Origin of the sequence: Streptomyces sp. NPDC058051 (assembly GCF_042885475.1) — a bacterium.
Classification (GTDB): domain Bacteria; phylum Actinomycetota; class Actinomycetes; order Streptomycetales; family Streptomycetaceae; genus Streptomyces.
In genome coordinates, this window is record NZ_JBHVRW010000025.1 from 57,672 (window position 1) to 115,342 (window position 57,671).

General features: G+C 70.8%; 47 protein-coding genes and 1 pseudogene (2 of these 48 cut by a window edge). 25 read left to right on the plus strand and 23 right to left on the minus strand.

From position 1 onward, the window contains the following. Both ACFVUT_RS30125 and ACFVUT_RS30130 read right to left on the minus strand, forming a co-directional pair. Positions 1-940, minus strand: partial view of a heparinase gene (locus ACFVUT_RS30125; protein ID WP_389655791.1) — the 5' end (the start) only. The gene continues 1,007 nt to the left of window position 1, outside the view; 940 of the gene's 1,947 nt are visible here — the first part of the coding sequence; its start codon is at positions 938-940; its stop codon lies beyond the left edge, outside the window. A 4-nt stretch (positions 941-944) separates the two neighbouring features. Further along, entirely contained in the window at positions 945-2,231 is a 1,287-nt protein-coding gene (locus ACFVUT_RS30130; protein ID WP_389655896.1) for an alpha-L-fucosidase, read from the minus strand. A gap of 108 nt (positions 2,232-2,339) precedes the next feature. Between ACFVUT_RS30130 and ACFVUT_RS30135 the strand changes: the two genes are divergently transcribed. Then, a complete protein-coding gene (locus ACFVUT_RS30135) occupies positions 2,340-3,125 on the plus strand; it encodes a ribonuclease activity regulator RraA (RefSeq protein ID WP_389655793.1) in 786 nt (261 codons plus the stop codon). Between the two features lie 93 nt (positions 3,126-3,218). Here ACFVUT_RS30135 and ACFVUT_RS30140 read toward each other — a convergent pair whose 3' ends face one another. Both ACFVUT_RS30140 and ACFVUT_RS30145 read right to left on the minus strand, forming a co-directional pair. Beyond that, the gene (locus ACFVUT_RS30140; protein ID WP_389655795.1) at positions 3,219-4,490 is read right to left on the minus strand and encodes an FAD-dependent oxidoreductase; all 1,272 of its coding nucleotides are present in this window, start codon (positions 4,488-4,490) and stop codon (positions 3,219-3,221) included. A gap of 136 nt (positions 4,491-4,626) precedes the next feature. Further along, positions 4,627-5,025: a DUF6221 family protein gene (locus ACFVUT_RS30145; protein ID WP_389655797.1), complete on the minus strand. Its 399-nt coding sequence runs from the start codon at positions 5,023-5,025 to the stop codon at positions 4,627-4,629. A 386-nt stretch (positions 5,026-5,411) separates the two neighbouring features. Here ACFVUT_RS30145 and ACFVUT_RS30150 point away from each other — a divergent pair, with 386 nt between their 5' ends. The 3 genes from ACFVUT_RS30150 (at position 5,412) to ACFVUT_RS30160 (ending at position 9,370) form a co-directional block, all read left to right on the plus strand. Continuing rightward, positions 5,412-6,167, plus strand: a complete 756-nt coding sequence (locus tag ACFVUT_RS30150; RefSeq protein ID WP_389655799.1) for a dienelactone hydrolase family protein — start codon at positions 5,412-5,414, stop codon at positions 6,165-6,167. A 190-nt stretch (positions 6,168-6,357) separates the two neighbouring features. Next, the gene (locus ACFVUT_RS30155; protein ID WP_389655801.1) at positions 6,358-8,235 is read left to right on the plus strand and encodes a transketolase; all 1,878 of its coding nucleotides are present in this window, start codon (positions 6,358-6,360) and stop codon (positions 8,233-8,235) included. A 169-nt stretch (positions 8,236-8,404) separates the two neighbouring features. Then, complete coding sequence (locus tag ACFVUT_RS30160) at positions 8,405-9,370, plus strand: aldo/keto reductase (RefSeq protein ID WP_389655803.1); 966 nt, start codon at positions 8,405-8,407, stop codon at positions 9,368-9,370. 168 nt (positions 9,371-9,538) lie between these two features. Here the strand turns inward: ACFVUT_RS30160 and ACFVUT_RS30165 are convergent, their stop codons facing one another. From ACFVUT_RS30165 to ACFVUT_RS30175, 3 genes and pseudogenes are all read right to left on the minus strand, one after another. After that, on the minus strand, positions 9,539-10,912 hold the full coding sequence (locus ACFVUT_RS30165) for an FAD-dependent oxidoreductase (RefSeq protein ID WP_389655805.1): 1,374 nt from the start codon (positions 10,910-10,912) through the stop codon (positions 9,539-9,541). Between the two features lie 66 nt (positions 10,913-10,978). Further along, positions 10,979-11,236 (minus strand): annotated as a pseudogene (locus ACFVUT_RS30170) (GntR family transcriptional regulator); the annotation flags it as partial. A gap of 262 nt (positions 11,237-11,498) precedes the next feature. After that, positions 11,499-11,924, minus strand: a complete 426-nt coding sequence (locus tag ACFVUT_RS30175; protein ID WP_389655807.1) for a DUF5997 family protein — start codon at positions 11,922-11,924, stop codon at positions 11,499-11,501. 37 nt (positions 11,925-11,961) lie between these two features. Between ACFVUT_RS30175 and ACFVUT_RS30180 the strand changes: the two genes are divergently transcribed. Next, entirely contained in the window at positions 11,962-12,720 is a 759-nt protein-coding gene (locus ACFVUT_RS30180; protein WP_389655809.1) for a LysR family substrate-binding domain-containing protein, read from the plus strand. A 117-nt stretch (positions 12,721-12,837) separates the two neighbouring features. On the opposite strand, the gene ACFVUT_RS30185 is transcribed toward ACFVUT_RS30180, so the two are convergent. Then, the gene (locus ACFVUT_RS30185) at positions 12,838-14,163 is read right to left on the minus strand and encodes a geranylgeranyl reductase family protein (protein ID WP_389655811.1); all 1,326 of its coding nucleotides are present in this window, start codon (positions 14,161-14,163) and stop codon (positions 12,838-12,840) included. A gap of 578 nt (positions 14,164-14,741) precedes the next feature. On the opposite strand from ACFVUT_RS30185, the gene ACFVUT_RS30190 reads away from it, so the two are divergent. Continuing rightward, the gene (locus tag ACFVUT_RS30190; protein WP_389655813.1) at positions 14,742-16,247 is read left to right on the plus strand and encodes an APC family permease; all 1,506 of its coding nucleotides are present in this window, start codon (positions 14,742-14,744) and stop codon (positions 16,245-16,247) included. A gap of 82 nt (positions 16,248-16,329) precedes the next feature. Further along, positions 16,330-17,685 (plus strand): dipeptidase, encoded by a 1,356-nt coding sequence (locus ACFVUT_RS30195; protein ID WP_389655815.1) that lies wholly within the window; start codon positions 16,330-16,332, stop codon positions 17,683-17,685. Between the two features lie 505 nt (positions 17,686-18,190). On the opposite strand, the gene ACFVUT_RS30200 is transcribed toward ACFVUT_RS30195, so the two are convergent. Together ACFVUT_RS30200 and ACFVUT_RS30205 are read right to left on the minus strand one after the other, a co-directional pair. Further along, on the minus strand, positions 18,191-19,423 hold the full coding sequence (locus ACFVUT_RS30200; RefSeq protein ID WP_389655898.1) for a protein kinase: 1,233 nt from the start codon (positions 19,421-19,423) through the stop codon (positions 18,191-18,193). 267 nt (positions 19,424-19,690) lie between these two features. Beyond that, complete coding sequence (locus tag ACFVUT_RS30205) at positions 19,691-20,176, minus strand: Lrp/AsnC family transcriptional regulator (protein ID WP_389655817.1); 486 nt, start codon at positions 20,174-20,176, stop codon at positions 19,691-19,693. 285 nt (positions 20,177-20,461) lie between these two features. Between ACFVUT_RS30205 and ACFVUT_RS30210 the strand changes: the two genes are divergently transcribed. The 4 genes from ACFVUT_RS30210 (at position 20,462) to ACFVUT_RS30225 (ending at position 25,556) form a co-directional block, all read left to right on the plus strand. Then, a complete protein-coding gene (locus tag ACFVUT_RS30210) occupies positions 20,462-21,439 on the plus strand; it encodes an alpha/beta hydrolase (RefSeq protein WP_389655819.1) in 978 nt (325 codons plus the stop codon). Then, positions 21,432-22,595, plus strand: coding sequence for an acyltransferase (locus tag ACFVUT_RS30215; protein WP_389655821.1), 1,164 nt, complete (start codon positions 21,432-21,434; stop codon positions 22,593-22,595). The genes ACFVUT_RS30210 and ACFVUT_RS30215 overlap by 8 nt, the downstream gene beginning before the upstream one ends. A 251-nt stretch (positions 22,596-22,846) precedes the next feature. Continuing rightward, the gene (locus ACFVUT_RS30220; RefSeq protein WP_389655823.1) at positions 22,847-24,352 is read left to right on the plus strand and encodes an FUSC family protein; all 1,506 of its coding nucleotides are present in this window, start codon (positions 22,847-22,849) and stop codon (positions 24,350-24,352) included. Positions 24,353-24,482: 130 nt separating this feature from the next. Next, positions 24,483-25,556: a lactonase family protein gene (locus tag ACFVUT_RS30225; protein WP_389655825.1), complete on the plus strand. Its 1,074-nt coding sequence runs from the start codon at positions 24,483-24,485 to the stop codon at positions 25,554-25,556. A gap of 146 nt (positions 25,557-25,702) precedes the next feature. Here ACFVUT_RS30225 and ACFVUT_RS30230 read toward each other — a convergent pair whose 3' ends face one another. Then, positions 25,703-26,626: a sirohydrochlorin chelatase gene (locus ACFVUT_RS30230; RefSeq protein WP_389655827.1), complete on the minus strand. Its 924-nt coding sequence runs from the start codon at positions 26,624-26,626 to the stop codon at positions 25,703-25,705. Positions 26,627-26,868: 242 nt separating this feature from the next. Continuing rightward, entirely contained in the window at positions 26,869-27,918 is a 1,050-nt protein-coding gene (locus tag ACFVUT_RS30235) for an N-acetylglucosamine kinase (RefSeq protein WP_389655900.1), read from the minus strand. Between the two features lie 339 nt (positions 27,919-28,257). Between ACFVUT_RS30235 and ACFVUT_RS30240 the strand changes: the two genes are divergently transcribed. Then, the gene (locus ACFVUT_RS30240; RefSeq protein WP_389655829.1) at positions 28,258-28,935 is read left to right on the plus strand and encodes a uracil-DNA glycosylase; all 678 of its coding nucleotides are present in this window, start codon (positions 28,258-28,260) and stop codon (positions 28,933-28,935) included. Between the two features lie 181 nt (positions 28,936-29,116). On the opposite strand, the gene ACFVUT_RS30245 is transcribed toward ACFVUT_RS30240, so the two are convergent. Further along, the gene (locus ACFVUT_RS30245; RefSeq protein ID WP_389655831.1) at positions 29,117-30,205 is read right to left on the minus strand and encodes a WD40/YVTN/BNR-like repeat-containing protein; all 1,089 of its coding nucleotides are present in this window, start codon (positions 30,203-30,205) and stop codon (positions 29,117-29,119) included. Between the two features lie 236 nt (positions 30,206-30,441). Between ACFVUT_RS30245 and ACFVUT_RS30250 the strand changes: the two genes are divergently transcribed. Further along, entirely contained in the window at positions 30,442-31,158 is a 717-nt protein-coding gene (locus ACFVUT_RS30250; RefSeq protein WP_389655833.1) for a cupin domain-containing protein, read from the plus strand. 368 nt (positions 31,159-31,526) lie between these two features. Here the strand turns inward: ACFVUT_RS30250 and ACFVUT_RS30255 are convergent, their stop codons facing one another. Then, entirely contained in the window at positions 31,527-32,585 is a 1,059-nt protein-coding gene (locus ACFVUT_RS30255) for a LacI family DNA-binding transcriptional regulator (RefSeq protein ID WP_389655835.1), read from the minus strand. A 212-nt stretch (positions 32,586-32,797) separates the two neighbouring features. Between ACFVUT_RS30255 and ACFVUT_RS30260 the strand changes: the two genes are divergently transcribed. The 8 genes from ACFVUT_RS30260 (at position 32,798) to ACFVUT_RS30295 (ending at position 44,932) form a co-directional block, all read left to right on the plus strand. Further along, positions 32,798-34,045, plus strand: coding sequence for an extracellular solute-binding protein (locus tag ACFVUT_RS30260; protein WP_389655837.1), 1,248 nt, complete (start codon positions 32,798-32,800; stop codon positions 34,043-34,045). Positions 34,046-34,068: 23 nt separating this feature from the next. Further along, on the plus strand, positions 34,069-34,977 hold the full coding sequence (locus ACFVUT_RS30265) for a carbohydrate ABC transporter permease (RefSeq protein WP_389655839.1): 909 nt from the start codon (positions 34,069-34,071) through the stop codon (positions 34,975-34,977). A gap of 4 nt (positions 34,978-34,981) precedes the next feature. Continuing rightward, positions 34,982-35,875, plus strand: a complete 894-nt coding sequence (locus ACFVUT_RS30270; protein ID WP_389655841.1) for a carbohydrate ABC transporter permease — start codon at positions 34,982-34,984, stop codon at positions 35,873-35,875. A 52-nt stretch (positions 35,876-35,927) separates the two neighbouring features. Then, positions 35,928-38,345 (plus strand): glycoside hydrolase family 3 N-terminal domain-containing protein, encoded by a 2,418-nt coding sequence (locus ACFVUT_RS30275; RefSeq protein ID WP_389655843.1) that lies wholly within the window; start codon positions 35,928-35,930, stop codon positions 38,343-38,345. Between the two features lie 322 nt (positions 38,346-38,667). Beyond that, positions 38,668-41,850, plus strand: coding sequence for a glycosyl hydrolase 115 family protein (locus tag ACFVUT_RS30280; protein ID WP_389655845.1), 3,183 nt, complete (start codon positions 38,668-38,670; stop codon positions 41,848-41,850). 35 nt (positions 41,851-41,885) lie between these two features. Beyond that, entirely contained in the window at positions 41,886-42,266 is a 381-nt protein-coding gene (locus ACFVUT_RS30285) for a hypothetical protein (RefSeq protein ID WP_389655847.1), read from the plus strand. Positions 42,267-42,440: 174 nt separating this feature from the next. Beyond that, a complete protein-coding gene (locus ACFVUT_RS30290) occupies positions 42,441-43,538 on the plus strand; it encodes an NADH:flavin oxidoreductase/NADH oxidase (RefSeq protein WP_389655849.1) in 1,098 nt (365 codons plus the stop codon). A 188-nt stretch (positions 43,539-43,726) separates the two neighbouring features. Beyond that, positions 43,727-44,932 (plus strand): helix-turn-helix domain-containing protein, encoded by a 1,206-nt coding sequence (locus ACFVUT_RS30295; RefSeq protein WP_389655851.1) that lies wholly within the window; start codon positions 43,727-43,729, stop codon positions 44,930-44,932. A gap of 162 nt (positions 44,933-45,094) precedes the next feature. Here ACFVUT_RS30295 and ACFVUT_RS30300 read toward each other — a convergent pair whose 3' ends face one another. Then, the gene (locus ACFVUT_RS30300; protein ID WP_389655853.1) at positions 45,095-48,118 is read right to left on the minus strand and encodes a carbohydrate binding domain-containing protein; all 3,024 of its coding nucleotides are present in this window, start codon (positions 48,116-48,118) and stop codon (positions 45,095-45,097) included. Positions 48,119-48,393: 275 nt separating this feature from the next. Here ACFVUT_RS30300 and ACFVUT_RS30305 point away from each other — a divergent pair, with 275 nt between their 5' ends. Beyond that, on the plus strand, positions 48,394-48,810 hold the full coding sequence (locus ACFVUT_RS30305) for an acyl-CoA thioesterase (RefSeq protein WP_389655855.1): 417 nt from the start codon (positions 48,394-48,396) through the stop codon (positions 48,808-48,810). Positions 48,811-49,078: 268 nt separating this feature from the next. Further along, positions 49,079-49,462 carry an ArsR/SmtB family transcription factor gene (locus ACFVUT_RS30310; protein WP_389655857.1) on the plus strand — a complete coding sequence of 128 codons (384 nt, stop codon included), beginning with the start codon at positions 49,079-49,081 and terminating at the stop codon, positions 49,460-49,462. A gap of 38 nt (positions 49,463-49,500) precedes the next feature. On the opposite strand, the gene ACFVUT_RS30315 is transcribed toward ACFVUT_RS30310, so the two are convergent. Together ACFVUT_RS30315 and ACFVUT_RS30320 are read right to left on the minus strand one after the other, a co-directional pair. Further along, a complete protein-coding gene (locus tag ACFVUT_RS30315; protein WP_389655859.1) occupies positions 49,501-50,916 on the minus strand; it encodes an FAD-dependent oxidoreductase in 1,416 nt (471 codons plus the stop codon). A 74-nt stretch (positions 50,917-50,990) separates the two neighbouring features. Continuing rightward, positions 50,991-51,662: a DUF305 domain-containing protein gene (locus ACFVUT_RS30320; protein ID WP_389655902.1), complete on the minus strand. Its 672-nt coding sequence runs from the start codon at positions 51,660-51,662 to the stop codon at positions 50,991-50,993. A gap of 183 nt (positions 51,663-51,845) precedes the next feature. Between ACFVUT_RS30320 and ACFVUT_RS30325 the strand changes: the two genes are divergently transcribed. Next, positions 51,846-53,336: an LVIVD repeat-containing protein gene (locus tag ACFVUT_RS30325; protein ID WP_389655861.1), complete on the plus strand. Its 1,491-nt coding sequence runs from the start codon at positions 51,846-51,848 to the stop codon at positions 53,334-53,336. Positions 53,337-53,415: 79 nt separating this feature from the next. Here ACFVUT_RS30325 and ACFVUT_RS30330 read toward each other — a convergent pair whose 3' ends face one another. From ACFVUT_RS30330 to ACFVUT_RS30355, 6 genes are all read right to left on the minus strand, one after another. Then, entirely contained in the window at positions 53,416-53,595 is a 180-nt protein-coding gene (locus tag ACFVUT_RS30330) for a hypothetical protein (protein ID WP_389655863.1), read from the minus strand. A gap of 69 nt (positions 53,596-53,664) precedes the next feature. Continuing rightward, positions 53,665-54,366, minus strand: coding sequence for an HAD family hydrolase (locus ACFVUT_RS30335; protein WP_389655865.1), 702 nt, complete (start codon positions 54,364-54,366; stop codon positions 53,665-53,667). A gap of 12 nt (positions 54,367-54,378) precedes the next feature. Then, positions 54,379-55,071, minus strand: a complete 693-nt coding sequence (locus tag ACFVUT_RS30340; protein WP_389655867.1) for a phosphatase PAP2 family protein — start codon at positions 55,069-55,071, stop codon at positions 54,379-54,381. Between the two features lie 33 nt (positions 55,072-55,104). Continuing rightward, the gene (locus ACFVUT_RS30345) at positions 55,105-56,040 is read right to left on the minus strand and encodes a M56 family metallopeptidase (protein ID WP_389655869.1); all 936 of its coding nucleotides are present in this window, start codon (positions 56,038-56,040) and stop codon (positions 55,105-55,107) included. An 86-nt stretch (positions 56,041-56,126) separates the two neighbouring features. Further along, the gene (locus tag ACFVUT_RS30350) at positions 56,127-56,705 is read right to left on the minus strand and encodes a DUF5134 domain-containing protein (protein ID WP_389655871.1); all 579 of its coding nucleotides are present in this window, start codon (positions 56,703-56,705) and stop codon (positions 56,127-56,129) included. Between the two features lie 135 nt (positions 56,706-56,840). After that, positions 56,841-57,227: a VOC family protein gene (locus ACFVUT_RS30355; RefSeq protein WP_389655873.1), complete on the minus strand. Its 387-nt coding sequence runs from the start codon at positions 57,225-57,227 to the stop codon at positions 56,841-56,843. 78 nt (positions 57,228-57,305) lie between these two features. Here ACFVUT_RS30355 and ACFVUT_RS30360 point away from each other — a divergent pair, with 78 nt between their 5' ends. Then, a protein-coding gene (locus tag ACFVUT_RS30360) for a GNAT family N-acetyltransferase (protein WP_389655875.1) crosses the window boundary here: on the plus strand, positions 57,306-57,671 show its 5' portion. The gene runs 186 nt beyond the window's last position; only the first 366 of its 552 coding nucleotides appear in the window; the start codon lies at positions 57,306-57,308; the stop codon falls past the right edge of the window.

A 57,671-nucleotide genomic window follows, 5' to 3' on the forward strand; every position in this document is an offset into this window, starting at 1 on the left:
GCAGCAACTCCGGCAGCACCGGCAGATCCCGGCTGTCGAGATCCGCGCCGCCGACATCCGCGAGCACGTCCAGGATCTCCAGCAGGCGGCACGCGCCCACCCACCAGTAGGCGATCCCCTCGTCGATCCCGCCGTCGTCGGGCAGCGTGACCAGGTAGTGGTCCAGGTCCCGGACGATCAGGCGGACCAGACGGGCGCGCCGACGGTCGTCGTCGCAGACCAGCAGCGCGGCGGCGAGCACGGCGCTGTGGATCCAGGGGTTCCAGTTGTTCGCGGTGCCGTCGGCGCCGATCCAGTGCCAGTCCCGGGTGCGCTCGAACGGAGTGAGCACCCGCCGGTCCACCTCGCGTCGCAGCCGGCGGCGCAGCCCGGGCACGCGTCGGTCGAGATGGGGCCCCAGCACGTGGTCCGCCCATGCGAAGAGCGCCGCGACCTCGGCGGCCCCGAGGTCGAGGAACGGGTCGTCCGGATCGGGCACCACCTCGCCGCGCGCCGCGGTGTGGCGATCGTGCGGAGCCCAGCACCAGGTGCTCGCCTCGGCGAACGCGACCAGCCCGTCGACCGCGGCATCGAGATGCGGGCAGTCGCCCGGCGCCGCGGACGGGGCCGCCACCTCCCCGGTGAGCACGGCCGCCAGCGTCAGCAGGCTCACGCGTTCCTGGAGTGCCCAGGCCTGATCCTCGTACGCGCTCCGGTTGCCGTCGCCCAAGGCCCGGGCCCAGGCGGTGGCGAGGAGCCGCGGGGCCGGCCGGGCCAGTTCTTCCGCGGCATCGGACAGTATCCCGTCGCGCACCGCGGCGGGCACCGCGTCCCAGGTGGAACGGCAGGTGACATCAGGGACTCCGATCCGCCGCGCGGGATCGGCCAGCAGTTCCTCAAGTCTTCGGGCGTCACGCGGATCCAGCAGCGGAGCCAATCGCTCGTACAGGGGCCCGGTCACGGGATCACTCATCCTCAAGCAGTTCGAGCTCGACCACCGGCAGCAGCACATCGGGCCGGGCGATCGGCAGGGTCAGCGTGAGGGTGCCCGCCGCCTGGCTGGGCGGAGCCAGATTGTTGTGCTCGTGCTGCGTGCCGTCCACCTGCTGGAACCGGATCTCCGAACCGTCGTGCAGCAGTTGGGCGTAGCGCACCCGCCCGGCGAGACCGGGCAGGTGGATCTGCTTGAGCGGCCACGCGAGCAGATGCAGATACAGGCGGCGTCCGGCCTGGGTGTACAGGGCGTTCGCGGGCGCCTCGAAGGTGCTCGGCCCGGCCCCGCGCACGGCGCGGTCATGCAGGGACATCCAGTCGGCGATGGCCCGCAGTGTGTCCCGGGCCCGCGGATCCAGCGCACCCCGGCCGGTGGGCCCGACATTGAGCAGCATGTTGCCGCCGCACGCGACGGACTGCACCAGCATCCTGACCAGCATCGCGGGGTCCTTGTACTCATGGTTGTCCCGGTCGTAGCCCCAGGAGCCGTTGAGCGTGTGGCAGGCCTCCCACATCACCGGGACGCCGTCCCGCTCCAGCGGCCGGTCGGGCTGGTACTGCTCGGGCGTCACGTAGTCACCCGAGATCCCCATCCGGTCGTTGACGAGGATGTCCGGCCGCAGCTCGCGGACCGTCGCCATCAGCTCCTGCGCTCCCCACTCCGCCGGTCCCTTGTCGGGGTAGGTGAAGTCGAAGAAGAGCAGGTCGATCGGTCCGTAGCCGGTGAGCAGTTCGCGTACCTGACCGTTCAGGTACGCGCGGTAGCGCGCCATGTCCCGCGGCTCCTGCTCGGCCGGTGTCCCGCGCAGCGGGTGATAGCGGTCGACGGTGAAGTCCGGGTGGTGCCAGTCGAGCAGCGAGTAGTAGAGGCCGACGCGCAGGCCCTCGGCGCGCATCGCCTCGGCGAACTCCGCCACCAGGTCCCGGCCTGCCGCGCGCACCGAGGTGTAGTCGGTCAGCGACGAGTCGTAGAGGCAGAACCCGTCGTGGTGCTTGGCGGTCAGCACGGCGTAGCGCATGCCTGCCTCCCGGGCCGCCCGCGCCAGCTTCCCCGCGTCGAACAGGTCGGGGTCGAACTGCTTCAGGTAACGGTCGTAATCCTCCTGCGACATGGCTTCCCGGCTGCGCACCCACTCGTGCCTGGCCGCGAGGCTGTACAGGCCGAAGTGGACGAACAATCCGAAGCGCGCGGCCTCGAACCACCCGGTGGATGCTGTGGGCACTGAACTCTCCTGTGGCGGTTGACAGTCCTCATCGATCGGCTGTTATCTACCATCGATAGGCGATAATGTCACTGGCGGTGCGTGCGACGGAGTGCGCGGAGAGGCATGTGAATGAACCCGACTGGGGATCAAGGAGCGCCGTCGATGGGGGAGGCACGGACCTACGACTCGATGCTGGCGCCGGTCCACACCGCGTCCTTCGTGCGGCCGACCGCGCGCATGGTGGAGGCCCTCACGGACGTGAGCGCGGCAACGGCCTGCGCGAAACTGCATCAGATGGGCATTACACGGACCTTCATCGACGGCCCTGTGCCCTTGCATCGCGAGCCGGATGTCAAGGTCACCGGCGGTGCCGTCACCCTGCAGTTCCTTCCGCAGCGCGAGGACGTCTTCTCCGGTGCCGACCAGGAGGACGCCGAGCGCAAGACGGCGCTGTGGGGCGTGCTGGAGTCCGTCCAGCCCGGTGACGTGCTGGTGGTGTCGGCGTACGCGAGCCACTTCACGGGCTGTCTCGGCGACATGCTGGTGCGCTATTTCAAACTGCGCGGCGGCGCCGGCATCGTGGTCGACGGACGGGTACGGGACGCGGCACGGATCCGCGCGCTCGGAGTGCCCGTCTGGTGCACCGGCGTGACCCCGCACTACGCCTCGCAGACGGAGCTCTTCCCCTCCGCCTTCAATGTGCCGGTGGGCGTCGGCGGCGCGCTGGTGACGCCGGGGGACCTCATCGTCGCCGACGAGGACGGGGCCGTCGTCGTACCGCAGGAGAAGGCCGTCCCCCTGGCCGAGGACTCACTGCTGCACCAGGACCGCGAGGCGTTCGCGCGCCGGCGTCTCGACGAGGGCGGGCGGCTGTCCGACTACTACCCGCTCACCGGGGCGGGCCTCACCGAGTATCTGGCAAGCCGCGCCGCCGACGGCAGCGCGTAGGCGGCGGGCCCGCTGCCACCCGTAGCGGGCCGCGCCCGCGCGTTCACCTGTATGCCGTCCTGCCACGGGTGGCATACAGGTGAGGCGTCCGGCTCAGCGCACCGACGAGGACGGCGGGCGCTCGCGCAGGGCACCGTAGGCGAGGAAGTACGCCGGCACACGGTTCAACCACCGTGAGTTCGTGACGAGTTCGCTCAGCCGCCGGGCGCGTCTCGCGTCGCCGAAAGCCGGACGGCCCGACAGGACGGGCTCGATGACGTTGTGATGGGCGAGGCGCTGCAGGGCCTGCGTCGCGACGGTGGTCGGCCGGCGGCGGCGCTGGATGCGGCGTACGGCCCGCAGGCCGACCGCGCCCCCGCGCAGCGGTTCGACGAGATGGCGGGCGGCGGCCACCGCGTCCTCGACGGCCAGGTTGATGCCGATGCCGAAGACCGGTGACATCGCGTGGGCCGCGTCTCCGATGCACAGCAGCCCCGGACGGTGCCAGCGCCGGAGCCGGTCGAGCCGGACATCGAGCAGTTTCACGTCGTCCCACGACCCGAGCGTGTCCACCCGGTCCGCGAGCCAGGGGACGGCGGACGTGAACTCGTCCATGAAACGGTCGAGGCCGGCGGCGCGGCGCCGGCTGTCGGTCCCCTTGGGGATCAGCGCGGCACACTGCCAGTAGTCCCCGCGGTCGATCAGGGCGCTGACGAACCGGTCGCCCACGCCTCCCACGAGCCCGTGCGGGTCGTCCTCCCGCCGCGGCAGCCGGAACCACCAGGCGTCCATCGGGCAGGCGAACTCCCGCAGTCCCAGTTCGGGCAACGACCTGGCCAGCGAAGCCCGTCCGTCGCAGGCCACGGTGAGAGTGGCACGCAACTCACCCGTGCGGCCGTCGGCCGTGCGGTACCGGACCCCCGTGACCCGCCCCCGAACTCCCGGCCTCGCCCGACCGGGGGAGACCTCCTCGCGGTCGGTCAGGAAGGCGGTCGCCTCGGTGTTCATCCGAAGGGAGAAGGACGGCTCCCGCCCGGCCTCGTCCACGAGGAGGTTGAGCAGATCCCACTGAGGCACCATCGCGATGTAGTTGTACGTGCCCCGCAGCGCGCCGATGTTTCCGACGGTGACCAGCGACCGGTCCGGACCGAGCGGCAGCTGGACCGATGTCACACGCCGCTGCGGCAGTCGGCCGAATTGCCCGGCCAGTCCCAGATCGTCCAGCAGCGCCAGGGTGGACGGGTGCACGGTGTCACCGCGGAAGTCGCGCAGGAAGTCTCCGTGTTTCTCCAGGACCGTGACGGCGACCCCCGCCCGGGCCAGCAACAGGGCGAGGACCATTCCGGCGGGCCCACCGCCCACCACACAGCACGTGGTCCGCTCCATGGCAACCGCTCCCTCCGGTGACGTCACCCGGGCGGTGACGGGCCGACACATACCCTCGGCCCTGTGATGCACCCACCTTCGGCCCTGATGACGGGGTGCCCGACGAAGCGGCGCCGGTGCGGGCGTCCGCCGGACGCTAATGGATGAACCGCGGCAGCCACTTCGCGCGGTAGTCGGGGTGGCCGGCATGCTCCGCGGCCAGCTGCCGGACGGCGAAACCGAGCCCGACCGCGCGGCCTGACGAGAAATCGTGTTCGGGACGGTCGGTGTCCAGACCGGCGATCTCCGCGTACTCGTCGAGGAGAACCCTGCTCGTCTCGATGCGGCGACGTGTGCGCGCGGGATCCTGGAAGGCGAGGTGCTGGTCGAAGCCGCGATCGCGCAGGGTGAACGCGATGGCGCCGGACCGGTCGTGGACCTCGCCGGCCACGCCGTCCGGGCACCGCCAGCTGTCCCCGCCCGCCGCCAGCGCGATCTGCTCCTCCTCCGCGAGCCGCGCCCGAACGAATTCGATCATGTCGGAGTTGTCTGTCATCGGGCTTCGAATCCTTCGTCGTCAGGGCTGCCTGCCGGAAACCGCACCTACTGTCCGTGACAGTTCTGTCCGTCCACCGAGGATGTCGGACGACGGTACCGAGGCGGAAGTCCGGCACTCCGGGGACACCACGTGCGGTGCGCACATCCCGGTGGCAACGCGATCGAGAGCGCCGGCCGGGCGTCGGGACACCGGCCGGGCCTCGGGACACCGGCCGGGCGGCTCAACGGCCGAGCCGGGAAACCCGTGAAGCGCTCACTCACCGCTTACCATCACTGACGGTAGCCCGGCCGCCGCGGAGCGCCTTCCGTGCCGTCGGCCGTCGTGCACGCGCATCCCTTCCGCTCCGCGCATCGAGCGGCACGGACCAGAGAGGAGAGCCGCCCATGACCGCTGTGCGCGGAACATCCGTGGACATCACCACACAGGACGGCACCGCCGACGCCTACCTGGCCCATCCCGACGACGGAAAGCCGCACCCCGGGGTTCTGCTCTACACGGACGCCTTCGGAATCCGTCCCCACCTGAAGAGCATGGTCGACCGCCTCGCCGGGGCCGGCTACACCGTCCTGGCTCCCAACCTCCTCTACCGCTACGGGCGAGCGCCGGTCGTCGAGCTGCCCGCCTTCATCGACCCGGCCCGACGCCCGGACCTCTTCGAGCGGCTCGGGCCGCTCATGCGGGCACTGACGCCCGATCTGGCGATGCGGGACGCAGGCACCTACCTGACCTGGCTCACCGGCAGCGCCCTGACCACCGACGGGCCGGTCGGCACCACCGGCTACTGCATGGGCGCCGGCCTCGCGCTGCGGACCGCGGGCACCTACCCCGAGCGGGTCGCTGCCATGGCCGGCTTCCACGGAGGGCGGCTGGCCACCGACTCCGCCGACAGCCCGCACCTGGTGGCCGACCGGATCACCGCCGAGCTGTACTTCGGCCACGCCGACCAGGACCCCTCGCTGCCGCCCGAGCAGATCGACCGCCTCGACGAGGCCCTCACCGCAGCGGGGGTGCGTTACCGCAGTGAGGTCTACACCGGGGCGCACCACGGCTTCACGCAGTCCGACACCGCCGCATACGACAGCGCAGCGGACGAACGCCACTGGAAAGCCCTGACGGAACTTCTGCAACGCGCTCTCTGAACGGCACGCGTTCGGCTCCCGGATCGCGGCCGCCGCGCCATGGACATACGGTCGACAGGGGCACAGGCACCCCACGCGGGCACCCCACGCGGGCACCCCACGCGGGCACCCCACGCGGGCACAGCGCGCCCCGCGAGCCGGCCCGCCGTCGACGACCGGATCAGCACGCAGGACACGAGAGGAAGCCGCGATGTCGGTCGAGAACACCCCCACTGCCTCCGTCGGCCCCGACAGCGACCTGGACCAGGTCTTCCAGCTGGCTCAGCAACTGCGCGTGGACTCCGTCCGCGCCAGCACCGCCGCCGGCTCCGGCCATCCGACGTCCAGCCTGTCCGCCGCGGACCTGATGGCCGTCCTCATGACCCGCCGACTGCGTTACGACTGGCAGAACCCGAAGAACCCGGCCAACGACCACCTGATCTTCTCCAAGGGGCACGCCTCCCCTCTGCTGTACGCGATGTTCCTCGCCGCCGGTGCGATCGACGAAGAGGAACTGATGACCACCTATCGCCGCGACGGCGGCCGGCTGCAGGGCCACCCCACCCCGGTTCTGCCCTGGGTGGACGCGGCCACCGGTTCGCTGGGCCAGGGCATCGCCTACGGCGTCGGTATCGCGCTCGCCGGACGGGACCTGGAACACCAGCCGTATCGCGTGTGGGTGCTGTGCGGTGACAGCGAAATGGCCGAAGGGTCGGTGTGGGAGGCCCTGGACAAGGCGGGCCGCCACCGGCTGGCCAACTTCGTCGCGATCATCGACGTCAACCGCCTCGGCCAGAGCGGCCCCACGGAACTGGGCTGGGACACCGACGCGTACGCCCGCCGTGTCGAAGCCTTCGGCTGCCGCGCCCTCGTCGTCGACGGGCACGACCTCGCGGCCGTCGAACAGGCCCTGGCCACCGCGGACGACGGGCGGGCCCCCACCGTCGTCGTCGCGAAGACCGTCAAGGGGCAGGGCGTGTCCGAGGTCGCGGACGCCGAGGGCTGGCACGGCAAGCCGCTGCCCGACGACCTTGCCGCACGCGCCGTCACCGAACTGGGCGGCGTGCGCCATCTCACGGTCGAGGGCCCCCGCCCGCCCGCGGCCACGCCCAGCACCCAGGCCGCTCCCGTGGAGGTGACGCTGCCGCGCTTCGAGACCGGCGAGGACGTCGCCACCCGGGTCGCCTTCGGGAAGGCGCTCGCCGCGATCGGTGCCCGGCCCGACATCGTGGCTCTGGACGCCGAGGTGGGCAACTCCACCCATGCGGAGGACTTCGGCAAGGCTCACCCGGAGCGGTACTTCCAGACGTACATCGCCGAACAGCAGATGATCGCCAGCGCGGTCGGTATGGCCGCGCGTGGCTACCGCCCCTACGCCACCACCTTCGCCGCCTTCTTCACCCGGGCCCATGACTTCATCCGTATGGCGGCCGTCTCGCAGATCTCCATGAGCCTGTGCGGAACCCACTGCGGCGTCGAGATCGGCGCGGACGGTCCTTCGCAGATGGGCCTTGAGGACCTTGCCATGATGCGGGCCGTCCACGCATCCACCGTGCTCTACCCCAGCGACGCCACGTCCGCCGCCGCCCTGACCGCCGCCATGGCGTACCTGGACGGCATCTCGTACCTCCGCACGACCAGGGGTGCCTACCCCGTTCTCTACGGCCCCGACGAGACTTTCCCCGTCGGCGGGTCGAAGACCCTGCGGGCGAGCGACAGCGACCGGGTCACCCTCATCGGCGCCGGCGTCACCCTGCACGAATGCCTGGCCGCCGCCGAGCAGTTGGCCGCCGACGGCATCCCCGTCCGCGTCGTGGACCTGTACTCCGTCAAGCCTCTGGACCTCGACACGGTCGCCCGCGCCGCGCGGGAGACCGGAGCGCTGGTCGTCGTCGAGGACCACCATCCCGAGGGCGGCATCGGCGAGGCGGTGCTGTCCGCTCTTGCCGCACAGCGACTGGGCCCCGCCTTCGTCCACCTCGCCGTGCGCAACCTGCCGGGCTCCGGAACCACGTCCGAACTCCTCGACGCCGCCGGTATCTCACGTACCCACATCGCCCGATCCGCCCGCGACCTCGCCGACCGCTGAGAACGGGTGCCGCGGGCGGCACGGCCGTCCTGGTTCGCGGGCGGGCCCGGGGCCGTCCCGGCGCCGCGGAAACCCGGCTGACGCCCCCGCCCCGGTCCTCTATCGTCGGCGTGATCCCGGCGGCAGCCCGTGCCCGGCCGGGACGAGGACGACGACGTGGAGGACGAGGGTGCGTTATCGCGAGCTGGGCCGCAGCGGAGTGTCCGTGTCCGAGATCGGCTACGGCGCCTGGGGCATCGGCGAATCCAGCTGGGTGGGGGCCACGGAGGACGATTCCGTACGGGCTCTGCACCGGGCGATCGACCGGGGGGTGAACATCATCGACACCGCGCGCGGTTACGGCGAGAGCGAGCGCATCGTCGGCAGGGTCGTTCGCGAGCGGGCCGGTGACGAGGTGCTCGTCGCCACCAAGGTGCCGCCGAAGAACGGTGTCTGGCCGGGGGTGGACGGCCAGGACCCGGCCGAGGCGTTTCCGGGCGAGCACATCCGCCGGAGCCTGGAGACCAGTCTGCGGGCCGGTGGGCTGGACCACTTCGACGTATTCCAGTTCCACGTCTGGAACGATGAATGGCTCGGCAGGGGCGACTGGCTGGAGACGATCGCCGCGCTGAAACAGGAGGGCAAGATCCGCCTGTTCGGCGTCTCCGTCAACGACCACGAACCGGACAGTGCACTCGCGCTCGTACGCAGCGGTGCTGTCGACAGCGTGCAGGTCATCTACAACATCTTCGACCAGACGCCCGCCGACTCACTGCTGCCGGCGTGCGAGGAGCACGGTGTCGGTGTCGTCGTGCGGGTGGCGCTGGACGAGGGCGGCCTGACCGGCCGGATCACCGCCGGCACGACGTTCCCCGAGGGCGACTGGCGCAACCGGTACTTCCGCGACGACCGCCCGGCGCAGGTCGAACAGCGGGTGGCCGCGATCGTCGCCGAACTCGGTATCGCGCCCGATGAGATCGCCGAGTACGCGTTGCGGTTCGTCCTGAGTTCACCGGCGGTCTCCACCGTCATCCCCGGCATGCGCACCGTACGCAACGTCGAACGCAACACCGCCCTGAGCGACGGGCATCCCCTCACCGCCGACCGACTCGCCGTGCTGGCCAAGCACCGTTGGCCCCGCAACTTCTACTCCTGATCCGGGCCTTCGCGCGGCCCGCGGTGCCGGCATGGATGCGGGCGCGGCCGACGCCGGCCCGCAGCACGGCGCCGATCTGTTGATCGGGACTCCGGTCGCCGCGTCGAGTACCTCGCGCAACCGGTGAGCACCGGCACGGGCGCCGGAGGTGACGTGCCGGGCAAGGGCTCAGCGGGGGATGAGCGCATCCCACTGTTCCCGGGTCGGGCCGTCGTGTTGTGGCGTGAAGTCCGGATGGGCGGCCAGCCAGGCGGTGACGTGCCGGTCCACTTCGTCGGTGCCGTAGGCATCGTCGGCCGGTCGCAGGAGATGGCGCACCTGGGCCCGGGCTCGCATGACGACGGGATCGTCGAAGGCGCAGGCGGCCAGTGCGGCAGCCCGCCGGTCTGCGGGTGGTGAGCCGTCGGCGAGGCGTCGCTCGTCGGCGCGGTCGGCCGTCACCTGCGCGTCGAACCACGGGCGGAGGGCCTTCTCTGTCCACGTGTGGTAGCCCGTGGGGTCCGCGGCGATCCGGTCGGCATGGGTGGCGAGGTGTTGGGCGGCACGCAGGCCGAGGGCCGCGCCATGACCGAAGGTGGGATTGGTGTGGGTGAGGCTGTCCCCGGCGTTGACCAGGCCGGTGACGACAGGTCCGTCATCGTCGGCGAGGGCGGTCCAGCGGTTGTCCAGGCCGGCCATCGCCAGGACGGCGGAGTGCGGTTCGGGGGCCAGCCCGAGCCAGGCGGCGGTCGCGGGGAAGCGGCGAGCGGCGGCCTCGAACACGGCAGGGTCGGTGAGCGCGCCGCGGGTCGGATCACCCGTGGAGAGCACCAGGCTCACCGCGAAGGTGTCGTTGTCGGAAGGGAAGACGCCGGCGAGCGCGAACGGTGCTGCCGAGCCGGTCTTCACCCGTCCGGGGTCACGCGGGCCGTCGGCGCGCAGGCGGTACCAGCGGCACAGATACGCGATCCCGGTGCGGTGGCTGCTGACCACGGGCGGGCGGCAGCCGGCCGCGATCAGCCAGGCGGGTACCGGCGAGCGGCGACCGGACGCATCGACGACGAGGTCCGCCCGGTGCGTTTTCGCGCCCACTCGGACGCCGGTGACCCGGGCAGGACGGCCCTCTTGGAAGGTAAGGGCATCCACGCGGCAGCCTCGTCGCACCTCGACGGTGGGTTCCCGCCGCACGGCCGCGGTCAGAGCGGCCTCCAGCACGATGCGGCGGGTGCGCAGGGTCACCAAGTCCTCGTCGCCGGCCCGATGCGTCGGATGCTCACCGAACCAGTCGAACTCGTGGTACTCCCGGGCTCCCCGTGCCAGCAGGTCCGTGTAGACGTCAGGGGTCTCGGTGCGCAACACGGTGCGGACGGGCGCGAGCAGCGAGTGGGGCTGGACGGCCTGCGGAACCCGGGGCCTGTTCCAGTGGAAGAAGTCCCGCTCCAGGTCCGCTCCGGCCTGCCGCGCGTCCTGCTCGAACAATGTGACCGTGTGGCCTCGTCGGCCAAGCATGAGCGCCGTCCCCAGCCCGCTGATACCCCCACCGATCACCGCAACCCGCGCCACCGATCTCCCCTTCGCGTCGTGTTGCGGAATGAGCCTACTGCTCGGCGATCTTCAGTCCGCAACCGGCGTCGTCCGTCGCGGTGGGAGGGCGAGGGCGGGGCCACGGTCGCCCACCCCGATCTCGTCGAGATCCGCGATGTCGGAGGGCGTGTACTCCCGGACGACCGCCCAGGTCCGCGGCCTGGGCGTCACCAGGCCCTCGGTCACGAGCACCTTGAGCGCGTCGCGGATCGGCAGTCTGCTCACCCCCAGCTCCGCGGCAAGTTCGCGTTCGACGAGCTTGGCTCCCGGCGGTCGGACACCGTCGAGAATCTCGTCCCGCAGCTACCGGGTGACGCGCTCCGATTCCGGCGCGAAGTCCTCAGACCCTGTCATGGCGATCATTCCCCGCAACCCCGTTCCGTACGGGGTGTTCATGCCCTGCGCGGAAGGAAGCGGAAGCGAGCGGACGGCAGCGGAAGGGAAGGGAGTGGAAGGATCGGCCCCGCGCCCGCCGGACTCGAAGCCGACGGACGGCCGCGCCCGGCGCGGCGTCACGCCGGGGACGGCGGCGGAACGAAGCGTCCGCCGCGGGCAGGGGCAGGGGTCAGGAACGCGGATCTTGGGGCCGGTCGGCGCGCGCCGCCTTCTTCTCCTTGATGCGCACCGCTTCCTTCCGGACGTCGGCCTGGGTGGCGCGCTCCTGCTGGAGCCAGTCGGGGCTCTCCTTCTTCAGCGCTTCGATCTGCTCGGTGGTGAGGGCATCGGTGATTCCGCCACGGGCAAGGCCCGAGATGGAGACGCCGAGCTTTGCCGCGACCACCGGCCGGGGGTGCGGGCCGTTGCGCCGCAGCTCCTCAAGCCACGCGGGCGGATCGGACTGGAGGGCGTTCAGCTCGGTGCGCGAGACGACACCCTCCTGGAACTCGGCGGGGGTGGCCTCTAGGTACACACCCAGCTTCTTCGCCGCGGTCGCGGGCTTCATGGTCTGGGTGGTCTTGTGCGACGTCATGGTGTCCAGGGTATCGAGCATGTGCACCACCTCTGACCGGGCCCGGTAGCCTGGGTGCGTGACAAGCTCGGAAGAATCCCCTTCGTTCCGGCTCGCGTATGTCCCGGGGGTGACACCCACCAAGTGGGTGCGGATCTGGAACGAGCGGCTGCCCGACGTCCCGCTGACACTCCTCGGAGTGCCGGCCACCGAGGCATCCGACGTGTTGCGCGGCGGCGGCGCCGACGCGGGGTTGGTGCGGTTGCCCATCGACCGGACGGGCCTCAGCGTGATCCCCCTCTACAGCGAGACGACGGTCGTCGTGATCCCGAAGGATCATGTCGCGGCGGCGGTCGACGAGGTCCTTGCCGAGGATCTCGCCGACGAGATCGTGCTGCATCCGCTCGACGACACCCTTGAATGGGAGCAGCGGCCGGGACGTCCCGCCATCGAGCGTCCCGCCACGACGGCGGACGCCATCGCGCTCGTGGCGGCAGGCGTGGGTCTCCTCGTCGTCCCGCAGTCGCTCGCCCGACTGCACCACCGCAAGGACCTCACGTACCGGCCGGTGACGGACGCCCCGGTGTCACGTGTCGGGCTGTCGTGGCCGGAGGACGAGACGACGGACCTGGTGGAGGACTTCATCGGGATCGTGCGTGGGCGGACCGTCAACAGTTCACGGGGCCGTCCCAGGACTCCTGCGCAACCGAAGAGCAAGCGCCCCGAAGCGGGCGGTGCACGGCGCAAGCCCGCGGTCGGCAAAGCGGCCGGGAAGAGCCCGCGCGGCACCGGCGGTGCCAAGGGCGGCAAGCGCGGAAAGCCCCGCCGCCGGTCGTAGGCCCGTTCTGCCCGCGCCAGAGCGGTCTCCACGCCGGCGCGCTCCCGGTCCGCCCGTTCCCACGTCCCGGAATCCCGCGCGTGGCCCCCGGCCGGAATCCCGCGCGTGGCCCCGGGTTCAGCGCCGTCGTACCTTCGGCTCCGGGACGAGACGCACGGCGCCGTTGAGCAGATGGTCGATCAGGTCGTGGGAGGGCTTGTCCGTGAGGTTGGTCAGCAGCCGGGCCAGCGTTTTGAGCAGAAACGGCGACCCCATGACGTAACGGTTGAGGACCGGCTGGAAGCCCGAACGGCTGAAGACGAGGTCGGCGGCTGTGTTGCCGAGACGGTAGTACCGCCCCCAGCGGCGGTTCATCTCGACGGGGTAGCCGCGCAGCACCTGCTCCTGCCTCGGCCCCCGGGGGAGAGCCAGTGCGAGCGTGGCGGTCTCGGCCGCGACCTCACCGGCCTCCATGGCCTGACCGATGCCCTCGCCGTTCCAGGGGCTGATCATGCCTCCGGAGTCCCCGACGAGGAGGAGCCCGCGGGTGTAGAGGGGGTGACGGTTGAATCCCATGGGGAGGGCCGCGCTCCGGACAGGGCCGTCCGCGTTCTCCTCGCGCAGCCCCCAGGCGTGCGGGGTGCGCGCCAGCCACTCGTCCAACGCGGCGCGCAGGTCCGCCTTGCCGTGCCGTCGGTGGGGGAGTGCCCCGAGACCGACATTGACGCGGCCGTCGCCCATCGGGAAGATCCAGCCGTACCCGGGCAGGTAGTGATCGCTCCCGGGAAAGCGGAGGTCGGCCCACAGCTCCAGGTACTCCTCGCGGGAACGCTCCGGACTCCGGTAGTAGCGGCGGGCGGCCGTCGCGATCTGCCTGCTCCTGTCCCGCTGGAGACCCATGGCGAGCGCCAGACGGGCGGAGGCGCCGTCGGCGGCGACAACGAGCGGCGCGTGGAAGGTCAGCGGTTCCTTCGCCCCGGTCGTCGCGGCGACTCCCGTGATACGGCCGGCGCGGTCGGTCAGGGGCCCGGTCACCTTCACGCCGCTGCGCAGCCGGGCTCCGGCGGCGACGGCGTGCCGGGCCAGGATGTCGTCGAAGTCGTGCCGGCTGCGCGAGAGCCCGAAATCCGGGTAACGCCCCAGCGCGGGCCAGTCGATGAGCACCTGATGGTCCCCGGCCACCCATCGCATTCCGCGTGAACGCGTCCACCCCTCGGCCTTGATGTCGACGCCCATCCTGATGAGCTGGTGCACCGCTCGTGGCGTCAGACCGTCCCCGCACACCTTCTCCCGGGGGAAGTGCGACTTCTCCAGGAGCAGGACATCGACGCCCGCTCTGGCGAGATGGAAGGCCGCGGCCGAGCCCGCCGGACCCGCCCCCACCACGATCACCTGGGCGTCCTCGTCCGAACCGTGGACCGACCGGTCGTCCGACGGAGACCGGTCCGGCGTCGTTTCCCGCATCGGGAACCCCTTCCTGTTCCTGGCGCAGCCGGTGCCGTACCAAGAACGACAGTCCTGCGCATCATCATCGATCAAGAGAGGCCGGTGCGGAACCCCGGCCCGGCCGCCCGCCATCGGCCTGATGCGGCGTCAACCCCCTTGTGCGGTCTCCGGTTTCCGGAAGCCGTCGCCGTGAACAGCTCGGCCGACGATGGCTGACGGGGACGGGCGGGCTCACCGGCGATCGACAGGGCCGCCGCACCGCAGCCTAGGGCGGCCCCGACACCGGGCGCACGGGGTTCGAGATGCGAATGATCTGAAACCATGACAATTTACCCTTGCTGACCACCCGCTCAGGTGAAGGAACACTCTGATGGACCGTCGTCCGGCGCGTCGCATACGTCGTCCTCGTGATCTGGAGGCCCGCGCGGAGACGCCGCCCGTGCCGTGTCCCGGGCCGACGCCGCATCAGGAAGGCGGCAGAGGCCGCCGCCCCGGCCCCGCGGGCCGGACTGCCGCCCGCCCCGCCCCGTACTCCCGGGCCTGATGTCCGCCACCTGTCCACGCCCGCACCGTGCTGCCGCCGCAAGGAGTGCCGTATGAGCACCATGGACGTCCCCTCGGACGCACAGTCGGAGATCCCCGCTTCGCGACCACGGGCCGAGAAAGCCGCCGTGCCGGGGATGAGCTGGGTCACGCTGGCCCTGATGACCACCGCATCGGTGGCGAGCCTGCGCTCCGCCCCGACCATGGCCGTGTACGGCCTGGCCTGTGTCTTTCTCTACCTCCTCCCGGCGATCGTGTTCCTGATGCCGACGGCCCTCGTCTCCGCCGAGCTGGCCTCCGGGTGGAACGGCGGGGTCTACCGATGGGTGAGCGAGGGGCTGTCCAAACCGCTCGGATTCCTCGCCGTGTGGTGCCAGTTCGCGATGACGATCTTCTACTACCCGAGCCTGCTCGCGTACGTCGCCGGCACCATCGCCTACGTCATCGATCCGAGCCTGGCCGCCAGCGGCCTCTACACCGCGATCGTGATCATGGTCCTGTACTGGACCGGGGTCTGGGTCTCCGCCCGCGGCACGAAGGCCGTCGCCGGGCTGTCGTCCTGGGGCCTGGTCGTCGGGACGCTGGTACCGGGCACCGTCCTGGTGCTCCTCGGCTTCGTCTTCCTCGGCCAGGGCAACGGTTCCGCCGCTCCGATGACCGGCGGTCATCTGGTTCCCCAGTGGACGGGGCTCGCCAGCCTCGTCCTGATCGTCAACAACTTCCTCAGCTACTCCGGCATGGAGATGAACGCCGTCCACGTCTCGTCGCTGAAGAATCCGGCCAGGGAGTACCCGCGATCCATGTTCCTCGCCATGGGGCTGGTGCTGCTGATCTTCATCCTGCCGGCCCTCGCCATCAGCTGGGTCGTCCCGGCCCACCAACTCAGCCTCACAGCCGGTGTGATGCAGGCGTTCGACGCGTTCTTCTCGTACTTCCACGTCGGCTGGCTCACCCCGGTCGTGGCCGTCGCGCTGGTCGCGGCGGCGCTCGGCGGCATGCTCACCTGGCTGGCCGGGCCGTCCAAGGGCCTGCTGATGATCTCCCGGGAGGAGGGCTATCTGCCGCCGTTCCTGCAGAAGCTCAACAAGAACGGCATCCAGCGGAACATCCTCGTCACGCAGGGCATCGTGACCACGGCCATCGCCCTCTTGTACGCGCTGATCCCCGATGTCTCCAGCGCCTACTGGATCTTCTCCGTCATCACCACGCAGGTGTATCTCATCGTGTACCTGCTGATGTTCGCCGCCGCGATCCGGCTGCGCAGGATCCGGCCCGACCATCCGCGCGGCTACCGCGCCCCCGCGCTCGTGCCCCTGTGCGTCCTGGGCCTGCTCGCCTCTCTCTCCGCGCTGGCCATCGGGTTCGTCCCGTCGTCCCAGTTCGGCGGCGGCAGCGCCTGGTCGTACATCGCTCTGGTCGGGGGCGGACTCGTGATGCTCGGCCTGGTCATTCCGTACCTCTTCCTCAGACTCCGCAAGCCGAGCTGGCGCACCCCCGCGGACGGTTCTTCGAACGGCACGGCGACCGGCCGGTCCGACGCGGCGGCAGGCGGCGCATGAGCCCGGCGCGCACGCGGACTCCCCGGCCCCGCACGTCGCGACACCGAAGGCCGAAGCCCCCGACGACCTGGAGGCACGAACGATGAACGAGCACGACCTGACGGACCGGATCGCCGCCCTGATGCCGCGTGCCAAGACGGATCTCACCGAACTGGTCGCGATTCCCTCCGTCGCCGACCCCCGCCAGTACCCGCCCGAGGAGTGCCGGAAGGCGGCCCGGTGGGTCGCCGACGCCTTCACCGCGGTGGGTCTGCGCGACGTGCGTCTCGCCGGCACACCGGACGGCAGCGCCGCGGTGCTCGGCCACCGGCCGGCGCCGCCCGGAGCACCGACCGTGCTGCTGTACTGCCACTACGACGTGCAGCCACCGCTCGACGACGACGCCTGGACGTCACCGCCGTTCACCCTCACCGAGCGTGACGGCCGCTGGTACGGACGCGGCGCCGCGGACTGCAAGGGCAACATCGTCATGCATCTCACCGCGCTGCGGGCTCTCGGCGACGACATTCCGGTCGGGCTGCGGTTCGTCGCGGAGGGGTCGGAGGAGCAGGGCACCGGCGGTCTGGAGGCCTACGTCGAGCAGCACCGCGAGGAGTTCCTGGCCGACGCCCTGCTGATCTGCGACACGGGTAACGCCGCCGTGGGACAGCCGACGGTGACCACGTCCCTGCGCGGCCTGGCCGACCTCGTGGTGACCGTCTCGACGCTCAAGGGCGCCGTGCACTCCGGGATGTTCGGCGGACCGGCCCCCGACGCGCTCGCCGCCCTCATCCAGCTCCTGGCCACCTTGCGCGCCCCGGACGGCGGCACGCGCGTCGACGGGTTGGACTCCTCCGGGACCTGGTCCGGGACGGCCTACGACGAGGAGCGGTTCCGCCGTGACGCCGAGGTGCTGGACGGCGTCGCGCTCACCGGTTCCGGCACGGTGTCCGACCGGCTCTGGGCCCGTCCCGCCGTCACCGTCCTCGGTATCGACTGCCCGCCGGTCGTCGGCTCCGCCGCCGCCGTCCAGGCCACCGCACGGGCCCGGGTCAGCCTCCGCGTACCTCCCGGGACGGACGCGGATGCCGCCCTCCGCGCGCTGACGGCCCATCTGGAGAAGGCCGCCCCCTGGGGCGCGCACGTCTCGGTCGACCCCGGAGGCACCGGCTCGCCCTTCCTTGCCGCCACCGACGGACCGGCCTACGCCGCTCTCGGCGCGGCCATGGCCGAGGTCTACGGAAAGCCGATGAACGCCCTCGGGCAGGGCGGTTCCATCCCTCTGTGCAATGTCCTCACCGACGCGTTCCCCCGCGCCGAGATCATCCTGATGGGAGTGGAGGAACCGCGGTGCCTCATCCACGCACCCAACGAGAGCGTCGACCCCACAGAGATCCAGCACATGGCCCATGCCGAGGCCCTGTTCCTGCGCCGGTACGCCGCTGCGTGGCGACGCTGAGCCATGGCGACGGGCTTCCCGCCCGCCATCACGCGGGGGCCGCCGCATTCTGCAGGGGACGCGGCCGGGCCGTGCTCAGTACGGCAGCGGGCGGCCGGACGGGGTCCGCAGGTCGAGAGGCGGCGGCCGGGACGGCAACTGCGGCCGTCGGACGATCCTGATGCGGGACACTGCCACCACCCCCTTGTCGGTAACCGGTCATATGCCCGGCGCGCGGCCCCTTCAAGCGGCGAGGAGCCCACCAACTGGTCGGCGGGGCAAAGACGTTGTGCACATTCGCCGCCCGCCGCCCGCCGCCCGCCGCCCGCCGCCCGCCGTCCGCGTCGTGGAGTGCCGGAACCCCGGGAACCCCGGAACCCCGGAGTGCGGGGAGACGCCGGCCGGTCGACGCGCCGACACCGGCCGGCCGGTCGACGCGCCGACACCGGCCGGCCGGTCCGCACGGGCCCTCCCGCACCGGGCCGCGGACGAGGCGGGTCGGGACGCGGCGTCTGCGCGGGGTCGCTCAGTCCTCGTCGCCCTCGTTGTCCTCGTCACCCTGGCCGTCCCGCGCCGGCTGATCGGGAGCCGACTGGTCCTGTGCCGACTGGCCGGGGGCCGGAGATTCGGATCCGGTGGTCGCCGTGGGACCGGTTTCCGGTGTGTCCGCCGTGCTGGAGTCCGGTGAGAACAGGCTCATACCCACGTACACGGCCGCGAGGAAGGCGACCGTACCGGCAATCGCGCTGGCCACCCGGGGCCGGCGTCTGATCGCCTCGCGGGCGCCGGTGCGGCGCCGGACGGGCGCGGCCCCGGGCCGTTCGGCCGGGCGCCGTCTGTGGCCGCCCGCCTGCGGCAGACGATACGTCGACACACCCTCGGCCTGCTGAGCGGAGGACGCCGGAACGGAGCCGAACGCGGGGGAGGCAGGCGGGGTCTGAGGAGCACTCGGCGCAGCCGCAGGGGGAGTGGGGGCGTACAGGGGCATGGGCTCAGGCTGCCCCCGCCACGCGTCGCTCTGGAACCAGTCGGCGACCTGCTGGGCGCTGGGCCGGTCCTCGGGCTGCTTCGCGAGCAGCCCGAGCAGATAGGAGTCGAAGGCGGGGGACAGGTCGACCCCCCGCCGGCCGAGCGGCACGGGGGCCGTGTCGACATGCTGATAAAGCGTGGCGGTCGCGGTGTCGGAGCGGAACGGCGGCTCGCCCAGCAGCAGTTGGTAGATGACACACCCGAGCGAGTACATGTCGGACGCCGCCCCGGCCGTGCGGCCCAGGGCGCGTTCCGGGGCGAGATAGAGACTGGTGCCGACGATCTGCCCCGTGGTGGTCAGCGCGGCGGAGGGGTCGTCGACGAACTGGGCGATGCCGAAGTCACCGATCTTGACGGACCCTTCGGCGTCCAGCATCAGGTTGCCGGGCTTGATGTCACGGTGCACGATGCCCTGCCGATGGGCGGCGGCGAGACCCGCAGCCGCCTGGCCCGCGATCCGGGCGACCTGCTCGGCGCCGAGCCGCTCCTCGGCCGTGAGCAGGTCACCCAGACTTCTGCCCTCGACGAGCTCCATCACGAGGAAGAAGCGGCCTTCCCAGGCGCCGAAGTCGAACACGGCCACCAGATGAGGGTGGCTCAGGCGGGCCGCGGTCTGCGCCTCCAGACGGAACCGCGCGGTGGCCGACTCGTCCGCGTGGTCGCCGAGCAGCAGCTTCACGGCCACCGCTCTGCCGAGCACTTCGTCGGAGGCGCGCCACACCTCGCCCATGCCGCCGCGGCCGATGGGGGACAACAAGCGGTACCGACCAGCTACCAGCACCTGTGCACCAATCTCGAATTGTGGGCCGCTTCGACTGCCACGGCAGCGCCCCGATCGTGATCGGGGCGGGGTGGGGGCGCGCGGCGTGATCAGGATATCGGGCCGCCGGACCTCGGCGGCACGTTCGTTGCCCATTCGCTGTGGTCAGAGGCTCAACTGCGCCGCAGGACCACGGATTCTCCACCGTTCACGGCATCCCGCACGTCAGGACGGTGATCACCGCGGGCCGTCGCCGGCCGTGCGGCCCACGGATTCGACCAGCGGCAGCAGCCGGTGCGGCACCCGCTCGCGCAACGCCACCTCGGTCCGTGTCCTGACCACACCGGGCAGTTGGATCAGCCGCTGGATCACATCCTCCAGATGCCCGTTGTCGCGGGCCACCACCCGGGCCAGCAGATCGCCGCCGCCCGTGGTCGAGAAGGCCTCGACGATCTCCGGCACCGAGGCGAGAGCCTCACCGACCTCGTCCAGATGCCCCTGGGTGACCTCCAGATGAACGAAGGCCAGCACCGGGTGGCCGAGCGCGGCGGGGGACAGGAACGGGCCCGTGCCGGTGATCACACCGTCCCGCTCCAGCCGGTCGATACGGGCCTGGAGGGTGCCCCGGGCGACGGACAGGATGCGTGCGTACTCGCGGACGCTGGTACGCGGCTGCTCGATCAGCAGGCGCAGGATGCGGGTGTCGAGGGAGTCCACCGCCATGGTCCGTCGGTCCCTTCCTGGTAGGCCGATCAGGGCTGCGACTGTACCAATGGCCCGTCAGCGGCCGGTCGGCCGACCGGCCGCAACCACCGCTCGGGTCTCGTCCCCGCAGTCCTGGAGAGCCGCGGGAGAGGTTCGCCTCCGAGGGAGCGGACATCTCGTACCCGTAGTCCTGGAGAACTACGAGCGAGGTTCGCACTCCGGTGGGACGCGGACTACGAGACGCCCTCCCTAGCTTCTGTGCCGATGCGATGCAGCCATCCGGTACGGAAGGAACAATCCGCCATGTCGACCCGTCCACGCAGAAGACGCCTGCGTCGCGGCCTGCTTGCCGCGCTGGTGGCCGCCTCGGTGGCCGTGCCGACGGCGGGAGCGGCCGGCCCCTCGGCCGTACCCGCCCCGGCGCCCACCCCCCAAGGCCCCCTGCGCACCGCCGCACCCGAAGTCCTCGCCGAGCGGTTCGACACGACCCGCGCCGACATCCTGGCCGCCGAGCGGGCCGCCGCCGGTCACGGCGACGGGAAGCGGGCCGCCGCCCTGCACGCCATGGCCGACTCCGCACGCCGCTTCCTCTCCTTCGACGGCCGCGACGGCGGCCGCAGTGTCGAGGTCTTCGGCGACCTGTCCCACGCCGAACGGATCGCCGTGCTGGTCCCCGGAGCAGGTATCGGCCTCGACCACTACTGGCGCCTTCGCAGCGACGCGCGCGCCCTGCGCGCCGAGCTGGGCGCGCGGTCGGCCGTCATCGCCTGGCTCGGATACAAGACGCCGACGATGCCCGGCCCGGCCTCGATGACCCCGGGGCGGGCCCACGAGGCTGCGCCCGAACTGCACGCCTTCATGCAGGAGTTACTGAGCGTCAGGCCGACGGCCCGGACCGCTCTCCTCTGCCATTCCTACGGCTCGGTCGTCTGTGCCCGCGCCGCGCACGGGCTGCGTGTCGCCGACATCGTCCTGTACGGGAGCCCCGGCACCGGCTACGGGAGCGCCGCCGACCTGCACACCCCGGCCACCGTCTGGGCCGGCCGCGGCAGCGGCGACTGGGTCGCCGACATCCCGCACATCAGGCTCCGACTCCCCTCGGTGGAAGTCGGGTTCGGCACGGACCCCGTCTCGCCCGAGTTCGGCGCCGAGATCTTCGCGGCGGGCGACGGAGGCCACAGCGACTACCTGAAGCCCGGTTCCGTACCGCTGAGGAACATCGCCCGGATCGTGGCCGCCGACGGCCCGTCCGCAGACCTCTTCGGAGTGCGCCATGCATGACATCGTCCAACGGATCGACGCCGCCACTCCCGCCGACCGTGACCGCGCGATCGACGCCCTGCGCGCCGTCGCCATCCTCGGTGTGGTCCTCGGCCACTGGACGGTGACCGCTCTCGTCGCCGACAGCGGCACGTTGCACGGCGCGAGCCCGCTCCACTACATGCCCCGGTTCACCCCGGTCTCCTGGGTGCTGCAGACCCTTGCCCTCTTCTTCCTGGTCGGCGGGCACGTCGGTGCGAAGAGCTGTGCCGCCGCCCGCGCCCGTGGCGAGACCTACGGCCAGTGGCTCCGGGCGCGGATGATCCGGCTGCTGCGCCCCGTGGTCGCCGTTTCGGCCGTATGGACCGCGACGGCGTGCGCGATGCTCGTCGCGGGAGTGGACCAGGACACCGTGCGCGCGCTGTGCAAACTCGTCTGGTCCCCGCTCTGGTTCGTGGCGGTCTTCGCGGCACTGACGGCCGCGACCCCGCTGGTGGCGAAACTGCATCCGCTGTGGCCGTTCGCCGTCGTGCTGATCACCGACCTCTACCGGTTCGGCCTGCACACGCCCGGCGCGTTCGCCGCGGTCAATGTGGCAGCCGGCTGGCTGGTTCCGTACTGCCTCGGCGCGGCCTGGTCCCGTGGCGAGCTGAACATCCGCAGGACCGGCTGGACGCTGCTGCTCGGCGGAGCGGCCGCCACCGTCGCACTCGTGCTCCTGGCCGGCTACCCCGCAGCCATGGTCGGGGTGCCCGGCGGGGAGATCTCCAACCTCGACCCGCCGACCCTCGCCGTGGTCACCTTCGGCCTCGCCCAGTGCGGAGCGGCGCTGCTGCTGCTCGGCCCGCTGCGCCGAGTGCTGCGGCGTCCGGCCGTCTGGGCGGCGGTGGCGGCCGTGAACCTCTCCGCGATGACGATCTTCCTGTGGCACCAGACCGCGATGATCGCGGTCACCGTGACCGGCCTGCTCGTCGGCGGGACGCTGCCGGGTCTGCACACCGTCCCCGACACCCCCGGCTGGGTACTGGCCCGGCTGGCCTGGCTGTCCGCCTTCTCCGTGGCGCTGCTGATCTGCTGGGCGGCGTTCCGCGGTTACGAGCAGGGCCGGCGGCGAGGAGGGAGCACGGTCGTCGGCGGAGGGCGTCCCACGAGGCAGGCGACGACGCGTCGTCCCTGAGACACGGCCCGCGGCGCGGGACACCGCTCGCAGGGAAGACCCGGCACCCGCCCGGCACCCGCCCGGTCCGTTGGCTTACCCATGGCACATATCAGCGGTCATTGAGTGGTCCAATGGCTCAGTGGTTTGCGTATCGGTTGAGCCATGGGCTGCGGAGATGGTGTGATGAGCCCGTCGATGGCGCTGCGGATTCCCGCGGCGCCTTTTTCATGCCGGTGCGCAGGGCCGGCGTGCAGAAGCGGGAGCATGCCGTGCTGAAGAGGATGTTCGTTTCCCCGGACCCCGGCCGACTGCGGCTGCGCGGCGCCGCCCGGGCCGTCCTCGGCATCGGCCTGGCCGTCGTCGTCTGCGGCCTGGCCGGCCACTCCTTCGTCGCGGCCGTCACCGGCGGACTCGCCGCGCTCCTGGCCCTGTTCACCGTGCTCGACACCACGGTGCGCGAACAGGCGGTCACCACCGTTCTGCTGCCCGTCGTCGGCTTCCCGGTGTTCGCCCTCGCCGCAGCGCTCCACGACGATCCGCCGGCACGGGACGCGGCCTTTCTCGCCGTCATGGGCCTGGGCGTGTACGCCCGGAGATGGGGGCCCCGGGGCCACTCGCTGGGAGTGTTCGCGTTCATGGCCTTCTTCGCCACGCAGTTCCTCCACACCCTGCCCGGGCAGTTGCCCGAGCTGTACTCCGCCGTCGCGCTCTCCCTGCTCGTGTCGTCGACCGTCCGCTTCGGACTGTGGTGCTACGAGCGCCGACTGCCCGTCGTCACCGTGCCCGCCCCCGTGGCCGGCCGGGGGCTGGCCCGTACGACCACACGCCAGGCGATCCAGGCGACCGTCGGCGGAACCCTCGCGCTCGCGGCGGGACTCCTCCTCTCGGAGCAGCGCTGGTACTGGGCCGTGGGCGCCACATGGTGGGTCTTCGTGAACACCGCCTCACGCGGCGAGACACTCGTACGCGGCTTCCGCAGGATCCTCGGCACACTGATCGGCGTACCCATCGGCCTGGCCGTCGTCGTCCCGCTCCATGGTGCCGCCGTGCCGAGCGCGGTCGTCGTCGCGACCGGAGTCTTCGGGATCTTCTACACCGCCGCGGTCTCGTACACCTGGATGGTGCTGTCCGTGACCGTGATGGCCGGGGCGCTCTACGGACTCCTCGGCGTGCTGGATCCGGCGCTCCTCGTGCTGCGGCTCACCGAGACCGGCGCCGGCGCGCTCGCCGCGATGCTCGCGGTGCTCGTCGTGCTGCCGGTCACCACCCACGCCACGACCGACGCGTGGATCCAGCGGGCCCTGCGCTGTGTGCACGCCTGCACGGCGGAGGCCGCCGCGCGGCTCTCCGGCTCCCGGGCCGCCGACCCGGCGCCCCGCATCGCCGAGCTGGACGCGCTCCTCGGCCGGGTGCGGCTGTCCCTGGCGCCGCTGGTGCACCCGCTGAATCCGCTGCGCGCCCGCAGGGAGCGCGCGGGACAGGTGCTCGCTCTGCTGGACACCTGCGCACGGGAGGTGCGCGGACTGGCCCGCGTCGCCGCCGACCCCGAGGCGTCGCACGACGCCCGCCTCGCTGCCGCCTGCTGGCGCGTCGAAGCGTCCGTAAAAGCGCTGACCGCCCCGGAACTGCCGCACAGGGCAGGCATCCCGGGCGTCCCGCCGCACGCGGCCGTCGCGGAACCCGCGCTCGTCCACCTCCACGGTCTGGAGCGGGCTCTCGCCGAACTCGCCGCACCGCTGCGCAGCGACCCGCGAGCTCCGGCGACCGGTGTGTGAAGCGCTCCCGCGGAGGCGGCCGCGCGCCCCAGGGCCTTCGTCCGGACCCCGGAGGGCCGACTGCTACCGTCGCCCCGGAAGATCACGACGGCCCGATCGGCCGTGGCCGGTCGGCGAGAGGGGCAGTGCGGTGACGAGCAGTGCGGTGGGCCGGGAGAGCGGCACGGGGCGGGCATACATCGGATCGTTCACCTCGGCGGGCGGGCAGGGCATCACCGTGGCCGCCGTGGACCGGGAGACCGGGACGCTGACCCCTCTCGGCACGACGGACGCCGTCCCCGATCCCTCGTACCTCGCGCTCGGGCCGGGCGGCAGCCTGCTCTACGCGGTCAGCGAGACCGAGCACGGTGCGGCTGCCGCGCTCGACATCACCGGCGACGTGCCACGGCCGATCGGCGAGCTCCGGCCGGTGGAAGGAAACGGCCCGACCCACCTCGCGCTCGCGGGCGGTCATCTCCTCACCGCCAACTACGGTTCCGGCAGCGTCACCGCCGTCGCCGTGCGGGACGACGGTTCCCTGGGCGCCCTCACCGCCGTGCTCCGGCACGAGGGCAGCGGCCCGGACGCCGACCGCCAGCGCGGCCCGCACGCCCATCAGGTGCTGCCGGACCCGTCGGGCCGCTGGGTGCTCAGCGTGGATCTCGGCACCGATTCCGTACGGATCTGCATGCTGGACACGGCCACCGGCACGCTGCGGCTGCACGGCGAGACGGCGCTGCGCCCGGGTACGGGCCCGCGCCATCTGGCCTTCCACCCCGCGGGCGGCCACGCCTACGTACTGAACGAGCTCGAACCGACCGTCACCGTATGCCGGTGGGACGCCGCCACGGGAACCCTGGAACCAGTCGGTGAGACGCCGGTGCTGCCCGACGATCCGTCAGCCGGCCCGGACACGGCGGCCTACCCGTCCGAGGTCGTCGTCTCGCACGACGGACGGTTCCTCTGGACCGCGAACCGGGGTCCGGACAGCATCTCCGTTCTCGCGCTCGAAGCGGCGGGCGAGGAAGCGACCCTGGTGACGACCGTGGACTGCGGCGGCCACTGGCCGCGCGATCTCGCGCTCGACCCCAGCGGCCGATGGCTGTACGCGGCCAATGAACGCTCCGGCGACGTCAGCTGGTTCGCCGTCGACCCGGCGACCGGAATCCCGCGCCGCGCGGGCTCGCTCCAGGCCACCGCCGCGTCCTGCGTCATCTTCGGCTGAGGCCCGCGCGGCACAGCCGAATCGCCGGGCGGGCCGGAGAACACGGGCCCGCCCGGCGATCGGCGCGATACCCCGGCCGGGCCGGAGAACACACCCCCGCCCGGCAGTCGACGGAGTAACGGCGGCCGGGCACACCCGGCACCGGGTCAGTGCGCCTGAGCACCCTGCGGCGTCGCCGGCGCGATGCCGAGAGCCGTCGTGTACATCGACAGCACGAGCTTGCCGATCGCCGGATACGCGCCGAGCGGCTCGGCCGTCGCACAGCCCGCCTCCTTCGCCGCGGCATCCAGCAGTCCTTCGGCGACCTCGGGGCCGACGAGGTACGGCGCCAGCGCGAGCTGCACCGAACCGGAGCCCGTGAGCTGCTCGGCGGTCGACGCGACAGAACCCTCGACGTCGAGCGCGGCGGCCATCACCGGTACCGCGAGCCGGGCGGCCAGCAGCATGCCGGTGATCCCGGCGGCCTGCACGGCCTCCTCGCCGCCCACCGTGGCCAGCACGATGCCGTCGGCGGCCGTCGCCACCGTGAAGAGCCTGGCCCGGTCGGCACGCGCCAGACCGGCCTCGGACAGACGTACGTGCAGCGCCTCGGCGAGCAGCGGGTGCGGGCCGAGCACATCGGTCAGCTCGACCTGGGTTCCGCTGTCCATCACGGCCTGCCGTATCCGCCGGATCAGGGCGCTGTCCGGCCCCGCGAGCAACGGCACCACAACGGCGGACGGGCCCTCGGGGTCGGCGACCTCGCGGCCGGCGGCCCGCGCCTGCTCGACGCGCGCCATGCGCTCGGCGGTGTTGTGGCTGAGTACGGACGAGAGCTTCGGGTACTCGGCGTCGTCAGCGTCCAGGTAGCCGATCCGGGCATCGAGGCCGGGCAGCTCGGAACGGGCGATGCTGATCACCTCTTCGGCCAAGGCGCGCGTGGCCGAAGAGGGGGTACCGGGTACGGCGAGAACGAGCGCGGCGGCGCCCTCAGGTGCGACCACGGGCTCCGGGCGGCGGTGCCGTCCGGACTGGCGAGGTCGCGGCATTCGTACAGGCAGGCCGGAAGCGGGCCCAGTGGGGGTGCTCATGGCGCCGCATGCTACTGGTTTTGGGTGCCCCTCTGTTCGGGGAGGGCCCAGTCGGGCGTTATCTGTCCGCTTTTATCCGATGAAGGGCTTTCTGGTCGACTGTCCTGCTCTGTCGCCACCCGGTGCCGTGACCGGAAAGACCACCGGCCGACGGCGTCCGGCACAGCGCCCGGCCACGATGTCAGCTCACCCGAGTGCGCCCGCCACCAGGGCGATCCTCCGCCGTGCGAGCTCCGCACCCATCACCGGGGGCTTCCCGCCGGCCCCTCCGCGCCGCGGCACTGACCGGGCCCCTGTCCGGTCCCGTGCCCCGGCACGCAGAGGAGCGTCGGATGGTGGGGCAGCCGAAGATCCCCGACGGCCAGCGCCCGGGCGATGGACAGCGCACCGGCCAGCGGATCACCCGAACCGGGTACCGTCCTCGCCTGCGGCACCTGGCGGGACAGCTCCTCCCGCAGCGGTACGAGCAGCGGGTCGCCCATCCGGAACAAGCCGCCCGTCAGGGCCACTTCGCAGGGCTCGTCGCCGGGCCCGGTCTTCGGGCAGACCGCCGCGGCCGACTCCGCGATGTGTCCGGCGGCCTCACGCAGAATGCCCGCGGCGACCGGATCATGCGCGGCACACGCGGCGACCTCGGGCGCGAACGAGGCCAGCAGGGCAGGCCGGTCGGTGCGCGGATACAGCAGTCCCGGCAGATCGGGCGCCGGCCCGAACACCGTCTCCAGCCGGTCGAGCAGTGCGGGAGACCCGCCGCGCCGCCCGTCGTGGGCGCGCATGGCCGCATCGAGACCGGCCCGCCCGATCCAGGCGCCGCCGCCGCTGTCCCCCAGCAGATGGCCCCAGCCGTCGGCCCGCCGCCAACTCGTCAGATCCGTACCGAGCGCGATCAGGCCCGTGCCACCCGCGACGACCGCCCCCGGACGCTGACCGACCGCACCCGCGTACGCGGTCACCGCGTCGGCGGCGAGAGCCAGCCGGCGCACCCCGAGGGCGCTTTCCAGCGCGGAGGGAAGTTCGGCGCGCAACTGTCCGCCGAGCGTCGCCATGCCGGCGGCACCGATCGCCGCCGCGGCGATCTTGGAGTGGTCGGCGCCGCCGTGACGCTCCAGCAACCGGCGGGCAGCGGGCAGCAGTTGTTCCAGCAGATGGGCCGCGTCGATCCCTGCGGGTCCGGTGCGTACGGGCTCGGCGCAGACAGTCGTGTCCAGCGGGGTGGATGCGCCGACGGTGCCCAGCACCACCCGCAGACCGGAACCGCCCGAGTCCACACCGAGCACGAACGGCCCCGGCATGCCGGCCGTACCGACCGGGGCGTCCGTCTCCCGCGCCACCGCCCCTGTCTCCGTAGCCCCTGTCTCTGTAGCCCCTGTCTCCGCTACTCCCGTCTCAGCAGCCCCCGTTCCCGCCGTCACGACAGCCTTCCCTGGACGCGACGACCGCTGCTGCCTGCCGGCGAATGCCTGCGTGACCCCATGGACCGGCTCCAGTAGGAAGAGGTGAGAGTGAGAAGAGGAATGCCGGCGGCAGCCTATCCCGACACCCGGATACGGAACCCTGGGCGGGGAGGCCCGTCACGGCAGTCGGAACACGGCGGCAGGAGCGGGTTCGGTGCGCCGGTAGAGTGAAGCCTTGTGGCACCACGACCCTTGAATGAAGTAGTCGAGCCCGGATGGGCCGAGGCGCTGGCCCCTGTCGCCGGACGCGTCGCCGCGATGGGCGATTTCCTCCGTGCGGAGGTCGCGGCCGGGCGAACCTATCTGCCGGCCGGCGCCAACGTTCTGCGCGCATTCCAGCAACCCTTCGACGAGGTACGTGTACTGATCGTCGGTCAGGACCCCTATCCGACGCCCGGCATGGCCATGGGGCTGAGCTTCTCCGTGGCACCCGAGGTGCGTCAGCTGCCGGGCAGCCTGGAGAACATCTTCCGGGAGCTGCACTCGGACCTGGGGCTTCCGCGACCGTCCAACGGCGATCTGACGCCCTGGACGCGCCAGGGCGTGCTGCTGCTGAACAGGGCGCTCACCACGGCACCCCGTAAACCGGGCGCGCACCGCGGCGAGGGCTGGGAGGAAGTGACCGAGCAGGCCATCCGGGCCCTTGCCGCACGCGGCAAACCCCTGGTGTCCGTGCTGTGGGGGCGCGACGCCCGCAATCTGCGGCCGTTCCTCGACGGCTTCCCGGCGATCGAGTCCGCGCACCCCTCGCCCATGTCGGCGGACCGGGGCTTCTTCGGTTCGCGCCCGTTCAGCCGTACCAATGAACTCCTGCTCGGTCAGGGAGCCCAGCCGGTGGACTGGCAACTGCCGTAGGTCTGCTGTCGTAACTAGCGTCCGCCGTCCGCCGTCCGCCGTCCGCGACGGACGCGACGGAAGTTCGACGAGCCCCGGCCGGGACTTGCGGGCAGGTGATTCAGGTCGGACCGTTCCTGACCGTGTGGGCCCCGGCAGAGCGTCGCTCGTGCGGCGTGCGCCGGGAGACGCCCGCCGATGCTCACGGGCCGATGACCGCCGCCCGGACGCAGAGGACGTCCGGCAGATGCGAGGCGAGTTGCTGCCAGCTGTCCCCGTCGTCCGCGCTCGCGTACACCTCGCCGTTGCGGTTGCCGAAATAGACGCCCGCCGGGTCGGCGTCGTCCGTGCAGAGCGCGTCACGCAGCACCGTGCCGTAATGCGTCTCCTGCGGCAGACCCGCCGACAGCGGTTGCCAGGTGCCGCCCGCGTCGGCGGTGCGGAAGACCCGGCATCGGTGCTCGGCCGGCACACGGTCGGCATCGGCGTTGATCGGGAAGACGTACGCCGTGTCCGCGCGGTGCGGGTGCGCGGCTGCGGCGAAACCGAAATCGGAGGGCAGGCCCCGGCCGATGTCCGTCCAGTGGCCCCCGGAGTCGTCACTGCGGAACACCCCCCAATGGTTCTGCAGGTAGAGCCGGTCGGGATCGACCGCGTCGCGGGCCACCTTGTGGACGCACTGGCCGAACTCCGGATTCGGATCGGGAAGGAAGTCCGCCGAGACCCCGTGGTTCGACGGCGCCCAGCTCGCACCGCCGTCCGAGGTGCGGAACACCCCGGCCGTGGAGACCGCGACCGTCACGGCCCGGGCGTCCCGCGAGTCCGTGAGGATGGTGTGCAACCCCTCACCGCCCCCGCCGGGCACCCATTTCGAACGCGTCGGATGCTCCCACAGCGGGCGGACCAGCTCGAAGGACACCCCGCCGTCCTCGGAACGGAACAGCGCGGCCGGCTCCGTGCCCGCGTACACCACGTCGGGGGCCTCGGGGCCCGCAGGGTGCAGCTGCCAGACCCGTTCCAGTGACGCCTCGGTGAACTGCGGGAACTTCACAGCCGGTTGATTCGGTTCGACCCAGGTGCCGCCCAGATCGTCGGAGTGGAAGACCGAAGGACCCCAGTGCGAGCTGTCCCCGCCGACCAGCAGCCGCGGAACCCGTCCGCGGATGTCGATGGCGATCGAATAGATCGCCTGGGCGTGGAAGTGCGGCGCGCCGAACTCCCAGCTGCCGCCGCGCCTGCGGCCGATGAAGAGTCCTTTGCGGGTGCCCACGGTGAGCAGTACGTCGGTCATGGCCGAACCTCCCGAAACGCCGTTGTGTCGGACAACGGTCAGTGTGCACCCCGCCACTGACAGTGGCTCGCAGGACGGCTCGGGATCTCCCGACCCTGTTGCTCCCGCGGCCGGCGAAGGTACGGTGCAGCGGAGGTAGAAAGCGCTTGCCGAGCGCCCGTCACAGACCGAGCGCCCGTCACAGAACGGGCGCCCGTCACAGACCGAGCGCCCGTCACAGAAACCGAGGAGCAGCTGTGCCGACCTTCGAAGGGCTGCCCGGCGCCGTGGCCGTCTCCCACCTGCGGGTCTACGACTGGCCCACCGAGGACGGGCTGCGCGGCGGGACGCCGCATCTCCATCTCACCTGCTCCGAGGGGTATGTGGTGGTCGGCGGGACGGGCTCGGTGCAGACGCTCACCGCGTCGGGATTCCGGCAGACGCCGCTGGCCCCGGGGGCCCTGGTCTGGTTCACACCGGGCACGATCCACCGTCTCGTCAACGAGGACGGGCTGCACATCGTGGTCCTCATGGAGAACAGCGGACTGCCCGAGGCCGGTGACGCCGTGCTCACGCTGCCGTCCCGCCACCTTGCGGATCCGGGCGCATACCGGGCGGCGGTCACCCTCCCCGTGAACGGCTCCGAGGAGGAACAGGAGCGGGCCGCCCGCGCCCGCCGCGATCTTGCCGTCGAGGGTTTCCTCGCGCTGCGCCGGGCCACCGAGGCGGGCGACCCCGAACCGCTCGCCGCCTTCCATCGGGCCGCCGTCGCACTCGTGCGGTCGCGGACCGAGGACTGGCGGGCGCGCTGGCGGACGGGAGCGGCTGCCGCGTCCGCGGTGACCGGCGGGCAGCTCGACGCGCTGGCGCGCGGTGACGCCGACTACCTCGCCGACGCCTGTGTGCACGCCGAACAGCCTTCCGCCTACGGGAAGTTCGGCATGTGCGGGCGCCTGGACGTCTACCGGGGCTGACCCGACCCGGCGAGGACCTCCGGCGGAGCGTGCCGGGGGCCGGGGCGTCATGACCCCGGGCGGCGGCGTGCGGCCCCGTTCCGGCCCGCGACGGGTGCCGGCGCGGGTCGGACCGGGTGAGCGAAGTGGGCCGGAGGGGCGAAGTGGGCCGGAGGGGCGGCGACCGGGTGGCCGGTGGTGCAGGGCCGGAGGGGCGGCGGCCGAGTCCGGTGGTGCGGTGCCGGAAAAGCCAGTAGCCGGTTCGGTGGTGCGGTGCCGGAAAAGCCAGTAGCCGGTTCGGTGGTGCGGTGCCGGAAAGGCAGTGGCCGGTCCCGTGGTGCGGTGCCGGTAAGGCCAGTGGCCGGTTCCGTGGTGCGGGGTCGGAAGGGTCAGTGGCCAGGTCCGGCGGTGCTGCTGCGTACCACCAGCTTGGTCGCCAGATCGACCCGGGTGGTCGAGGGGCGGTCGCCCCGGGCGAGGTCGAGCACCAGCCGGGCGGCGGTCTCGGCCATTTCTATGAGCGGCTGGCGCACCGTGGTCAGCGGGGGCCCGATCCACCGAGTGAGGGGCAGGTCGTCGAACCCGACGACGCTCAGGTCCTCCGGGATGCGCAGTCCCAGTTCGCGGGCGGCCTCGTAGACGCCCAGGGCCTGGAGATCGTTACCCGCGAACAGAGCGGTCGGCGGGTCGGGCAGTCGCAGCAGTTCGAGGCCCGTCGTGTAGCCGGCCTCGTGTTGGAACTCGCCCTCCCGGATCAGCTCCGGATCGAACGGCAGGCCCGCGGTCTCCAGTCCGGCCCGGTAGCCGTCGACGCGGGCCCGGCTGCACATCATGCGGGACGGGCCGCTGATGACGCCGATCCGGCGGTGTCCGAGACCGGTCAGATGGCGTGTGGCCGCCAGGCCGCCCTGCCAGTTGGTCGTTCCGACCGACGGCACGTCGTCACCCGGGTCGCCCGCCGGGTCGACCACGGCGTACGGGATGTTGCGGCTGGTCAGCTGGGCGCGCTGCGCGGCCGTCAGGTCGGACAGCACCAGGATCACACCGACCGGCCTACGGGCCAGCACGCCGTCCACCCAGGTCTGGCCGGGGGTCAGCCGGCCGGCGCTCTCGGAGAGCACCAGGCTCAGTCCCTCCTCCCGGGCGACGTTCTCGACGCCCCGGACGACCTCCATCGCCCAGGCGCTGTCCAGCTCGTGGAAGACCAGGTCGATGAGCTGGGACTGCGTCGAGGAGCCACGCCTGCGGCGGTAGCCGTGCTGCAACAGCAGCTCCTCCACCTTGGTGCGGGTGGCGGGGGCGACATCGGCGCGTCCGTTCAGCACCTTCGAAACTGTCGGGGCCGAAACGCCGGCGGCCCGGGCGATTTCCGCCAGAGTGGCGCTGCCTTCCGACGCGTCGCCGATCGGCGACTTCTCCTGTTGGGAACGGACCTTTGCGGGGCTCATGCAGGAATCCTAGCCTCCCGCTGCCGCGATCGGGTGCGTGGTCCTGCCCGGCAAATACCCCGCCGCACCCCTTGACGTGCCCGAAACGCGACCGTACGGTTCCGGCAACATTCGATCCATTCTTCGAAACATTCGACAGAGGTGCGGTCATGCGGTCGGGCATTTTCACTCATGGTGGGCGAACGGCGAGATGGACCGCGGCAGGTGCGGCCATGGTCATGGCCGGGCTGCTGGCCGGCTGCGGTTCCGGTGGGGACAGCGGCAGCGGCAGTGGAACCATCACCGCCTACGTGTACGGCGATGACGCGGTCAAGGTTCAGCAGGCCGCCGTCGAGGAGTTCAACAAGACCTCCAAGGTCAAGGTCAAGCTCGTATCGGTCCCCGGTACCGACTACGTGAACAAGCTCCGCAGCTCCATGGGCTCGCCCAGCGCGCCGGACGTCTTCTTCAACTGGGGCGGCGGATCCATCAAGCCCTACGTCGAAGCCAAGCAACTGGTCGACCTCACCTCGACGGTCGAGAACGACGCCACGTTGAAGGAGGGATTCCTTCCGTCGATCATGACGGCGGGCGGCCTCGACGGAAAGATCTACGGGGTGCCGATGCGCGGCATGCAGCCCGTGATGCTCTTCTACAACAAGACCCTCTTCGCCGAGAACCACCTGGAGGCTCCCAAGACCTGGGAGGACCTGCAGAAGGTCGTCACCACGTTCAAGGACAAGGGCATCACGCCCTTCGCGCTCGGCGGCTCCGACAAATGGCCCGAACTGATGTGGATGGAGTACCTGCTGGACCGCATCGGCGGACCCGACGTCTTCCGCAGGATCCAGAACGGCGACTCCTCCGGCTGGGGCGACCCGGCGGTGCTCAAGGCGGCGCAGACCGTCAAGGAACTCATCGACGCGGGGGCGTTCGGGAAGAACTTCAACTCGGTCGACTACGGCAACGGCGGCGCCCCCACCCTCCTCAACAAGGGGAAGGCCGCCATGCACCTGATGGGCTCCTGGGAGTACTCGACCCAGCTGGGCAAGGCCCCCGAGTTCGCCAAGAAGGACCTCGGCTGGACCGCCTTCCCGACAGTGGCGGGAGGCACCGGCGACCCCGCGAACGTGGTGGGCAACCCCACCAACTACTGGTCCGTCAACGCCCGCACGAAGCACAAGGACGCCGCCATCGCCTTCCTGAAGACGATGGCGTCCCAGAAGTACGCCAAGTCCCTGGTGGACAACGGTGACATTCCCACCACCTCCAACGCCGCGTCGATGCTGAGTTCCTCACCCAACCCGCAGTTCGCCGCCGACCAGTACCAGATGGTGCAGAAGGCCCCCAGCTTCACGCTCTCCTGGGACCAGGCGCTGGAATCCAAGCAGGCCACGCCCCTGCTCACCGAGATCAGCAAGCTGTTCGCCGGGAAGTCCACGCCCGAGCAGTTCGTCGCAGCGATGAAGGCCGTCAAGTAGCGATGTCCCACCACACTCCGCACATGAGGACGCGGGGCAAGGGGAAGGCGGCCGTCGGCAACGTCGGCCGCCCGTCGGTCGGCTGGGCCGCGCCCGGCATCCTCTTCTTCGCGGTCTTCGCGATCGTTCCCCTGGCGATCGCCGTGTATCTCTCCTTCTGCCAGTGGGACGGGCTCAACTCCCCGACCCCGACCGGCATGAGCAACTGGACCCGGCTGTTCAAGGACCCCGAGTTCCGCCAGGCCGCCTGGCTGAGCCTCCTGCTCACCGTGATCAGCTGGGCTTTCCAGACCCCCGTGGCCCTGCTGCTCGGCGTCTGGGCGGCGGGCCGGCAGCGCAGCCGGACCTTCCTCTCCGCGGTCTTCTTCCTTCCGCTGCTGCTCTCCACCACCGCGATCGCGATGCTCTTCCACGCGCTGCTGGACCCCAACTTCGGGGTGATCAAGGGCATCGGCCCCTGGATCGGGATCGATCCGAACATCATGGGCTCGTCCACCGGGGCGCTGCTCACCGTGGCCTTCGTCGGCGGCTGGCAGTTCATGCCCTTCCACACCCTGATCTACCAGGGCGGGACGCGGCAGATCCCCGAGGTCCTGTACCAGGCGGCCGCCATCGACGGCGCGGGCAGAGTGCGGCAGTTCTTCCACATCACGCTGCCGCAGCTCCGCAACACCGTGACGACCTCGTCGGTCCTGATGATCGTCGGCTCGCTGACCTACTTCGACACCGTGCTGATCATGACCAAGGGCGGTCCCGGCACGGACACCACGATCCTGCCCTATCTGATGTACCGGACCGGGTTCCAGACGTACGACCTGGGATACGCCGCAGCCATCGCCACGGCCCTGGTCGTCGTGGCCACCGGCCTGTCGCTGATCCTCGTCCGCTTCAGCGGCTTCGGAAAAATGCGCTCCACCCGGGAAGGTATGTGACGCGATGTCGTACGACACCCGCTCCGCGGCGCCGGTCATGACGCGCACCCCACATCGGCCCGCAGGCCCCGCCCGCCGCCGGCGGCCCCGCGGCAACCCGCTGGCCGGACTGGGCTCGCTGGTCTGGCTCGTCATCGTGATCGTGCCCATCTACACCCTGGTCTCCTCGTCGCTCATGCATCAGGACCAGGCGCTCAACGGCGAGCCGCTGGCCCTTCCGACGGATCCGACCCTCTCGAACTACCGCACCGTGCTGCACAACGGCTTCTTCTCGATGCTGGGCAACACCGCGATCGTCGCGGTGGCCACCGTGGCCATCGTGCTGGTGCTCTCCGTACCCGTGGCCTACGTGGCGGTACGCAGCCGCGGCCGTCTCTCCTCGCTCGCCTTCCGGACCTTCCTGCTCGGCGTGGCCATCCCGGCGCAGGCGGTGATCGTTCCGCTCTATCTGCTGATCAGCAAGATGGGCCTCTACGACACCCTTCCCGCGATCATCCTGCCGACAGCCGCGTTCTCGATGCCCGTCGCGGTGCTGGTACTCAGCGGCACCATGCGCGACGTGTCCGAGGAGATGTACGAGGCGATGGCACTCGACGGCGCCACGCCCGTACGGATGCTGCTCCAACTGGCCATCCCGATGTCCAAGGCAGGCATCAGTACGGTGGCGATCTACACGGCCATCCAGGCATGGAACGGCTTCCTCTTCCCGCTGATCCTGACCCAGTCGGAGGAGAACCGGGTCCTGACCCTCGGCCTCTTCAACTTCATGAGCCAGTTCGGAGTCGACATCCCCGCCGTACTGGCCGCAATCGTCCTCTCCGTCGTGCCCATCTTCGCCGTGTACCTCGTGGCACGGCGGGCGCTGATCAACGGACTGATGGGGGTGGGCGGCAAGTAGCACACCCACGCCGCCCAGCACTGCCGCACTCATGAGAGGAACCCCTGCCCCCATGGCAATCCCGCCTGTTCCGCACGCCCGCCGGACCGCCCGGCCCACCGACGCCGAAGGCCCCTGGCGCGACCCCTCACTCACCCCCGGGACACGGGTGGCCGACCTCGTCGCCCGAATGACCCTGGAGGAGAAGGCCGCGCAGCTGTACGGGGTCTGGGTGGGCGCCGACGCCGAGGGCGACGGGGTGGCCCCGCACCAGAACGACATGGTCGACCCGGTCGACTGGGACGCGCTCACCACCCGCGGCCTCGGCCAGCTGACCAGGCCCTTCGGCACCGCCCCCGTGGATCCCGGGGTCGGCGCCGTCTCGCTCGCCCGCGCCCAGGAACGGATCGTGGAGGCCGGCCGGTTCGGCATTCCGGCGATCGCCCACGAGGAGTGCCTGGCCGGGTTCACCGCCTGGGGCGCCACCGCCTACCCCGTCCCGCTGTCCTGGGGTGCCGCGTGGAACCCGGACCTCATCACCGAGATGGCCCACCGCATCGGCCACGACATGCGCTCGGTGGGAATCCACCAGGGACTGGCACCCGTGCTCGACGTGGTGCGCGACCTGCGCTGGGGCCGGGTGGAGGAGACCATCGCCGAGGACCCGTACCTGGTCGGAACCATCGGCACCGCGTACGTCCGCGGTCTGGAGTCCGCCGGCATCGTCGCCACCCTCAAACACTTCGCCGGATACGCCGCGTCGGCCGGCGCCCGCAACCTCTCGCCGGTCCGGGCCGGCACGCGGGAGATGGCCGACGTCATCCTCCCGCCCTTCGAGATGGTCCTGCGGGAAGGACGCCCCCGATCGGTGATGTCGTCGTACACCGAGATCGACGGCGTGCCCACGGCCGCCGACCCGGTCCTGCTCACCGAACTGCTCAGGGACACCTGGGGGTTCGACGGCACGGTCGTCGCCGACTACTTCGGCGTCGGCTTCCTGGAGACCCTGCACAAGGTCGCCGCCGACCGCTCCGACGCCGCCCGCCTCGCACTGGCCGCGGGGGTGGACGTCGAGCTGCCCACCGTCCGCAGCTACGGCGACGCGCTCGTCGCCGCCGTACGGGAAGGCACCGTGGCCGAGGAACTGGTCGACCGGGCGCTGAACCGGGTCCTGCTGCAGAAGTGCCGGCTCGGGCTCCTCGACCCGCAATGGTCGCCGCTGCCGGCCGTGCTCGCCGGAGTCGATCCCGAGCAGGCGCGTGAGACCGTGGACCTCGATCCGCCGGAGAACAGGGCGCTCGCCCGGAAGCTGGCGGAACAGGCCGTCGTGCTGCTCGCCAACCACGGCGACGCGCTGCCGTTGCGGGGCGAGCGCCGGATCGCCGTGGTCGGTCCGCGCGCCGACGACGCCCTCGCCATGCTCGGCTGCTACTCCTTCCCCAGCCACGTCGGTGTCTCGTACCCCGAGGTGCCGATGGGCATCGACATCCCGACCGTGCTCCAGTCGCTGCGCGCGGAGTTCCCCGAAGCCGAGGTGTCCTCGGCACAGGGCTGCGAGGTGGACGGGACGGACACCTCCGGCATCGCCGCAGCGGCGGAGCTCGCCCGGGACGCCGATGTCTGCGTCGCCGTGCTGGGCGACCGGGCCGGCCTGTTCGGCCGGGGCACCACCGGTGAGGGCTGTGACGCCGCGGACCTGTCCCTGCCCGGTGTCCAGGGTGAACTGCTGGACGCGCTGCTGGCGACCGGAACCCCGGTGATCCTGGTCCTGCTGACGGGACGTCCGTACGCGCTGGGCCGCTGGGCCGAGCGGACGGCCGCAGTCGTGCAGGCGTTCTTCCCCGGCGAGGAAGGCGGTCCGGCGCTGGCGGGCGTGCTCTCCGGCCGGGTCAACCCCTCCGGGCGGCTGCCCCTGGGCATCCCGAACGGTCCGGGCGGCCAGCCGTGGACCTACCTCCAGCCGGCCCTCGGCCTGGCGAACGGGGTCAGCAACCTGGACCCGACTCCGCTCTACCCCTTCGGCCACGGGCTCTCGTACACCACCTTCTCCTGGGAGCCCGGCGAACCCGTCGCGGCCGAGATCCCCACCGACGGCTCCGCCGACATCGACGTCACCGTCCGCAACACCGGTGACCGCGAAGGGGCCGAGGTCGTGCAGCTCTACGTCCACGACCCGGTCGCCCAGACCACCCGCCCGCAGGCACGGCTGATCGGGTACGCCCGGGTGGAACTCGCCGCCGGACAGGCTCGAAGGGTCCGCTTCCGGTTCCATGCCGATCTGGTGTCCTTCACCGGCATCGGCGGCCGGCGGATCGTCGAACCCGGAGATCTGGAACTGCGGCTCGCCGCATCGAGCGCCGCCCGCGACATCCGGCACACGGTACGACTGAGACTCACCGGCCCCGAGCGCACGGTCGATCACCGTCGCCGACTGGTGTGCGACACCGCCGTGGAGGAGGCGGAGCAGGACCCGGTCGCGGCCGGGAACTGACAACACCGCTCCTTCGCCCTGCTCGGGAGCTTCCCCGCACGGAAGCCCGGCCTCCCCGTCGGCCGTGCGGGGAGGCCCTCGAAACATTCGAGAACGTCGGACGCCTACGTCGACGGTCATGCCGACGCTGACGTCGACGGTCATGCCGATGCCGATGCCGATGCCGATGCCGATGCCGATGCCGATACCGGGGCCGAGGTCGTGACGTGCGACATCGCCCGGCCGTTGTACGCGCGGCGCCCTCGAAGCCGCCGCGCACCACCTCGTCGAAGCACAGACCCGACCCAATTGTCATGCGTGTGAACGAGCAGGGGAGAGCGGTATGGACAAGCACGTCCCGCACCAGCACGCCAGTCGCCGGGCGGTTCTCGGAGCCGGACTGGGGATCACCGCCCTGACGGCCACCCCCCTCGGCTCCCTCCTCGGCCTGTCCGGCGAGGCGTCGGCGTCCGGGCCGGGCGGCGTCCGGGTCACGGACCCGGGCGCGTACATCTCGTTCACCCCTCGCTCCGGCAGCTTCCCGCTGGTGAGGGGCGGGCGGGCGGCCCCGCTCGTGGTGAGCGACCGCGACCACGCGGGCGTCGTCCGGGTGGCGGGCGACCTCCGGGCCGACATCGAACGCGTCACGGGCGTCCGCCCGGCCCTCTCGCGGGGGGCGATACCGAGCGGCCGCGAGATCATCCTCGTCGGTACGATCGGCCGCAGCCCGCTGATCGACGGTCTCGTCGCCTCGGGGAAGCTCGACGTCTCCGGCATCACCGGCGCGTGGGAGACCAGTCTCCAGACCGTGGTGGAGAAGCCGCTGCCCGGAGTCGACCGGGCCTTCGTGATCGCCGGCAGCGACCAGCGGGGCACGATCTACGGTGTGTACGACGTCTCCCGGGGGATCGGAGTCTCACCCTGGTACTGGTGGGACGACGTGCCCCCGGTGCACCGGGACGAGATCCACGTCCTGCCGGGCCGCCACACCCAGGGCACGCCCGCCGTGAAGTACCGGGGATTCTTCATCAACGACGAGAACCCAGCCCTCGGCACCTGGGCCCCGGCCTTCTTCGGCCCGGGCAAGGCACCCGGCTTCGCCGGTGGCTTCAACGCCGGCTTCTACGCCAAGGTCTTCGAGGTCATGCTCCGGCTCAAGGCCAACTACCTGTGGCCGGCCGTCTGGGGCCGTGCCTTCGCCGAGGACGATCCGCTCAACCACGCCACCGCCACGGCGTACGGCATCGTCATGGGCACCTCGCACGAAGCGCCGATGATGCGCGGCATCGAGGAGTGGAACCGGCACGCGGTCGCCGCCGTGCGCGACAGCGCGGGCAACATCACCACCCCCGGCCACGACCCCTACGGCGGCACCGGTGAGTGGTCCTTCCGCCGCAACGCCGAAGCCGTCAAGGCCTATTGGGCCGAAGGCATCCGCAGGATGAAGGACGAGGACTTCGAAGGTGTCGTCACCCTCGGCATGCGCGGCAACGGCGACGTCAGCCTGCCCGACGGCGACGGCATCGAGCTGATGACCGAGATCATCGCCACCCAGCGGCAGATCCTGGCCGAGGTCACCGGCCGGGACGTCACCACGATTCCGCAGGTGTGGACCCTGTACAAGGAGGTCCAGCACTACTGGGACCGGGGCCTGCGGGTGCCCGACGACGTCACCGTCGTCCTCACCGACGACAACTGGGCCAACATCCGCAAGGTCCCCGACCTCGACCACGACGCCCGTGCAGGCGGTTACGGTCTCTACTACCACTTCGACTACGTCGGGGTGGGCCGCAACTACAAGTGGGTGGACACCACTTCGCTGCCGAACATGTGGGATCAGCTGCACCAGTCCGTCGCCTACGGGAACCACGGTCTGTGGGTCGCCAACGTCGGTGACCTCAAGGGAAACGAACTGCCCACGCAGTTCTTCCTGGAGTACGCCTGGAACCCGGAGCGCTGGACCCTGGACCGGCTGCCGGAGTGGGAGGAGGGGTACGCCCGGCAGAACTTCGGCGAGAAGCAGGCCGCGGCCGTCGCCGAGGTGCTCAGGACGTACGCCCGGTTGCAGTCCCGCCGCAAACCCGAGCTGCTGAACCGGAAGATCACCCTCGACCCGGCCAAGGACCCGGCCCAGGACGCGTCCGCGATCGTCTACGACGACCGGGCCACCCCGTTCAGCATCGTCCACCACCGCGAACTGGAACGGGTCACCGAGGACTGGCAGAGGCTCGCAACCGATGCCGAACGGATCCGTCGCAAGCTCCCCGCCTCCGTCCAGGACGCCTGGTACGAGCTGGTCGGTTACGCGGTGCGGGCCACCGCCAACCTGTACGCGCTGCGCGAGGCGGAGTTCCTGAATCTGCACTACGCGGCACAGGGCCGTGCGCTCACCAATGATCTGGCGGCAGCCGCCGAGGCCCGGCTCTCCGACGACCTGGCACTCGCCGACCGCTTCAACACCCAGGTAGCCGACGGCAAATGGAAGGGATTCCAGACCCAGCCGCACATCGACTACGGCGACGTGGAGCGCTACGGGCCGAACGCCCCCTGGCAGCAGCCCGAGATCGACAACGTCGCCATCGAGGACGTGCTGTTCCCCGCGGTCGAGCGCATCGATCTCCCGGCCGTCGCCGAGATGGGCGTGGCCGTCGACGGGTCGGACACGTGGTGGCCCCGGGAGAGCGGTCCGGCCGTCCTGCCCGCCTTCAGCCCCTACCGGAGTGGGTCCGCGCAGTACATCGATGTGTTCAACCGGGGCACCGTTCCGTTCGACTACCGCGTCAGGACGGGCGTTCCCTGGCTGACCGCAGACCGCGCGCGGGGCCGCGTCGACCAGCAGGACCGGGTCACCTTCCGCGTCGACTGGTCACGGGCACCCCGGGGAACCACGACGGTGCCGGTCACGGTCAGCGGACCGGACGGCCGCGTGGTGACCGTCCAGGCGGTGATCGACCATCCGAAGGTGCCCCGCTCACAGCTCGAAGGCTTCGTGGAGGCCAACGGCTACGTGTCCATCGAGGCCGACCACTACTCCCGCGCCGTCGGCGGTGGCGGCATCGGCTGGCGGCGCATCCCGGACATCGGCCGGACCGGCGCCGGCATGGAACCCTTCCCCGTCACCGCGTCCCGGCAGACCCCGGGGGGCGACAGCCCGCGGCTGGAGTACCGGATCTCGCTGTTCACGACCGGCCCGGTCACCGTCCATGCCTACCTCTCGCCCCGTAACAACGCCCTGGCCACCGACGGACTCACCTACGCCGTCTCCTTCGACGACGCCGCGCCGCAGAAGGTGAACGTCACGGCGGTGACGGGCTCCGACGACGGCACGATGAACGTCCAGTGGGCCCGCACCACCTCGGACAATGTCAACATCACCGCCACGGTGCACCGGATCGGCCGGCCCGGAGTCCATGTGCTGAAATTCTGGATGGTCGACCCGACGGTGGTGCTGCAGAACCTGGTGGTCGACACAGGCGGCCTCAAGCCCAGCTATCTGGGCCCGCCGGAGAGCCTTCGGCTGCGCTGAGCCGGAGGACGTACGCGCAAGGGGAGAGCGGAGCGATGACGAGTGGGATCGAGGACCGCGACGGACACCTCGCGACCCTGGAGGCGACCGCCGTCGGTGCGGGGGTCCGGGTCAGGGGAGTGGCACCGTCGGGAGAGCTCACCCTGGTCTGCACCCCCGCCCGCGCCCGGGAACTGGCGGCGGCTCTCGCCCTCGCGGCGGACGAGGCCGAGAGTACGGCGTCGGCCGAGCCCGTGACCGTGAAGGCGCGCGATCTGCGCCGAGGGGACGTGCGCGCCGGCGACCGGGCCATGACGGTGGAGGGCGTCAAGAACGACGGCACCACCGCGCACGTCACCTGGAAGTCGGGCGCCGGACGCAGTTGGACCCAGGGGTACGACGCGGACGCCGACATCATGTTGAGGCGTCGCGGATAACCGCACACGGTCGCGTGGACGCGCGTGAGGCCCGTGCCCGGCCGGAAACGGAGCGGGCGCGGGCCGCACGCGCGTCGGCGCTCTTGTACGAGAAACATAGTAATTTGACGACTCTCGTAGTACGGGAGGTATCGTACTAGCTGTTCTTTCGTACCCGCCGAAACGGAGTCCGACGTGAGTGTCCTCTTCGAGCCCTGCACCCTGCGGTCGCTCGTCATTCCCAACCGGGTATGGATGGCGCCCATGTGCCAGTACAGCGCCGAACCCGTGGGGCCGAACACGGGCGTCGCGACCGACTGGCACTTCGCCCATCTCGCGGCACGCGCCATCGGCGGAACGGGACTCATCCTCACCGAGGCGACGGCAGTCAGCCCCGAGGGCCGGATCAGCCCGGCCGACCTCGGTATCTGGAACGACACCCAGGTGGCCGCCTTCCGCCGGATCACGGACTTCCTCAAGAGCCAGGGATCGGTTCCCGGCATCCAGCTTGCGCACGCGGGCCGGAAGGCGTCCACGGCCGCTCCCTGGCTGGGCGGTGGCCCTGTCGGGCCGGACGCGCACGGCTGGACGCCTGTCGCCCCGAGCCCGCTGCCGTTCGACGACGGTCACCCCGTGCCGCACGAACTGACGGTGGACGAGATCCAGGGCGTCGTCGACCGGTTCCGCGAAGCCGCCCGCCGCGCGCTCGACGCGGGCTTCCAGGTCGCCGAGGTGCACGGAGCCCACGGGTACCTGATCGGAGAGTTCCTCTCCCCGCACACCAACCGGCGCGACGACGAGTACGGCGGCAGCTTCGACAACCGCGTCCGCTTCGCCCTCCAGGTCGTCGACGCGGTACGGGAGGTCTGGCCGGCGGAACTGCCCGTTTTCTTCCGGATCTCCGCGACGGACTGGCTCACGGAGAACGACGAGGACGAGCGCGAGGGCTGGACCGTCGACGAGACCGTGCGACTGGCGAAGGAACTCCAGGCCCATGGTGTCGACCTGCTGGACGTCTCCAGCGGTGGAAACGCCCCGCGGGCCCGGATCGAGACGGGGCCGGGCTACCAGGTTCCCTTCGCCGAGCGGGTCAGGGAGCAGACCTCGCTCCCCGTGGCGGCCGTGGGCCTCATCACCGAGCCTCAGCAGGCCGAGAAGATCCTCACCGAGGGCCGGGCGGACGCGATTCTCCTCGGACGCGAACTGCTGCGGAACCCGTCATGGGCCCAGCACGCCGCCCGCGAACTGGGCGGCGAACTGCGCACGCCGGACCAGTACCACCGCGCGGTCTGACGACACGGCACGGCGGAACGACACCGCGACCCGGGGACTGCACCGGCCCATGTGCGGTCCGCCGTGAGCGGTTGAAGACAGCGGGGTAGCGAGGCGAAGCGAGCACCCCAGAGCCCTCGTCGCGTCCTGCGGCGGGGGCTCTTTTCGTTCCTGGCCCGACGTCGCCGTCACGGCGTACCGTCTGAGCTGTGAGCGAGCATCTCGGAGACAAGCTGTCCCGGCTCCGTCGGCTGTCGGACCTGACACAGGAAGAGCTGGCGGAGAAGTCGGGCGTGTCCGTCGACGTCATCCGCAAGCTGGAACAGAAGCGCAAGGGGTCCGCACGTCTGCCGACACTGCATGCACTGGCCGGCGGGCTCGGTGTTGAGCTGACGACGCTGCTGGGTGATCCTCCAGGTGTCCCGTCAACGGGAGAGTCCGACCCGCCACAGTTGGTGGCCGTTCGTCGAGCCGTTCACCCGCTCATGTTCGCCCCTCCGCAGGAGTCTGACGGAGCGGAGGTCCTCACGCCTGCACTGCTGCGCGCTGAGATCGCCGACGCATGGTCCATGTACCACTCGGCAGAGTTCCCCCAGCTCCTGAATCTGCTCCCCGGGATCCTCGCCGACGCCCGACTCACGGCGTCGCAGGGGGGCGACGGGGGGCAAGCCGCACTGGGCAAGGCATTCCAGCTGGCCGGACATCTGAGCATCCGTCTGGGCAAGCTGGACCTTGCCCTTGCCGCCCTGGAACGTGCCATAGCTGCCGCGGAAGTCTCCGGGGATCCCCTTCTCGTCCCGATGATCTGCAACTCCCTGGCGTGGGCGTACCAGAGATCCAATCGACTGGACGACGCCAAGAGCATTGCTCTGTACGCGTCCGACGGTATGGAGCGGGACGGCCTCACGGACGGCGCATCCGGGCTGCGGGTATGGGGCGGTCTGACCATGAGCGCCGCTACCTCGTACGCCCGGATGGACGCGTACGACGACGCGGACAGGATGATGCGCGCCGCGGAGAAGGCAGCCGGCCGCCTGGCGAAGATGCCGCCCACGGAAGGGGACGGGCGTCTCCTGTCCGTCTTCAGTAAGTCGTCCGTCCGCATCGAGCGTGTCCGCCTGGCCGTTCAGCACGACCGGCCGGAAGAGGCGCTACGCCTGGCCAAGGGAATGCGGCTGAGCAAGGACACACCGCCCTCCTGGCGCACCTGGCTGCTCCTGGACGTCGCCCGCGCACACACCGACGTCGGCAATGCGGAAGGCGCTGTAAAGGCGCTTGAGAGCCTCCGTCGAGTCGCCCCGACATGGATGCGGCATCACACGCTTGCAGTGGCCATCGTCAACGATCTGTGGGAACTCCCGTCCCGCCCCCTGGGCCTGCGCAAACTGGCGGAGTTCCTGGGAGTGGTGAAATAGCGTCGCCAAACTGGGACGCTGCATCCCTGTTTCATTGCCGCACGCGACGAAATCCACCACACGGCGGACACCCCTGAGCGGACGGGCCCGGCCCACGACCGGATGTCGCATCCGGCGTGGACCGGGCCGCCTGCCGCCTCTTCGGCTACTCCGGGTACGGGGCTACTTCAAGTACGGGCCCGCCGTGCCGATCTGGCCCGGTGCCGCGTTCTTGCCGCCGAGGTCGAGGACGTAGACCCGCATGTTTCCCTTGCCCGGGGCCGCGACCGTCAGCTTGCCGTCGGACACGACCTGGGTGTCCCCGGTGACGGCGTCCTTGTAGGTGCCGTTGGGGATCTGGGTGTACGTGGCACCGCCGGTGACGGCCACGAGCGCGAAGCTGTCGACACCGCTCGCGGTGTCCGTGTAGCGGCGCTTGTACGCCATCGAGCCGGTGATGCCCTCGGTGGAGTACTGGCCCATCTGGAGGGCGGGCACGGCCCGCCGGATCTCGTTGAGCCGCTGCAGATGCTTGACCAGCGGCTTGCTGAGCGTGTTGGCGACCTCGCCGGTGGCCGAGGTGACCTTGCCGAAGTCGGATGCTTCGACGGTGCCCGCGAGATGGTCGCCGTAGTACGCGCGCCCGGTGGTCGCCAGCGGGCAGCTCGGCCCGCAGTCGATCTTCTTCCCTGCCTGGAACTCGATCTCGGACCCGTAGTAGAGGGTCGGGATCCCGCGGAACGTCCACATCAGAGACATGTTCTCGGCCCATGCGTCGGTACCGCCGGCGTACCGCTCGCTGCTCTTGTTGGGGCCGTAGTCGTGACTGTCGACGTACACGACGTTGTACGTCGCGTCGTTGTAACTGTCGTCGGAGTCCTTGCCGTTGTTGTACGCGTTGTTGGCGTCACCGAAATTCATGTGCATCCGCATGTCGATGACGTTCATGCCGGAGAACTGGCTGTGGTCCGGCGTGTGGTACGTGTTCCCGTCCAGGAAGGCGTTGGCGGACGTCGGCTGTGATCCGGTGCCCTGCTGCTGCTCGTAGTCGTACATCTCCAGGGCGGCCTTCTCGTCGTCGGCGTCGTACTCCTTGCGTTCCTTCCATGTGTAGAACTGCGCCGAGTGGTTGACCGAGCCGCGGTTCCACTTGTCGTTGACGAAGGCGGCGACCTCGCCGAAGACGAAGAAGTTCTCCGCGGCCCGGGCGCCGAACTGCGAGGTGACGCGCTCCTGGATCGCGGGCAGGAAACGGCGGTTCCAGGTGGTGCGGGGGATGTGGACGGCGGTGTCCACGCGGAAGCCGTCGACGCCCATGTCGATGTACTTGTTGTAGGCGCCGATCAGGTAGTTCTGGACGGGTGCGCTCTCGGTGTTGAAGTCGGCGAGATCCTCGTGCAGCCAGCAGCTGCGGGCGTCCTCGCCCTCCCAGTTCCCGATCCAGCAGTTGTGGTAGTACGCCTTCGGGAACATGCCGGAAGTCGGGTTCGGCCACTGGCAGTTGTAGATCCGGTACCCCTCGGCGGAGGTGCCGCCGGTGGGCTTGCCCCAGTTCAGGCAGGTGTTTCCGGACGGTTCGGCGGTGGACCAGAGATCGCCGTTGTAGTACGACTTCCCGGACTTCGGCTCGACGCTCACACCGTCGTATTCGAAGCCGTCGTTCTTCTCGTCGTAGTACCAGCTCCACTGGTCGTCGCGGACGCCGTAGACCGTCGGGGTGAACAGCCCCTTGGCGCCCCAGCGCGAGGAGTGGTTGTAGACGACGTCCTGGTAGATCTTCATGCCCTTGGCGTGGGCCGCGTTGATCAGGTCCTGGTACGAGGCACCGGCGGACTCCAGACGGCCGTCGACCTTGTAGAAGTCGTAGCCGTGGTAACCGTGGTAGTCGTAGTCGGACCGGTTCAGCACCACCGGGGTGATCCAGATCGCGGAGAAGCCGAGGCCCTTGATGTAGTCGAGCTTGTTGACCAGGCCCTTGAAGTCCCCCCGGAACATCGGGTCGTTGTTGGCCGCGTTGCCGGACTTCTCGTGCTGGCTGCCACCCCGGTTGTTGGAGCTGTCGCCGTCATTGAACCGGGCGGTGAGCACGAAGTAGATCGGGTCCTTGCGCGGATCGGTGCCCAGAGGCTGCCCGGCGGCCGGAGCGGCCGGCTTCTCCCCGGTGGTGGCGGTGGCGGTGGCCGATGCGGCGGAGACGTTGCCGGCCGCGTCGACCGCCTTCACCGTGTAGCTGTAGGCCGTCCTCTCCTCCAGGTTCGCGTCGGAGTAGACGGTGGAACCGACATCGGTGACCATCGTTCCCTTGGTGCCGCCGGTCCTGGTCACCTGGTACTTGGTGACGCCCCGGTCATCGGTGGACGGCTCCCAGGTCAGCACCACCGACACACCGTCGGCGTCGGCGCTGACCTTCGTTGGTACGGACGGGGCCTCGGTGTCCGGGGACTCCTCGACGCACGGGTCCGCGGCGTCGGCGGTGACGGTCCTGTCCTTGACCGTGGAAACACCCGCCGGAATCGTGTAGTTGCTGCCGTTGTTGTTGTCCCAGACCCCGTTGCCGTTGTTGAACGCGGCCTGCATGGAGGTGGCACTGCCGAGATCGACAGACCGCTTCACCCACCCCGTACAGGCCGCTTCCATGCCCACACCCGGGACAGCGGTCCACGATCCGCCCGCCGGCTGGTAGTGGAGGTTGGTGGTGGTCCAGCCGACCGTCGTCGTCGAGTAGTAGACCGACGCGGTGTGGCTGTCCGTCGGAGAGGGCGAGGGCTCCGGGTCGGTGCCGGTGTCGGCACACGGGTCGCTGTGTGCCACGACCCCGTCCTTGACGGTGATGCTGCCGGTTCCCAGCGCGTAGTTCTTGCCGGCGTTGTTGTCCCAGACCCCGTTGCCGTCGTTGAACGTCGCCGCCAGACCGGACGCGCTGCCCAGGCTGACGGTCTTCTTGACCCAGTCGGTGCAGGCCGCCTCCATCCGCACACCGGGCACGGTCGTCCAGGAACCGCCGTCCGGCGCGTAATGCAGGTTGTACGCCGACCAGTTCTTGGTCTTCGTGTAGTAGAAGACCGTCGCGGTGTTCTCCGTCGACGCGGCGGGAACGACGGACGGCGGGCCGTTCTCCGGTAGCGCGGTGAGGAGTCCGAGCAGCCCGGCCGCTGCCACGGCTGCCGCCAGGGGGCGCCTCAGCAGCCGGTGCGAGGTGTGTCTCATGCGTATCTCCAGGGGAGGGCCGCGGCCCAGCGGCCCCGGCAGCCAACGGCGCAGATGGTCATCGACGACCTGCGAGGTCCCGCCGGAGAACCCTGACGCGCCTCGGGGTTCGGGCGAGCAGTGCATTCCGAACAGCAACTGCTGTCAGAATTTTGCTGCAATCTCTTGCGGGGAGGAAGTTACCCGCGCATGACAGGTGCGTAAAGCCCCGCGGCGTGGGCAGTTGTACCCGGCGCGGCGGGAATCGTGGAATGCGCCGGGCTGTTGGGAGAGTCATGACTTTCTCTGTGGACGTGACCGTCCGTGGCTACGAGCTGGACACGCAAGGGCATCTGAACCAGGCCGTCTATCTGCAGTACGCCGAGCACGCGCGCTGGGAGCTGCTGCGCGCGGCCGGACTTCCGCAGGAGAAGCTGCTGGCGAGCGGAGTCGGTCCGGTGGCGCTCGAAACGACGGTGAAGTTCCGGCGGGAGCTCCGCGGCGGCGACCGGGTGCGAGTGACCTGCCGGTTCGTATACGGCGAAGGGAAGACGTTCACGGTCGCGCAGGAGATCCTCAAGGAGGACGGGACGGTCGCGGCGGAGGTCACGGGCCTGGCGGGGATGCTCGACCTGACGGCCCGTAGGCTGATCGCCGATCCGGCCGGACACCTCGCCTCACTCGCCGAGAACCCGGACCTGCTCAGCGGCTGACGGGCCGCCGGGTTCGCTCATCGCCCAGTGCCCGGAGGGCGGCCCGCGCCGATTCCCCGAACCGCTGACCCCGCCCGGCCGGAGCCCGCTCGAACCGCCGGACGCCATATGCGCCTGGGGGAGCTTCACGTGGAAGAGCTCATCGGCGCCCGCGTGGCGGCCTCGCGGGCCGGCCGACGCGCGGCCGGACTCATTGTACGATGAATGTCAAACTATGACAGGTCTCGTATGATGAGAGAGCCGGACAGAGCCAGCGAGCGGAGCCATCGTGACCCCAGTCAGCGCCCCCGACGCACCGAGCGCCGCTGCGGTCGGCGGCCGCGCGCTCGACCACCCCACGCGGGACGAGATCCGCATCGAGGCGGTGCTCCACGCACTCTCCGACCCGATGCGGCTGCGCGTGGTCCGGGAGCTGGCCGCCGCCGATGCCGAGCTCATCTGCTCCCGCATCGAGCTCCCGGTGTCCAAGTCGACGTCCACGCACCACTTCCGGGTGCTGCGCGAGAGCGGCGTCATCGAGCAGTTCTACCGCGGCACGGCCAAGATGAACGGGCTGCGCCGGGACGATCTTGAGGCGCTGTTCCCCGGGCTGCTGGACACCGTCCTGGACGCTGTGAACCGGCAGGTGCGGCGCGTCGGCGAAGAGCGATAGCGTCACGCTCCACCTCGGTCGAGTGAAGAGCGATAGCGTCACGCTCCGCCCCGGTCGCCGTCCTTCGCGGCGCTCAGCAGCCCCGCCCAGTCCGGGATCTTCACCGGCCCGCGGCCCAGGGAGCGCCCCAGCGCCGCTTCCGCCCGCTCGATGGACAGCCAGCCGTCCCACTCCACCGGGCGCAGCCCCCACGCCCGCAGCGCGGCCACCGGATCGGGTGCCGACGGGCGCCCAGTGAGCAGCGGAGCGTCGTCGAGCAACGAAGCCACCGTCTCCTTCGCGCAGGACCGGTTCGATCCGATCACCCCGGTCGGCCCCCGCTTGATCCACCCGGCGACGTACTCCCCGGGCGAGGGCACCCCGTCCCGCAGCACCCGCCCCGCCCGATGCGGCACCGTCCCGCGTGCGGGATCGAACGGCAGACCGGGGAGCGGCAGCCCCCGGTACCCGACGGCCCGCAGTACGAGCTGGGCATCGATGTCCTCGTACCTGCCGGAGTCGCGCACACCCCCGCTGCCGTCCGGCACGGTACGGGAGAACCGCACCCCGGCCACCCGGCCGTCCCGTTCCAGCAGCGCGACGGGGCGCAGAAAGAACCGCAGATGGATGGTGCGCACCGGATCCTCTGCCATGGTCCCGCCGACGGGGCCGGCGGTGGCCCAGCCGCGCAGCACCTCGACATTGCGCCGCGCCGCCGCCGTCAGGGACGGTGCGTTCGGCGGTGAGGACAGGGCCGGTGCCGAGCCGGGGGACGGATCGGCGTACGCCGGATCGAGGGCCAGCTCCGCCTCGTCCACCACGACCCGCGCGCGGGGCAGCGTGCCCAGCTCGCGCAGTTCCTTGGTGGTGAACCTGGCCTGGGAGGGGCCGCGCCTGCCGGCCATGTGGATCTCGCGCACCCGGCTTCCGGCGAGCGTGCCGAGTGCCCCGTGCGGTACGTCGGTGGGGCGCAGCTCATCCCCGCCCCGTGCCAGGATCCGCGCCACGTCCACCGCCACGTTGCCGACCCCGATCACCACGGCCGAACGGGCTCGCAGCACGAAGTCGTCGGCGGCGTCCGGGTGCGCGCTGTACCAGGACACGAACTCCGTCGCGGAGCAACTGCCGGGCAGGTCCTCACCGGGGATGCCGAGACCGCGGTCGGTCGCCGCCCCGACGCAGTACACGACCGCCTGGTACAGCTCGCGGATCCGTTCGGTCGGGATTCCGTCGCCGCCCACCTCGACATTTCCGACGAAGGTGATCCGCTCGTGCTCCAGGACCGTACGCAGGCTGCGCTGCAGTGATTTGATCTTCTCGTGGTCGGGGGCGACGCCGTAGCGCACGAGGCCGTACGGGCAGGGGAGCCGGTCCAGCACGTCGACCCGGACACCTGGGATCCGGTCCTGCTCGACCAGGGCCTGGGCGGTGTAGACCCCGCTGGGGCCGGAGCCGACGACGGCGACACGGAGCACGGCGCACCTCTTCCCGCGGGATTCCTCCAGCATGGCACCGGCGGCCCGGGCGCGGGAGAGGCGCGCGGGTGCGGTCAGGACGACATCGCGCGCATCCTGTCGATCTCCGCCGTCTGCTGGGCGACGACGTCCCCGGCCATCTCCTCGACCTGCACGTTGTTGCCCTGTGAGAGGACTTCCGTCGCCATGGTGATCGCTCCCTGATGGTGGGTGGTCATCAGTTTCAGGAAGAGCTTGTCGAAGGCCGCACCGTTCGCCGTCCTTGCCTGTTCCAGCTGCTTGGCGGTCGCCATCCCCGGCATCGCCGAGTGATCGTGGCCGCTCGTGTGCTTCTCTCCGTCGTGGTGGGTGAGCCACCCCTCCATGGCGCCGATCTCCGGCTTCTGGGCCGCGGTGATGCGCTCGGCGAGCCGCTTGACCGCGGCGGAGTCCGAGCGGTCGGGCACGAGGGCGGTCAACTCCAGTGCCTGGGCGTGGTGTCGGATCATCATCTGCACGTACTGGAAGTCGGCCGAGTTGGGGGTGTCGTCCGTGGCTTCCTTCGCGACCTTCGCCGCTTCCTCGGGGGACAGGGTCCGCGCGGGCTCGCCCGGTTTCCCCGGCGCCACAACCGAAGGACCCTCGCCCGTCTGCGCCTTCGTGCGGTCGTCACCGCCTCCGCCGTCGCAGGCGCCCAGGGTGAGAGCGGCAGTCAGGACGGCCACGGCAAGAGCGGATCTGCGTACGCACATGGTCCGACGGCGCATCAACAAGAGGACCTCCATTGCCCTATGGGGTGGTTGCCAACCGTCCTAACACGCTTCCGCGCGACAGTGATCAGAAACTTTCATTACGTCTCTGTTGCCATCTGTTGGTATGGCCATGGCAAGGACGATACTGCCGGGGTCCGTGAACTGTTCAACTACGTACGGATACATGGGAGGAACGCAGTGATTTCGTTGCGTACGAGCCCGGCGCGCCGCAGACGCCTGGGTGTGACCGTGGCAGCCGCCGGGCTGCTGGCCACGCTGCTGACGGCCGGCCCCGCGGCCGCGACGCCCGATCCCGGTGACACGACTGCCGCCCGTGCCGATGTCTCCACGGCACAGGAGGCCGAAGCCGCGGCAGCCATCCGCGGCGGCGAGATACCCGGCGTGGACGAGATCGTCCACAGCGGCAACATCACCCATCTGGCCAATGTCCCGAAGGACGCACTCCAGGGGCTGAACACGGACCTGGCCTTCCAGGGGAAGTACGCCTTCGCAGGCAACTACGACGGCTTCCGGATCTACGACATCAGTAATCCGAAGTCCCCCAGAACGGTCTCGCAGGTCCTCTGTCCCGGATCGCAGAACGACATCTCGGTCTCGGGCAACCTGCTCTTCCTGTCCACCGACTCCTCGCGCAGCGACAACTCCTGCACCAGCACCACCCAGCCCGCCACGGAGAAGTCCTCCTGGGAGGGCATGAAGATCTTCGACATCAGCGACAAGCGCAACCCGAAGTACGTCGCCGCCGTCGAGACCGCCTGCGGTTCGCACACCCACACACTGGTTCCCGCGCGCGGCAGCGTGTACGTGTACGTCTCCTCGTACTCGCCGAGCGAGTCGTTCCCCGACTGCCAGCCGCCGCACGACGGGATCTCCATCATCAAGGTCGACCGCAAGGCGCCCCAGAAGGCCGCGGTCGTGAACTTCCCCGTGCTCTTCCCGGACGGCGGCAACCCGGGCGCGCCCACCAACCCGGGAGTCTCGAAGACGACCGGCTGCCACGACATCACGGTGCTGCCGTCGAAGGACCTGGCCGCCGGAGCCTGCATGGGCGACGGTCTGCTGTTCTCCATCAAGGATCCGGAGCATCCGAAGATCATCGACCGGGTCCAGGACAACGTGAACTTCGCGTTCTGGCACTCGGCGACGTTCAACCAGAAGGCAGACAAGGTCGTCTTCACCGATGAGCTCGGCGGAGGTGGCGCCGCCACCTGCAACGACGAGATCGGGCCGAACCGCGGTGCCGACGGCATCTACGACATCGTCGGCAAGGGCGACCACCGCAAGCTGGTCTTCCGCAGCTACTTCAAGATCGACCGTCCGCAGGCCGACACCGAGGTGTGCGTTGCCCACAACGGTTCGATCATCCCGGTCAAGGGCCGTGACCTGATGGTCCAGGCCTGGTACCAGGGCGGAGTCTCGGTGTGGGACTTCACCGACTCCTCCAAGCCGAAGGAGATCGGCTACTTCGAGCGCGGCCCCATCAACACGGAGGCCGTCACCACGGCCGGCCCCTGGTCGGCGTACTACTACAACGGCTACATCTACTCCAACGACATCGCCAAGGGCTTCGACGTCCTGAGGCTGGACGACCGGCGGACCGACCCGGCGAAGCGGGTGCGGCTGGACGAGCTCAATGTCCAGACGCAGCCGGACTACTTCGACCGCTGACCGGGCCGCACTTCCTGTCGAGCGGCGTCCCGCGGGGCGGATCCTCCGTCCCGCGGGACCGCCACCGCCGACGCGTGTGTCAGGCGGCCGACCGCGCGCTCGGGCCGGTCGCCGCGGCCCACTCCACCAGCAGTCGCTGGTACTGCTCCTCGTCCTCCGGGGACAGACAGCCACCGGAGCGCTGCCAGAGGTCACGAATCTCTTTGTTCACCACGGCGGCGCTGCGTACGGAGTCGGAGGAGGAGGGGTGACGGGACATGCCTACAGGCTAAGGCCCCGATGTGACAATCGGACCCATTGCGCGTCCGGGACATCTCTCACATGTCTTTCAGGCGATGCCCGGTACCAGCCCCAGTTTTCGTAGCCCGTCGGGCCGCTCCTCCACCGGAAGATGCTGTACAAAGCGCACCTGGCAGCCCAGGGCCGCCGCCCCACCGTCGGCGTGCCGGTCGTCGCCGACCATCACCACATCCGTCGGATTCTGGCCGAGAAGTGTGCAGGCCGTGTGGAAGAGCCGGGCGTCCGGCTTCTGGATGCCGTGCTCGTACGACAGGACGTAGGCGTCGACGTACGTGTCCAGGCCGTGGGCCCGGAAGACCGGCCGCAGGTCCCAGCCGATATTGCTGACCACACCGACACGCGTACCGCTGTCACGCAGTGCGCCGAGCACCTCTGCCGCGTCCGGATAGGGCCGCCACGCGGCAGGAGACCTGTGCCGCTCGTACAGGGCGTCGTACAGCCCCGGATCCGGCAGGGCCACCTGCCGGGCCAGTCCCGTGTACACCTCCCGGTGCAGGGCCGCGTTCTCGTCGCGGGCGGCCCATGCGGCGGCCAGCCGTCCGGGAACATGCAGGGGAGGCGGACCGCCCGGCAGCGCGCCGACGGATTCGAGCTCTCGCACGTACCGCTCGAAGTCGGCCCCGCTCACCTCCACCCCCTGCTCCGTGAGGACCGCGCGCAACCAGGATCGGACCGACTCGATACGGAACAGCGTCCCGGAGAAGTCGAAGAGCACACCCTTGATCTGCATGGACGCGATCCTTCACGGTGCAGGGGTGTTGTCGCAAGGCCGGTCCGCCCGCCGCTCGTACCGGGCGAGCCCGGCGACGGCGAACCCGACCACGGCCGCCCCCAGCAGCCAGCCGCCCACGACGTCGCTCAGCCAGTGCACTCCCAGATAGAGCCGGGTGGCGCCCACGCCGACCACCGAGACCGATGCCACCACCAGTGCCGCCCACCACACCCGGGGTCGCGTACCGTGCCGGCGCAGCAGCCAGAGCAGCAGACCGCAGGCCACCGTGGCCGACATCGCGTGGCCGGACGGGAACGCGGCGTAATGGGCGGAATCCACCGGGTCCGGCCACCGTGGACGCTCCCGGCCGACCGCGGACTTCAGGCCCTGTTGCAGGAGCGTCGACAGCACGACCGTCGCCGCCGCCCACACCGCCTGCGTCCTGGCCCCGCGCCACCACAGCACCGCCGCGGCCACCACGATCAGGGAGCGCATGGTCCAGGGATCCCACACCCAGTCGGTCAGGATCCGGTTCGCGTGGACGAGACCGGGTTCGGTGACCGCCCTCCGGTGCAGGGCGACCGCCACCGTTCGGTCCAGGGCCATCAGCGGTGACCAGCGCGCGACGACCAGGAGCAGCAGGACCAGCGCCGCGGAGGCGCAGGCCACGGCCGTACCGAGGGGCGAGAGGCCGGAACGGGTGCGGGGCGGCGAAGAGAGCATGGGGCGATCTTCGCGGACGATCCGCGTACCCGGCTATCCCAGAGCGCTGAGTCCCGGAAGGAACGCCACCAGAAGCGGAACCACCGGCACCAGGGCGGCTGCCGCGGTCAGCCGGAGCCGACGGCCCGCCGTGAGCCGTTCCACCGGGGTCAGCAGCCGGTTCACCCGCAGGGGCAGCTGGGCGTCCGGGGCCGGCCCCGGGCCGAACACGCCGCGGTCCTCGTTGAGTTCGACCAGGGCCAGCGCGATCGTCAGCCGTCCGAAGCGCCTGGACGCCACGTCGTCCGCGGCCAGTTCGATCAGCCGGTGCATCTCGTCGCGGAAGGCCGCGAACACCGGCACCTGCGGGAACCCGGTCGCGAGCGCGCCGGAACAGTGCAGCAGCCAGTCGTGCCTGGCGTTCGCGTGTCCCTGCTCATGGGCCAGCACGGCATCGAGCTGACGGCCCTTCAAGCGCCCGAGCGCCGCTGTGGTGATGACCAGTTGGGGCGCGGCGCCCGGCAGCCACCAGGCATCCGGGCGCTCTCCCTCCAGCACGACGAGCCGGTCGTTGCCGGGCTCCTCGCCGGGCAGCAGCGGGGCACGCACCAGCAGTTCGGCGCGGCGTCGCCTGCGTCGCACCTGGGCGCGGTGGATCTCCCGGACCAGCATCGCCACCGTCCACACCCCGCCGAGCGCCAGCAGGACGGCCATGGCCGCGAACCACCGCCCGTGGCCGCTCAGTGCATACGCCTCCACCACGGCATGAGGCGCCGGAGCGAACACATGCCCGCGCACCGCCTGCCAGGCCGCGGCCGCGCTGAACGTCATGGACAGCGCGAAGGAGAGCAGGACCCCGGCCACCACGCACTGCCACACCCACAGCGCGACGACGGGTTCGCGCTCGGGCCAATCGGCGCGTGCCATGAGGCGCGGAGTCACGACGGCGGCCAGTGCACCGAGCAGCAGCAGCGCGAGGGAGACCAACATGCCGTCAGCCTATGAGCCGCGCGATCGCCACGGGTATGGTTGCGCACAGCAAGTGATGCACGCCACGGTGTGGTCCGCCGCCGGTCTCACAGGGTCAGCAACATCGCGAACATGGCGATCCCCATCGTCAGCCGGCAGGCGAGAGCCAGCTCGGGCCGTGCGACCCAGCCGCCTCCGACAGGCCCGCCCCCACCCCCCGCCGTCGCGGCCACCGGTATCAACCGGGCCCCTGAACGCAGCACATAGACCGCGTAGTAGGCCAGCAGCAGTCCGGTCAGCAGGGGTATGCCCCCGGCCGTCGCGGCGATCCCGTGGCCCGCGTGTCCCTCGTGGGCCCCACCTCCCGGTGCCATCGCCAGCGCCATGTAGACCATGGCCGACGACCCGACCAGGTGGTGCAGATGGTGCCTGCTGTGCCGGGAGAACCACAGCGCGCGCAGCGAGGCCGTGCCGAACAGCACCGCGTACACCGCCCAACCCCACGCCGGTGGTGTCACGACGGCGGCGGGCACCGCCATGGCGGCCATGCCGAACCCCATCAACGCCTCCGCCCGTGCGGTTCTGCGGCCCTCCCCGGTCTCGCCACGTGTGCGCAGCAGGCAGTACGCGCCCGTCATCGCGCACAACGCCATGAGCAGCCAGCCGGACATCGCCGGTCCGTGCACAGCGCACCTCCCCCTGGACATACGACGTCGGTCCCCTTGGTCGATGCCCGGGACGAACCGCTCGTACGCGGCGCATTGGGGTACACGGGGAGCGCGCGACGGGAGTGTTTCCCGCCGCGCACGGACGATCAGGGCCTACGGCCGGTGGCGCAGCGGATGGTCCTCCGGCACCTCCACGACGACGATCCGGTGCCCGTCCGGATCGCGGATCCACATCTCGACGAGCCCCCACGGCTCACGCACCGGCGGCCGAACCACCTCGACGCCGCGGGCCGACACCTCCTCGTGCGCCGCTCGGACGTTCGCGACCTGCAGCCACAGCGAGAGGCCGGGCACCGGCGGAGAGGTGGCGCGTCCGGAGACCTCCAGGAAGCCGCCTCCGAGGAAGTAGACCGTGCCGCGCTCGGGGCCGGTGCCGAACTCCCGGTAGACGGGCAGTCCCAAGGACTCGCCGTAGAAGATCCGTGACCGTTCGGGATCGGCCGGACGCAGAAGAATCCGGCTGCTCAGCACATGAACCATGCGCCGACCATAGGACCTGGACACGGGGGTTACGCTGCTGCGGCACGGCCACAGCAGAGAAACGGAGAGCCACCCGCCATGGACACAGCCCCCGCCACCGACTCGTTGCCGCTGACCTTCCGCGACGCGGCCGGCACCGATGTGCCCGCGCTCGTGGCTCTGATCGAGTCGGCATACCGCGGGGACTCCAGCCGGGCCGGATGGACCACCGAGGCGCATCTCCTGGAGGGGCAGCGCACCGACCCGGACGGTGTCCGCGAGGTCATCGAGGCGCCCGGCAGCCGCCTGCTCGTGGTCGAGCGCGACGGCGCGCTCGTCGCCTGCTGCCAGCTCGAACACCGCGGTGACGCGGCCTACTTCGGGATGTTCGCGGTCCGCCCCGAGCTGCAGGGTGCCGGCCTCGGCAAGACGATCATCGCCGAGGCCGAGCGCACCGTGCGCGAG

Bases quoted from the DNA above. Each gene is read 5' to 3' on its own strand.
- ACFVUT_RS30135 (WP_389655793.1), top strand. From the start codon at position 2,340: ATGGGGGAGGCACGGACCTACGACTCGATGCTGGCGCCGGTCCACACC.
- ACFVUT_RS30140 (WP_389655795.1), bottom strand. From the start codon at position 4,490: ATGGAGCGGACCACGTGCTGTGTGGTGGGCGGTGGGCCCGCCGGAATG.
- ACFVUT_RS30145 (WP_389655797.1), bottom strand. From the start codon at position 5,025: ATGACAGACAACTCCGACATGATCGAATTCGTTCGGGCGCGGCTCGCG.
- ACFVUT_RS30150 (WP_389655799.1), top strand. From the start codon at position 5,412: ATGACCGCTGTGCGCGGAACATCCGTGGACATCACCACACAGGACGGC.
- ACFVUT_RS30155 (WP_389655801.1), top strand. From the start codon at position 6,358: ATGTCGGTCGAGAACACCCCCACTGCCTCCGTCGGCCCCGACAGCGAC.
- ACFVUT_RS30175 (WP_389655807.1), bottom strand. From the start codon at position 11,924: ATGCTCGATACCCTGGACACCATGACGTCGCACAAGACCACCCAGACC.
- ACFVUT_RS30185 (WP_389655811.1), bottom strand. From the start codon at position 14,163: ATGCGGGAAACGACGCCGGACCGGTCTCCGTCGGACGACCGGTCGGTC.
- ACFVUT_RS30190 (WP_389655813.1), top strand. From the start codon at position 14,742: ATGAGCACCATGGACGTCCCCTCGGACGCACAGTCGGAGATCCCCGCT.
- ACFVUT_RS30195 (WP_389655815.1), top strand. From the start codon at position 16,330: ATGAACGAGCACGACCTGACGGACCGGATCGCCGCCCTGATGCCGCGT.
- ACFVUT_RS30200 (WP_389655898.1), bottom strand. From the start codon at position 19,423: ATGGGCGAGGTGTGGCGCGCCTCCGACGAAGTGCTCGGCAGAGCGGTG.
- ACFVUT_RS30205 (WP_389655817.1), bottom strand. From the start codon at position 20,176: ATGGCGGTGGACTCCCTCGACACCCGCATCCTGCGCCTGCTGATCGAG.
- ACFVUT_RS30210 (WP_389655819.1), top strand. From the start codon at position 20,462: ATGTCGACCCGTCCACGCAGAAGACGCCTGCGTCGCGGCCTGCTTGCC.
- ACFVUT_RS30215 (WP_389655821.1), top strand. From the start codon at position 21,432: ATGCATGACATCGTCCAACGGATCGACGCCGCCACTCCCGCCGACCGT.
- ACFVUT_RS30230 (WP_389655827.1), bottom strand. From the start codon at position 26,626: ATGAGCACCCCCACTGGGCCCGCTTCCGGCCTGCCTGTACGAATGCCG.
- ACFVUT_RS30235 (WP_389655900.1), bottom strand. From the start codon at position 27,918: ATGCCGGGGCCGTTCGTGCTCGGTGTGGACTCGGGCGGTTCCGGTCTG.
- ACFVUT_RS30245 (WP_389655831.1), bottom strand. From the start codon at position 30,205: ATGACCGACGTACTGCTCACCGTGGGCACCCGCAAAGGACTCTTCATC.
- ACFVUT_RS30255 (WP_389655835.1), bottom strand. From the start codon at position 32,585: ATGAGCCCCGCAAAGGTCCGTTCCCAACAGGAGAAGTCGCCGATCGGC.
- ACFVUT_RS30260 (WP_389655837.1), top strand. From the start codon at position 32,798: ATGGTCATGGCCGGGCTGCTGGCCGGCTGCGGTTCCGGTGGGGACAGC.
- ACFVUT_RS30265 (WP_389655839.1), top strand. From the start codon at position 34,069: ATGAGGACGCGGGGCAAGGGGAAGGCGGCCGTCGGCAACGTCGGCCGC.
- ACFVUT_RS30270 (WP_389655841.1), top strand. From the start codon at position 34,982: ATGTCGTACGACACCCGCTCCGCGGCGCCGGTCATGACGCGCACCCCA.
- ACFVUT_RS30275 (WP_389655843.1), top strand. From the start codon at position 35,928: ATGGCAATCCCGCCTGTTCCGCACGCCCGCCGGACCGCCCGGCCCACC.
- ACFVUT_RS30280 (WP_389655845.1), top strand. From the start codon at position 38,668: ATGGACAAGCACGTCCCGCACCAGCACGCCAGTCGCCGGGCGGTTCTC.
- ACFVUT_RS30285 (WP_389655847.1), top strand. From the start codon at position 41,886: ATGACGAGTGGGATCGAGGACCGCGACGGACACCTCGCGACCCTGGAG.
- ACFVUT_RS30300 (WP_389655853.1), bottom strand. From the start codon at position 48,118: ATGAGACACACCTCGCACCGGCTGCTGAGGCGCCCCCTGGCGGCAGCC.
- ACFVUT_RS30305 (WP_389655855.1), top strand. From the start codon at position 48,394: ATGACTTTCTCTGTGGACGTGACCGTCCGTGGCTACGAGCTGGACACG.
- ACFVUT_RS30320 (WP_389655902.1), bottom strand. From the start codon at position 51,662: ATGCGCCGTCGGACCATGTGCGTACGCAGATCCGCTCTTGCCGTGGCC.
- ACFVUT_RS30330 (WP_389655863.1), bottom strand. From the start codon at position 53,595: ATGTCCCGTCACCCCTCCTCCTCCGACTCCGTACGCAGCGCCGCCGTG.
- ACFVUT_RS30335 (WP_389655865.1), bottom strand. From the start codon at position 54,366: ATGCAGATCAAGGGTGTGCTCTTCGACTTCTCCGGGACGCTGTTCCGT.
- ACFVUT_RS30340 (WP_389655867.1), bottom strand. From the start codon at position 55,071: ATGCTCTCTTCGCCGCCCCGCACCCGTTCCGGCCTCTCGCCCCTCGGT.
- ACFVUT_RS30345 (WP_389655869.1), bottom strand. From the start codon at position 56,040: ATGTTGGTCTCCCTCGCGCTGCTGCTGCTCGGTGCACTGGCCGCCGTC.
- ACFVUT_RS30355 (WP_389655873.1), bottom strand. From the start codon at position 57,227: ATGGTTCATGTGCTGAGCAGCCGGATTCTTCTGCGTCCGGCCGATCCC.